The following is a 55,652-nucleotide window of genomic DNA, read 5'->3' as shown; positions in this document are numbered from 1 at the left end:
GCTATTTGGAATCGGTGCTGCAACAGTTTGGTCTGCGGCTGTTGCATTTCTGGGAATGGTCAATAAAGGATCGGCTTCAATTGAAGATCTGCTCTTGCTGTTTATCTATTTAGAAATTGGCGCCATGGTCGGCATTTATTTCAAGACCAATCACATGCCAGTCCGCTTTTTGATCTATGTAGCGATAACTGCAGTGACTCGCCTAATCATTGACTTAGTGAATACCAAGCATGAGGCCGATATGGCTATCCTCTTTATGGGAATCACCATTCTCATTTTGGCCCTAGCTAATGCTGTTGTTCGTTACGCTTCATTTAAATACCCCAGCAGGCATGGGGAGAACGAATAAAGCCGCTATAGGTCAGGATCAACACCCTCATCAAATTGATAGGGGTGTACGCCCCTATTCAAACAATTGCGGACGTAATCAATACTAGCTCGCAAGGCATAGTAGTCACTCGATAGGCGCTTAGAAACCTTAATCTTTAAGGCTTGATACTCAAGCAAATTGAGTCTCTTCAGATACTCATCACGCTGTTGATCATCAAAACCATTCAGCAATTCTTGCTCCAAAGATTTCAGGGAGCCGTATAAACGGTTGATCTTATTTTGCATTCGCTTAGCGCGATATCCTGGCAGCGCCTGCAAAAGCGGGTAACCCAAAACACAGAAAGGTAGCAATACAAAAATGAGGCGATTAATAAGCTCTGCAACCCAAAAAGGGAAATAGGTCACTAGTAAGGGGTAATTATTTTTCTCATAATGAATTGCAACAGGGCTTTCCGGCAGCATTGAATCCTTGAACGATGGAAACTCTCCGCGCTCAGCGAAGAAAGATTCTTTACCATTAATTTCTCTAGCAGCCTCTAAAAATAGAAATTGAATTGCCGGATGCATGCGGTCATCAATCAGAAGATTTGTCGTAGTAGCCAATAGCTTCATATCAAATGGCGGGAAGTTACGCGGCAAATTAAAAGATCCTTGGGGGACATCTAAAATACTCAGATAAGGTATTAATTTGGCATAGGCAGCGGCACGTTTAAACGTGACTAAATGCAAGGACGTGTCGTTTAGCAATGCTTGTACATTGGGCGCCTCGTAGGAATCCACGATAAAGGCTCCATCTATTTCGCCTGCCTGCAGCGCTTTCACTGCATCATGTCCAGCAAGATTGAGAATTTGCATTCCCTTTTCATAGCCTGACGCCTTCAGTATTTTGCTTGCCTGGGCGTATGTGCCGCTGCCCTCAATTCCAGCAGAAATCCTTTTGCCAGAAAAGTATTTAAGGCCGCCGCCAACCGCCTCAAAATCACTCGCCTTTATCTCAGGGCCTCGATAAAAGAACCAAATTGGATCGTAGGCGATTGCGCCCAGAGACTGAATACCGGTCACCTCTTTGGCATGATCAACCCCGGCCTGAACAAAGGCGGCTTGTACGGGATCGTCACGATCAGCCAAACGATCAATATTTTCCTGCGCCCCCAAAGTAGGTACAAGTTCTAGAGTAATGCCCTTTTCTTTAAAAAACTCTACATACTTTTTACCAAGGGCTTCATATGAGCTGCCTGATGATCCAGTGGCCATGAGGACATGTCTTGGAGGCGGTGGATCCGCATACCACCAGATCCCCATGAGTATTGTCAGCAAAAGAATGAGGAGCGGCCAAGCCTCCTGCAGAAACTGGGTAAAGTCATCCCATTTCTCCCGAGCGCTCTCAGTAAGCCCTAAATATGTTTCCTGAAGATCTTGTTTAAAGCTTCCCATGCGCTACCGATCGGCAAATATCATTAAAGCTAATGATAATAGGCTTATTCTGATTCTTTCAACCAGCCCTTTAACACCCCTTAAAACATGATAAATCTTAGAAAATCCCAAGACCGTGGCTATGCTGACCATGGCTGGCTAAAAAGCTTTCACTCTTTTTCATTTGCCGGCTATCACGACCCCCGTTTTATGGGCTGGGGAAATTTGCGCGTCATTAATGAGGATCGCGTGGCCGCAGGAATGGGCTTTGGCAAGCACGGCCATCGCAATATGGAAATTATTAGCTATGTACTATCTGGAGAGTTGGCACATGAAGATAGCATGGGCAATATCAAAGGAATTCCGCCTGGGGATGTCCAGCGCATGAGTGCAGGTAGTGGCGTAACCCATAGCGAGTTTAATCACGCCAAAGATGAAACTACCCATTTTTTGCAAATCTGGATTGAGCCTAATGTATTAGAAATTGAGCCGGGTTACGAACAAAAAACCATTCCTGCAATCGAAAAAACTGGAAAGCTGCGCATCATTGCCTCACCCTCCGGAAGTGATGGGGCCGTCAAGATTCATGCCGATGCCAAGGTATATGCTGGACTCTTTAATGGGGATCAATCATTCGAACTAGCATTAGATCCCAATAGAAAATTCTACGTTCACCTCATACGTGGCTCACTTGATGTAAACGGCCACGTTTTAAATAGCGGTGATGCCCTCTTAATGCAAGAGGAAAACCAATTGGCACTCTCTCATGGAAAAAGCGCCGAAGTCTTGGTATTTGACCTCAGCGCTTAGCGTATTTCTGAAGGGCCAGCGTTAATCTAACTTAATTTTGGCCTTCTCAATCACAATTTTCCAGCGAGCAATGTCTGAGAAATACAGGTCTGAGAATTGTTGAGTATTCATTGGGGCAATTTGGACCCCAGCCTTTTGAAAACGGTCCTTCATCTCAGGGGTTTCTAAGATCTTCAAAATGGAGTTATTTAACTCCTTGATGATTGCTTGGGGTGTTTTGGCAGGCACAAATACTCCCTGCCACAATGCCATCTCGTAACCTTTAACCCCCGCCTCTTGAATCGTTACTAACTCAGGAGCGCCACCGAAACGATTTTTACTGGTAACAGCCAAGGCTCTAACTTTTTCGCCTTTATATAAAGGCAAGCCAACAGGCATACCAGCAAAGTAAAAATCAATTTGCCCGCCTACTAAGTCTGTTGCAGCAGGTGAACCACCTTTATACGGAATATGAATCGCTTGCAATCCAGTAGTGGCTAAAAATAATTCACCAGCCATATGATCAGAATTACCAATTCCTGAGGAGCCAAAACTCAATTTACCCGGCTCGGCTTTAAGCATTGCCATTAAATCTGCAACACTCTTCGCTGGTGAGTTGTTATTCACAATCAGGATGTGAGGGGTTGCTGCCACACCAACAACTGGCAACAAATCTTTTTGGCCATTGAACGGGAGTTTTGGATTTGCTGCAACGTTAATTGCTAAACCATTTTGTGCGAACAAGATGGTATAGCCATCAGGGGCACTTTTTGCAACCGCATCTGCTGCCAAGCTTCCTGCTGCGCCACCGCGATTCTCAACAATGATGGGCTGCTTTAAGGCAAGGCTGAGATCATTGGCGATCATCCTGCCGACAATATCAGTAGAGCTTCCTGGGGCGTAGCCAATCATCATCTTGATGGGTTTATCAGGGTAGGCAGCCCATGCCGCCCCCGCAAATACTGGAACAACCGCCGGAACAACTACCGCACCTATTACTATGTTTTTTATTAATTTTTTAAACATATGTCTCCTCCAGTAATTTAGTATTTATTTAAAACGTTAAAGCAGGGATACCGCATTCCTGAGCGCAGGTATTCAATGCTTCTAGCAACTCAGGCGAGACTGGGATGCCGTATTTAATTCTCTCTGCACTCGTTTTTGCCGCACCCTCACCTGGCACACGAATTTCTTTAACGCCAGGCAATGTTGATGAATTTTTCAAATCGTTCACTAAAGTAATTACTCTGTTAATAAACTCTTCCGTGTTTCCAAATGCACTTGGATCGACCGCAATAATGGTTTGCCCCGTGTTAGTAACTAAGTCATGATGCGCATTGAAATCTATTGTTCCTTTGCCAACTGCTGCATTGTTAAGTGCGCCTGCAAGCAAGCCAATCATGACCGCCAACCCATAACCCTTATAACCACCAATGGGTAACAAAGATCCCTCGGCAGATTTTTTAGGGTCGGTAATTGGCTTACCCTGACGATCAATCATCCAATCGTCTGGAATGGACTCTCCCTTTTGAGCGGCTACTTTTACTTTGCCGTAGGCTGCTACAGTAGTTGCAATATCCAAAAGTACTGTAGGACCATCGCCTGCTGGCACCGCAATCGCAATTGGATTAGTTGATAACAATAAGTCAATGCCACCCCATGGCGCCATATGATTTGCATTACCAACAGCCATATAAATACCGATATAACCCTGCTCCGCTAACTTGCGAACATATACTGAAGCTGCGCCTGAATGATTGCCGTAGTGACTGCCAATCCAACATACGCTGTGCTGCTTCACCTTTTCGATAGCAAGATCTACGGCTCTATTCATCACCAAATGCCCTAAGGCATTGTCGCCATTGATTAGTGCGGTTGCTCCCTGTTCGCGCTCAATATGAATATTAGGATGCAAATTAACGCCGCCAGCCCGAATTCTTTTTAAATAGGCGGGCAAACGGAAAATACCATGTCCATCAGCGCCAACGAGATCAGACTGCACCATGAGGCTGGCAATGATGTCTGCATCACCTGTAGGAACTTTCTCTGCTTGCAATGCGCTTGAGATAAATCGTTCGGCATCTGTTATCGATAAATAGTTCATTGTGATTTAAGCCTCTGAGCTCGCTTTAAATTCCATGCTGTAAACATATTTATTCTCCGGATGATGCGTTACCGTAACTTCGAATAGCTTATCCTGATCATCAAAATAGCGGCGAATAATGACCAGACATGCAGTCTCAGGCTTGATGCGGAGTTTTTCCGCAATCTCTGGCGACACCTGAGAGGCATATACATCCACTTCAGCTCTCTCGATACGGGCGCCATATTTTTGCTCAATCTGCTCGTACACCATAACCTGAGTATGTTCTGGATCTTTTGTCAACGAAGCAAACTGGGGCAATATGTAAATATCCGTCCAAGCAATAACTTCCTCTGCCTGTTGACGCTTTCGAATTCCACCGATGTGATACCAAGAAGATCCGATCGGGGCCCCAACAATCTGACTTAGAGACTTATCTAGCTCAATAAATTCTTCGACTATGTTTTGACGATAGGTGTCACGTGAATAGCTCAGGATATCGATTGGAGAGTTATAGCTTTGGGTGAAACGACGTAAGCGCTGTCTAGACACAACCTTTGTAGGCGCGCCTTGATGGCGATAAATAAGGCCATTAGCCTCTAGAATTTGTAACGCATGCCGCAATGTATGCCGACTAGACTGAAAATCCCGACAAAGATCCGCCTCGGCAGGCAAGACAGATCCCACGGGCCAATCACCGTTATAAATACGCTGCTCTAGTGTTTTTGCTAGAGACTTATATAACGGTGATCGTTCACTCAATTTAAGAAAGTCCAAACATTTTTTTACCAGCGACTGGCAGGCGTGCTTTAAGAATATCGCCAGATAAAGACTCAGTAATGTAGAGATCTTTTCCGTCTGCTCCACCAAAACACATGTTAGCCAAATGATGGTGATGTGGGTTCTCAGAATAGATCAAGTGGGTTGGCAACATATTGTTATCAAATCTCCAGATTCCAATACCGAGGTGGCATACCAACAAGCCATTTTCTGAGTCCATTTCAATACCATCTGGACCCGCAACACCACCTGTTAACTGTATCGCTACACCTGTCTTCGATACAGAGCCGTCAGCCATCAAAGGCAATCTCCAGATTTGTTGCGATCTAGTGGCTGCTACGAATACATGCTTTTCTTGAGTGTTCAAAGTAATGCCATTTGGGCTTGGTACATTAAGTGCCAAACGATCCAATTGACCATTCGCACGCAACCTAAATACGCGACCCGTTGGGTCAGCAATACCGGTCTGACCTTGATCTGTGAAATACAAATCGCCATTAGAGGCAAAGTGTAGATCGTTCAAACCTTTAAAGTTTTCGCTATACATTGATCCCAAGATAGTTTCAATTTTTCCAGTTTTTGGATCTAGTGCTAGCAAGCCTGCTTTATAGTCACAAATAAAAGCGCGGCCATCTTTATGAAACTTCATGCCGTTTGGCCAACCATCATATTGGGTAATCAATTCCCACTCGCCCTTGGTGTCAATGCGGAAAATACGGCCAAAGGGAATATCGACAAACCACAAATTGCCTTCACGATCGAATGATGGCCCCTCTAAAAAGCACTCTACTTCTGCACCTTGACGATTTGGGTCAGACCAGCCTGTACGGGATTTCTTGCGAAATTTCTCCGGCATAGTTGAAAACACTTCCGTTTTAATTTTCTCAACGGGCTGAAAAGGGTTATGCATCGTCATAAAGAGTCTCCTGGGGTAAGTTATACGGATAAGTAAGTTTTATTATTAAACAATTAAACCACAAATAATGATAACCTTAAGTCCTTATTGATCAAAACTAATTTAAGCCGTTTATAACTTAACCGAATAGGTTTAAAAATATGAAATCTGTAGCCGTTATTGGAACCGGAATTATGGGCGCTGGCATTGCCGCTGGCTTCATTGCACAAAACATACCCGTAGTCATATTGGGTAGAACAAAAGACAAGGCCGATACCTGCTTGGACAAAGCCATCAGTCTTGCAAAGAAAATTGGTATGGTTGGAGACAACGCCACTAAAGATGAAGCTGACATTAAGAAGCAGCAATTCATTGGGGTCCTAGAGGATTGGCAAGACTGGAACCAATTCTCCTGGGTCATTGAGACTGTTGCCGAGAACTTAGAGCTAAAGCAAAAGGTTTTTCAATACCTTGATCAAGTGGTACCGGCCGATATTCCTATTGGTAGCAATAGTTCAGGCTTCCCTATTAGCAAAATTGCAGAAGGACTCAAAACAGCAAACCGTATGATGGGCGCGCACTACTTCATGCCTGCAGAAGTTGTCCCTCTAGTTGAAATTGTCATGGGACAAAAGACAGAAATCAAATATGCGGAGCAAGCTTGCGAGCTTTATAGAGCTATCGAAAAGAAGCCTGTCCTCGTGAAGAAGGATATTCCTGGATTTTTAGCGAACCGCATTCAACATGCCTTGATGAGAGAAGCTCTCTCGCTCGTACAAGAAGGAATTGCTACGCCAGCCGATATTGATGATGCCGTTAGGTATAGCTTTGGCTTCCGTTATGCCGCTGTAGGCCCAATGACACAGAAGGAAATTTCAGGCTGGGATGGAATGGCGAATGCCGCTAAGGAAATTTATCCATCGCTTTCCAATATCACTGCCCTACCTCCGAAAGTAGTTCAACTCATGGCCGATGGAAAAACAGGTATGAAAGCTGGGGAGGGATTCAGAAAGTGGACACCGGAAGAAATCAAAAGCGTTTCCGACTCCTACTCCCGTAGGTTGAAGGCTGCCTTTGACGTTCTTAATATTGAGTGATTGAGAAACCTTGAGCCACAGCATCCTTCACGCGATCGAGGTTGGGGGTAATCCCGACACCAACAGAGTTCAATTGAGCGACATCAAGATGGCCACGCGTTGCCGTTAATGGGCGATCGCAGATATCAAAGCGCAGATATTGATTTGACATGCTAAATCCCCAAGGTACATCTCCTATTGCAAAACCGATGGATGCTGTTGCAGCTCCAGCTAGAGATGTTTCTGCTACTTTGCAGGCTAAGTTGAGCTTTAGCTTATTTGCCCTTAGGGTTTGTGCGCTTTTGCAGGCCGCCAGTACGCCGCCGGTTTTAATGAGTTTTAGACTAGCGCCATCAAGGGCCTTAGCCTTCATAAATTCCTCTATCTCATCTGCGCCATGGATGGATTCATCTAAGCCAATTGGAATTGGGGATCGTTGCTTCAGTAACACGAAATCAGCCATTGCAGAATCTGCGTTAATAAGCTGTTCCGCGAAGGACAGTTTGCTCGCATCTTTTGAAATACAAAACTGTACGGCCTCCTCCAATGACATGGCGCCGTTAGCGTCCACCGAGATAACATCGCCCTCTAACAAATCTGAGAGCACTTTGACGCGATGCAAATCCTCTTCTACCGATAAAGAACCAATCTTAATTTTCCAATGCTTAAATCCCGACTCTCGAAATGATTTAGCGTCAGCAATTTCTTTTTCTAGCGAACCGCCAAGCATTCGCAGCAAGGGAATTTCGGTTACTTCTGGTGAAGCGACGCCTACAGAAAATGAGCGTAAATATTTCCATAACGCGATCGAATTTTTCTGTGTATATAGATCGAGTAATGCCATTTCCAAACAAGACTTAGCGGATGGATTCCCATACAAAATTGCATCAAACACCTTAGAAAAATTCTTAGGATCGCTCCACTTAATTGCATGCGCTTTTTCTACTAAATACTTTACGCTCGCCAACAGGCTTTCGAGAGTCTCACCAGTCATGAGGGGTGCGACAGATGCCTCACCCCAGCCCTGGCAACCCTCTTCATCAGTGAGACAAAGCAATACGGTTTTGGCATCCACAATCACTTCTTTAGCCATCTTGATTGGCTCAATAAGCGGGATTGAAAGCGGGAAGATGGATGCCTGAGTGATTTTCATTTTTTTACACAACATTTAAATAAGATTAAACAATAAGAATACGGAGAACATTACATGAGAAAAATCTTTATAGCATTATCGCTAGTTAGCATGGGCTTTACCAACAACATACAGGCGCAGAGCTATCCTGCACAACCCATCAAGCTAATTGTTCCATTTGCTGCGGGTGGTCCTTCTGATGTTTTGGCTAGAGGCTTTACTCCCAAGCTTGGCGAAAATCTTGGTCAACCTATCATTATTGAAAACAAACCAGGTGCAGGCGCTAATCTTGCCGCTGAGTATGTGGCCAATTCCAAGCCGGATGGATACACCCTCTTTCTGATGATGGTAGGCACCCAAGCCATTAATGAAACGCTTTACAAAAAACTAAACTACAACCTCGTTAAAGATTTTGCTCCGGTAAGCTTAGTCGCGTCTTCATCACTTTTATTTGTCGCTAACCCCTCAGCACCTTTCAAAACAATTCCAGAACTCATTGCCTATGCGAAAGCCAACCCCAATAAAGTGAGCTTTGCCTCATCAGGTGCCGGCACACCACTTCACTTGGGTGGGGAGCTATTTAATACCCAAGCGGGAACCGATATTCTGCATGTCCCTTATAAAGGTGCCGCACCAGCACTAACCGATGTACTTGGTGGTCAAATTGAAACTGCACTTGTCGGTACTCCTGCAGCTTTACCCTATGTGCGCTCTGGAAAATTGATCCCCCTAGGGATTACCAGCCTTAAACGCTCTCCAAGTGCCCCAGAAATTCCGGCGATCTCAGAGTACCTTCCTAAATTTGAAGTTGAGCTTGTATACGCAATCGTCGCACCAGCACGAACACCAAAAGCGATTGTCGACAAACTTAATGCACAACTCATCAGTGTGCTGAACAATCCAGAAATCAAAGCGCAAATCAATGGCAAGGGCTTTGAAGTGGTCACCAGTACACCAAACTATTTGAGTGACTACATTAAGTCCGAAGTGGCTAAGTGGGCCCCTATCGTTAAGAAATCTGGCGCAACTGCTGAATAATTAAACTATTGAATCGAAAGAAAATCATGATTGAAATCTCTGAAAAAAAACTAGCTGGACCTATTATTCGTCTGCACCCTAATGACAATATTGTGGTCGCACGGGTTGATGTTGGAATTGGCGCCGAAGTTCCTAGTGAGAACTTTACAAGCCGCAGTCAAGTGCCCGCTGGCTACAAGATTGCCACCAAAAAGATCCTTAAGGGCGAGCCAATTCTCAAATACAACGTGACCGTAGGTTTTGCTAATACCGACATTGAACCCGGCACGATGGTACATAGCCACAATACTGAGTTTCGTGAGTTTGATCGTGACTATGCTTATGCCAGCGAATATAAGCCGACTCAATTATTACCTGAAGATCAACGTGCAACCTTTCAGGGTTATGTCAGACCCAATGGAAAAGTAGGAACGCGTAATTTCATCGGCATCTTATCGACAGTAAACTGTTCAGCAACTGTTGTGAACAAAATTGCAGATTGGTTCACCCCAGAAAGATTGAAAGATTTCCCTAATGTAGATGGTGTCGTGGCGTTTAGTCATGACATCGGCTGCGGCATGGAAATGAGTGGTGAGCCGATGCAACTGCTTCGCCGTACTATGGCTGGATATGCTCGTCACCCTAACCTAGCGGCAGCTCTAATCGTGGGTCTTGGTTGCGAGCGCAATCAACTCAAAGGCCTGATGGAGCAAGAGGACCTAGCCGAAGGAAATACTCTGCACACCTTCATCATGCAAGAATCGGGCGGCACGCGCAAAACTATTGAGGCTGGTATCGAAGCTGTCAAAGCACTTCTACCTGCGGCTAATCAAGCAAAACGGGAAACAGTGTCCGCAAGTCACCTAACTGTTGGTTTGCAATGTGGTGGATCAGATGGTTTTTCTTCTATCACCGCTAACCCAGCCTTAGGTGCTGCGATTGATATTTTGTCCCGTCATGGCGGCACCGGAATTCTTTCCGAGACACCAGAGATCTATGGCGTTGAGCATACACTCACCCGCCGCGCTGTTAGTCAAGTAGTGGGCGAAAAACTCATTAAACGCATTCGCTGGTGGAAAGACGAATACTCCGTTGGTAGAGATGTCCAGATTAACGGGCAAGTGAGTCCTGGCAATCAAATTGGTGGTTTAGCCAATATCTTTGAGAAATCCTTAGGATCCTCAATGAAGGGCGGCACAGGACCATTAATGGAAGTCTATAAGTATGCAGAGCCAGTGAGCACTAAAGGCTTTGTATTTATGGATACCCCAGGATTTGATCCAGTATCCGCCACCGGCCAGATCGCTGGAGGAGCCAATCTGATCGCCTTCACTACCGGCCGTGGATCTATGTTTGGCTCTAAGCCTGCACCCTGCATCAAACTAGCCACGAACACCCCGATGTATCAGCGCCTTACGGAAGACATGGATATTAATTGCGGGGAGATTTTGGACGGCACCGTCTCGGTTCAGGAAATGGGGCAACGGATATTTGAGTTGTTTCTGCGTACCGCCTCGGGGGAGGCCTCCAAAAGCGAGCTTCTTGGCTTAGGAGATTATGAATTTGTTCCCTGGCAAATTGGGGTAATGAGCTAAGACAACTGTAGAATTGACCCTATTAGCTCAACCTAGACAGAAACCGAACTGAAACAGGCTTATGAAATTTAGGGACTACTACGAAACGCTTGGTGTTGCTCGCGGTGCTACTGAAGCTGAAATTAAATCAGCCTATCGCAAAATGGCGCGCAAGCACCATCCAGATGTAAATAAAGAAGCTGGCGCTGAAGAGCAGTTCAAGCAAATCGGCGAAGCGTATGCCGTTTTAAAGGACACTGAGAAACGCGCAGCTTACGATCGCTTTGGTGAGAACTGGAAAAACGGCCAAGACTTTACCCCTCCCCCAAATTGGAACGAAGGCTTTGAGTATTCTAATGACGGCTTTAGCGGTGGACATCCAGGATATGGTGGTGGTTTTGAAGGTGATCAAAGCGAGTTCTTTGAATCCCTTTTCGGAAGAGGCAAACATCGCCAAGGTGGTCGTGGTGGCAATAGCCGCCAGGGTATGAATTTCAAAGGCCAAGATCATCATGCCAAAATTTTGATTGATCTTGCCGATGCGTATAACGGAGCTAAGCGCACTATTGCATTGCACATGCCCGTGCAAGATGCGAGTGGTCATGTCAGCGCCCAAGAGCGCAAGTTAGATGTCAGCATTCCCAAAGGCATTAAGGCCGGCCAAAATTTACGCCTCTCTGGACAAGGTGGTCCTGGTGTTGGCGAGGGCCCTGCTGGTGACCTCTATCTCGAAATTGAATTTCATCCCCACGCAATTTATCGCGTAGAAGGCAAAGATGTCTTCATCGATATTCCACTGGCTCCCTGGGAGGCTAGCTTAGGCACCACTGTCAACGTACCCACTCCGGCAGGCAGCACTTTGGAATTAAAGATCCCTGCAGGAACTGTTGCCGGTCGCAAGATGCGTCTCAAAGGCAAAGGCATTCCAAGTGCAGAGCCTGGGGATCTCTATGCGGTACCTTCTATTGCACTGCCACCTGCTAATACAGAATCACAAAAGGAAGCCTATCAAACATTTGAAAAGGCTTTTGATTTCAATCCTAGATCTCACTTGAAGGGATGATGAATATGACACAAACCAATATCACTTGGATTGAAGGTGCCGTTGTAGAGAATGAAGTGCACATGACGATTGTTGAACTTTCTCATGCATCACGCACACCAGAAGATCTCATCATGACTTGGGTGTCTGAAGGTGTTTTAAGCCCGGCAGGCTCATCACCTCAAGATTGGCGCTTTAGTGGCGACTCATTGAGAAGAGCAAAAACCGCAGCACATCTCACCCATGATCTTGAGCTGAATGCGCCTGGGGTTGCCTTGGCGCTAGACCTGCTTGATGAGATCGCCCAGTTGCGCGCTCGTTTACCGCGCGATAGGCTATAACGCTAAGACTCTGAACGGCTCAAAAGCTGTTCCCAGCGTTGTAGTTTTTGATCTAAGTCCGCAGTAATTTCACTGAGGCGAGCTTGCATGCTAGCTGCTAACTCCGGTTCATTTTTGTAGAGGTCGGGGTTGCTCATTGCAATGCCAATGTCGGCCTGCTCTGTTTCCAATGTCTCGATTTGCAAAGGCAAAACCTCGAGCTCTTGGCGCTCCTTACCATTAAGTTTTTGAACTCCGCTTTTGGCTACTGGCTTAGCTTCCGTCCTAACCTCTACCTTTGTCTCTGCTTTGGCTTCAACTTTTTCTACAGCCTTTGAGTTGGCATTGGCATTTCCATTGGCAGCGCGAATTTTGTCTGAGCGGGCTTTTTGGATTTTCCAATCTTCGTAACCCCCTTCGTATTCACGCCAGAAGCCATCACCTTCGTTAGCAATAATGCTGGTGACGACGTTATCCAAGAAGTAACGATCATGACTTACCAAGAACACCGTACCCTTATAGTCTTGCAAAAGTTGCTCTAGCAAATCCAAAGTATCTATATCCAAGTCGTTAGTTGGCTCATCCAAAACTAAGACGTTTGCAGGCCGCGCAAATAGACGTGCGAGCAATAGACGATTACGCTCACCGCCTGACAAAGTACTTACTGGAGAATTGGTTCTCTCAGGCGCAAATAAGAAATCACTCAGATAGCTCTTAACGTGCTTTTTATTGCCATTGATTTCAATCCACTCACTACCAGGACTAATGTAATCCTCCAGCGAAGCGTTGAGATCTAAACCTTCGCGCATTTGGTCAAAGTAAGCTACTTCAATGCGTGTACCCATAGTTGCAGTGCCGGAGTCAGGCGCAATCGTTCCTAAAATTAACTTCAGTAGAGTTGTCTTACCGGCACCATTAGGGCCAAGTAAACCAACTTTATCGCCGCGTAAAATCGTTGCTGTGAAATCTTTCACAATCGGACGATCGTAAGTTTTGCTGACATTCTGAAGATCAGCCACAATCTTGCCGCTACGGTCTCCAGCAGAAACAGCTAACTTCACCTGCCCCATCGCATCTCGGCGTTCAGCACGGCTACTGCGTAATTTTTCTAAGCGTGCAATTCTGGCAACGCTTCGGGTGCGGCGCGCCTCAACCCCTTTACGAATCCAAACCTCTTCTTGCGCCAATAATTTATCGGCACGTGCATTAGCTAAAGATTCAGAGTTCAACTCTTGCTCTTTTAATACTTCATATTGAGTAAAGTTACCGGGGTAGCTGCGTAGAATGCCGCGATCAAGCTCGACAATCTGGGTGCAGACGTTATCCAAGAAGGCGCGATCATGGGTAATCAAAATCACTGAGCCTTGATACTCTTTAAGGAGCTCTTCTAGCCACGCGATCGAATCTAAATCCAAATGGTTGGTTGGCTCATCAAGCAGAAGCACGTCAGGCATCTCAACTAAAGCACGTGCTAAGGCAACCCGTTTCTTAGTACCGCCTGAAAGTGTATTGATTTTGAGATCGGCCTCTAAGTGCAAGCGGTCCAAAGTTTCATGAACGCGTTGCTCCCAATTCCAACCACTCAAAGCCTCTAATTGCGATTGCACTTCGTCAAGGCGATCATGGGAGGCATCATCCCACTCACCTACGCTGAGAGCCTCGTATTCTTCACGTAAGGCTTTTGCTTGAGCAACCCCTTTGGAAACGGCTTCGAAGATAGTCTCTTCCGCCTCAAATATAGGCTCTTGGGGAACATAAGCAATTCTGAGGCCCTGCTGATATTGCAGGAGCCCATCATCCAGCTTTTCTATACCAGCCAATATCTTCAACAAGGAAGATTTGCCCGTGCCATTGCGGCCAATTAAGCCAACACGTTCACCGGATTCCAGTGAAAAAGCGGTGTTTGCGAGGAGGTCAACGTGGCCAAAAGCCAGTTTTGCATCAGTGAGTACGATTAAGGCCATGGCGACATTATCGTCACTTCCCCAAAAGAGGAGATATTTCCACTAATTTCTGCGAGACTAGCTATATATGATCTGCAAACTTACCCCCTCAGCACCCCGCCTCATCCTCTTTGCAGGGCATGCCGGCACTGGAAAGTCGACTTTAGCCAAAAAGGCTTTACCTCTGATCATTGAGAAAACTGGAGAAGATTTTTTCTTTTTAGATAAAGACACCGTGTATGGCGGCTTTAGTGCCCACGTGATGGAGCTCACTACCCAGAACCCGAATGACCGTGACAGCCCCTATTACCTTGAGAACCTGCGAGATTGGGAATACCAAGGGCTGATTGATATCGCTAGGGAGAATTTACTTTTAGGGGTAAATGTCATTTTGGTTGGGCCATTCTCAAAAGAGATTCAGAGCGGCAGAATGTTTAATGCTCAAGAGCTAGGCATTCCACCGCAAACTATGATTCAGGTTGCCTGGATTGATCTAGAGGAGCTTGAGGCCAAAAGACGGATGGAGAAAAGGGCTGACCCAAGAGATGAATGGAAGTTTGCTCACTGGGAACAATACGCTAAGCGTAGGACTGAACCGCCAAGCCATCTCTCATTGCATCGATTTGATAACTCCACTTTGAACGAAGCTGCATTTGAAAAACTGATTGACGACTTGGTTCGGTAAACTCAAGACAAAAAAATAGGGCCCCTCGGGAGCCCCATTTCAAGACCTAAAAACTGAATTCTTAGAACTTGTAAGTCACGCCAACAGCTGGCATCCATGGATTCAATGTCAACTTACCGAGGTTCGTACCGCCCTGAACGGTTGTTACATTGGTACTGATCATGGCATATTTCAGATCCAAGTTCAGACCCCAGTTTTTATCAAACATGTAATCCATACCAACCTGACCAACAAAGCCTAAGCTGCTTTGGTCAACCTGAACTGCATTACCCAAAGCGGGGAAGTTGGCGCGATTACCAAAGATTGTGTAGTTCACGCCAGCGCCAACGTAAGGCTTAAATGCACCTAAGTCTGTAAAGTGGTATTGAGCCAATAATGATGGTGGCAACGCAGTTACTTTGCCAATATTGGTATTACCCTGTCCAGCAGTAATGTTGACCTGTTGTGGCCATGTTAATACCAACTCGGCTGCAATATTTTTAGTAAAAAAGTAAGAGACATCAAGCTCAGGAATCACTTGATTTTTAGCTTTAACGTTTAAGTCCTGAACTGTTTGTGATTGACCATTCTGCCAGAGTAAATCTACCGCGCGGACACGCAACATCCATGGATTTTCTTCCGCTTGAGCTTGAGCCGCGACTGGGGCTAAGAATGCTACTGTAGCCATTGCTGCTACGAGTGACTTAATACGCATGATGGTTTCCCTTTTTATTATCAATTTCGATGAAATCATTTTCGAATTGATGAAGGGAGTGCAATTTGATGTAAATCAAATTGACTGAGACTGGAGATTTTTTATTGGTTAAAAAGCAACAGAGTTTTTGGGCTTATTTGATCTAGATCAAATTACCTCTGACTTACCCTTACAGAACCTTGGAATAGGTCCCTTTAGCTTGAGATTCTCTGAGGTGTCGATCAAAAGTCATAGCTACTCTTCTAGCCAGGAGACGGCCCTTAGTAGGAACCACGATGCTCTCGCCCTCCCAGTCTAAAAGACCGGCCTCTTCCAGGCCCTTGAGCTCCTCTATCTCCACTTTAAAGTAATTCGAGAAATCAATTTGATGCGATGTCGCGAATGTTTTGGTATCTAAAGCAAATTGACACATCAACTCACCAATTAACTCGCGGCGCAGAAGATCATCTTTATCAAGGCGCAAACCTCTAAGTACTGGTAAGTGCCCGTTATCTAGCGCCTCGTAATATTCATCCAGAGTACGAACATTCTGGGAGTAGCAATCATCTACCTTGCCAATAGAAGAAATTCCAAAAGCCAAGAGATCACATTCCGCCTGCGTGGAGTAACCCTGAAAATTGCGATGAAGATTGCCTTCTTTTTGGGCGATGGCCAATTCATCATCTGGTCTAGCAAAATGGTCCATACCAATAAAGACGTAACCAGCCTCACCTAAACGCGCAATGGTGTTAGACAGGATATCCAGCTTATCAGCCGCCGCCGGTAAATCAGCCTCAGCAATACGGCGTTGCGGCTTAAAAATATGTGGCAGGTGTGCATAGTTATAAACAGAAAGGCGATCAGGGCTCATTGCCAATACCGCATCGACTGTTTCTTTAAAAGTCTCCGGCGTTTGCTTTGGTAGTCCATAGATCAAATCCACGCTTCTGGATTTAAATCCATACTTTCTAGACCAATCCATGACAGCCTGGGTCTCTTCAATCGTTTGCACGCGATGAACTACCTCTTGAACTGCCAAGTTGAAATCCTGGACACCTAAGCTAATGCGGTTAAAGCCCAATTCAGCCAAGAGTGCAATGTCTTGCTCAGTAACGCGGCGCGGATCAATCTCAATCGAATACTCGCCACCAGGCAACAACTCAAAATGCTCGCGAGTGTGCTGCATCAACTCGATCATCTCTTCATGAGATAGAAAAGTGGGGGTGCCACCACCCCAATGCAATTGCGTTACTGGAATTTTATTCTGGGCGCCCATGGTCTTAGTAACCATAGCCATTTCTTTGGCGAGGTACTTAATATATTTGGCGCTCCGTCCATGATCCTTGGTGATGATCTTGTTGCAACCACAGTAATAGCAAATATTGGGGCAAAACGGCAAATGAAAATATAAGGAAAGCGGCTCATTCGCTTTGGCTACCCGCTCTAGCGCTCCTAGATAATCAGACTCAGAAAAGTCACCATGAAAACGATCTGCACTTGGGTAAGAGGTATAGCGCGGCCCATTAATATCAAACTTTTTCAACAACTCCGGATGAAACAGAACCTCTTTTTCTTCGGTCGATGAATGAGTTACTGAAGAATTCATGGGGTTCTTATGTGATGTTTACTTTGACAAATAGTCTAGGGCCACTGCTTCTGCTACTTTAATCCCATCAACACCAGCAGATAAAATTCCACCGGCATAGCCTGCGCCCTCACCTGCCGGATATAGGCCTTTGATGTTCAGGCTCTGATAGTTAGCGCCTCGAGTAATTCGTAAAGGGGAAGAGGTGCGAGTCTCTACGCCAGTTAAGACTGCATCTTTCATAGAGAAGCCTTTGATTTGCTTCTCAAAAGCAGGAATCGCCTCGCGAATCGCTTCAATTGCATAGGCAGGCAAGCTTGCTGCCAGATCGGTTAAATGAACCCCAGGCTTATAAGACGGCATGACGCTACCGAACTGAGTGGATGGCTTACCCTCTAAGAAGTCACCAATGAGCTGGCCGGGTGCTTCGTAAGTTCTGCCACCCAATTCAAAAGCTTTTGATTCAATAGCACGCTGAAACTCAATGCCTGCTAATGGGCCACCTGGGTAATCTTCTGGAGTAATACCAACAACAATGCCCGCATTGGCATTGCGCTCGTTGCGAGAATATTGACTCATGCCATTAGTAACCACACGATTGGGCTCGGAGGTAGCCGCTACAACAGTCCCACCCGGGCACATACAGAAGCTATAGACCGAGCGGCCATTTTTGGCGTGGTGGACTAATTTGTAATCTGCCGCACCAATTAACTCATTGCCCGCATGAGGACCCAAGCGTGCTTTATCGATCAGGGACTGGGGATGCTCTATCCGAAAGCCAACAGAAAAAGGTTTGGCCTCCATGAAGACGCCAGCATGATGCAAGGCTTCAAATGTATCGCGCGCACTGTGACCAAGGGCCAAGATCACATGGTTAGCAGCTAGATCTGCCTGCCCTTCTATTTTGACTCCGGTAATTTGCTCATTCTCAATATCAAAGCCAATCACCTTTTGCGAGAACCGAATCTCACCACCTAAGTCAATAATTTCTTGACGCATCTTCTCCACCACGCCAACCAAGCGGAAGGTGCCGATATGCGGCTTAGCTACATAGGTAATTTCTGCGGGAGCGCCGGCTTTCACAAATTCATGAATGACCTTGCGCCCATAAAACTTGGGGTCTTTAATCTGACTGTACAACTTACCATCTGAAAACGTACCAGCCCCACCCTCTCCAAATTGAACGTTGGATTCTGGATTTAAGACATTCTTACGCCATAAGCCCCAAGTATCTTGAGTGCGTTCACGAACTTTTTTGCCGCGCTCAAGGACAATCGGCTTAAAGCCCATTTGCGCTAACAGCAAAGCGGCAAAAATACCGCATGGGCCAAATCCAATGACTACTGGACGCAGCGCTTTTCCAGAGTCTATGGTTTCAGGGGCTTTTGCTATAAAGTGGTATCTCGTATCCGGGGATGGCTTTACATGAATATCACCAGAGAATTGTTTTAGGAGAGCATCTTCATCTTTTACAGATAAATCAACCGTATAGATAAAAGAGAGCGCAACGTTTTTTCGGGCGTCATAGCTACGCTTGAAGACCTCAAATTGGACTAAATCTTTCACGTCTAAATTGAGGCGCTTCAATATTGCCTTCTCCAAAGCTTCAGGAGCGTGGTCAATTGGTAGGCGTAATTCAGTAATACGGATCATGGGTTTTACGGTACACAGTAATTTGAGGCATTTCCAGGCTCATCAGGAGCCACAAGCCAAATAATACTGGTTATAAGCTGACTCGGGCCAGGAGTTGCTTCATAAAGGCGATAATACGTTATGGCTCTACGCGCAACTATCCACAAAGTCGACCTTCATGTCGCAGATTCTGACCGCCACTACTATGGCAGCCATTCTTTAACTATTGCAAAGCACCCTTCTGAGACCGAGCAGCGGATGATGATCCGCATCATTGCCTTTGCATTGCAGGCAAATGAGGACTTAGTATTTACAAAGGGTTTGAGCGATACCGACGAACCCGATCTTTGGATCAAAGATCTTACTGATGCAATCAAGTTGTGGATTGAGATCGGTCAACCAGACGAACGCCGTATTCTGAAAGCCTGTGGTCGTGCCGATCAAGTGATTGTCTATTGCTATGGCGGACACACCAGCAAGATCTGGTGGGACGGCATTGCCAATAAGCTAACTCGTGCTCGCAATTTACAAGTTGTCTCTATTCCAGCAGAACAGGCTGAAGAGCTGAACAAGTTGGTGGAACGCAGCATGGTGATTCATATCAACGTTCAAGATGGTGAGGTCTATGTTTCCTCCGATAAAGGACAAGTCACCATTACTCCCGAAATTTGGCGCAGCAACCAATAGGCATTAGAAATGAAGGTTGTGGTTTTCGACACTAATGTCTTGCTAGATCTTTTTGTCTTCAATGACTTTAGGGCACTTCATTTAAAACAAGCATTGATTGATGGCAAGATAGACGCCCTAGCAACCCCAAGTACTTTAGAAGAATTTGCCGATGTGATTGCCCGCCCCCTATTTGCGCTCGACGAAGCACAACAAGAAAAAATTTGCCTGCAATGGCAAGGCTTGGCGAGAATACTTGACGACACAAGCTTGGTTAAAGCACCTTGGGCATGCCAAGACCCGGATGATCAAGTCTTTTTGGACCTTGCTTACACTGCAAAGCCTTGCAACCTAGTTAGCAAAGACAATGCAGTATTGCGGTTTGTGAAACAGGCTGCAAAAGAACAAGTACTCATTACCGCAGATTACAACTTAGCAGCCTTATAGACTTTGAGCAGCCTGTGCGGCTATCTCAAATGATCTGAGGCGAGCCTGGTGATCAAAAATTTGCCCAGTCAAGATCATTTCGTTTGCGCCAGTAAGATCTAACCAACGTCGCATCCCCTTCTTCACTGTCTCTAACGAACCAACAACTGAGACCTGCAGAGTATAGTCCGCTGCTGCTTGCTCATGAGGCTCAAAAAATTCATTCATGTCAGCGATTGGGGGTGGTAATTGACCGCGAGTATTACGCCGCATCCTGACAACATTCTGCTGCAGAGTGGTAAATAGATGTTGAGCTTCTTCATCAGTATCGGCCGCCACTACATTCATCACGAATGCTGAATAGGGTTTAGCTTGTTGAACCGATGACTTAAAGAGCTCACGATAAATCTTCATTGCTTCTAAGAGTTGCTCTGGTGCAAAGTGTGAAGCAAAGGCATAAGGCAAGCCAAAGTGAGCGGCTAACTGAGCGCCATACAAACTAGAACCCAAAATCCAGATGGGAACATTGGTATCCATTCCCGGTATCGCTTTTACGGACTGCCCTTCTTGTAGTGGGCCAAAATAATGCTGTAACTCACGGACATCCTGCGGGAAGCGATCATCGCTACCCAATAAGTCTCTACGCAATGCCCTGGCAGTCATTTGATCAGTGCCGGGTGCACGACCTAGGCCAAGCTCAATTCTTCCTGGATATAAAGCTTCTAGGGTGCCAAATTGCTCAGCAATCACCAAGGGAGCATGATTTGGCAGCATGACACCACCAGAGCCCACTCGAATATGGAAGGTGCCAGCAGCGATATAGCCAATCAAGACTGCAGTTGCAGAACTCGCATTGCCTGTCATATTGTGATGCTCCGCTACCCAGTAGCGGGTATAGCCCCATTTTTCGGCATGCCTTGCCACATCCAAGGAGTTACGAAGTGCATCAGCCGCAGTAAAACCCTGGGGAATCGGAGATATATCTAGAATGGAGTATGGGATGGAATTTGCCATCGCTAGATCATACCGAGAAAGTGCATTGTTGACATGAGTAAACCCAAAATGGCTGACCCTGACGATGGCCTCTTTAAGCCAGGCAGCAAATTGAGACACATCAAGACCGGTGGTTTTTATAAAGTGGTTTTCTTGGCCAACGTAGAGGCAACCCTCGAGCCAGCCTACGTTTACGAATCTATGCAATCCCATGATTTTTGGATTAGGCCCAAAACCGAAATGGAAGATGGGCGCTTTGAGCTTATCGCAGAATAGAAAGTCAGATATGACAGAAGAACGCATCACCAATTTAGAAATCAAACTGAGCTTCACAGAAGACCTCATTGAGAAGCTCAATGAGACCGTCTACAAACAGCAACAGCAAATCGAATTTCTGTATCGTGAATTAAAGGCAATTAAAGAACAAGCCAGTAGCAGTGGTGGCGGTGTTGCAAGCTCTCAAGATGAAATACCCCCGCACTATTAATCAACTGCTAATATAGTCATTAGGCATAAACCCCTTACAACATAAGCAAAGGAATCATCTATGAGCAACTTAACGCTATTTCTAGTCCAGTGGGGCCTAACATCTTTATCCCTTTGGGTTGCCAGTTATATTTTTAGTGGCTTGCGCTTTGCGGATGGTGGCTCATTATTAATTGCCGCCCTACTCTTGGGCTTTGCCAATGCAATCGTTAAGCCTTTGCTGATTCTTTTCACGTTGCCATTGACGGTAGTAACCATGGGACTCTTCTTGCTAGTGATTAATGCTTTGGTATTGATGCTGGTTTCTGCATTAGTGAGCGGCTTTACGATCTCCAGCTTCTGGACCGCATTTTTTGCCAGCATCTTTATTTCATTATTCAGCCTCTTTGTAAGCGGCTTGGTTTTCTAAGAAATTTTCTTAGACCCAGTCTCTCTTACTTGCTTGCAGGATAGATATCAGACCAAGAGTGCAGCGCTGTTTTACAGGGTTGCGACTTGGTCGCCAATGATTTAGCATTTTCCGCTGCGATACTAATACCGCCGGTTAAGAAGCCTAGTCCAATTGAGACGGCGCTATTCACCACCCCCGCCTTATTCACTCCGGCCTGCGGGTTTTTCAGGGTTCCCTCAATTTTGACAAGGCCACCCAAATCAAGACCCGTTGTAAGGCCTGATTTTTCTCTTGGGTTAATGCTGATATTAAGCGCCTCGTTTGCGAGATTGATGGTGCCCGCCAGAGTGATATCGAGACGATCGGTCTCAACTCCAACTGAATTCTGAATATTGACCATCCCACTATTAATGGGTAAGTAGGCAACCGCACAATCTAAAGTAGTTTGATTGGATTTCTTGTACATCGGATTAATTGCATCCACTACGGTAATAACAAAGTCTCCGCCCTTGTTAATAAATTTGGAATCAAGCTTGCTTTGTCCTACTGAAATCTGAATAGCGCCATTAGCTCGACTTGCCATTTGATGAAGGCTCATACCGCTGCCCTGTAAGTTCCAGGCTACTTTCGTATCGCCACCCGAAACTCGGGCACTTGAATCAGTGACAGCAATCACCTGCTCTAGGGAAAAGTCTTTAGCAATACCCTTCACAGAAACCTTGGGTGCAAGGCTGGCGAACTGAGTAATAGAAAGCTGCGCTTGGGCGCTTCCCTTACCTACATTAAAGCTGACATCGCTCGCATCAATTCTATCCTTCTGAAATTGCAGTGTTGTTTTGAAGTTAGTAAATGGGGCCTGATGCGGAATCCCAAGCTCAGCAATATTGATATGAATCAGGCCATCAGCTAAAGGCAAAAGATCAAAAGGTAGCGCGTCATCGGAGAACAAATACTTTCCTTGGGCCTTGTGTATGGACGCTTTTGAATTTTTTCCAGCTGATCCAGCTATAGCTGCAGAACCAGCTAAAGGCACTAAATCAAAGGATTTTGAATTGAGATTGATATTGAATTTTGGCAATAGATTTGGCTTTTTATCAATGTCTCCCGTAATTGCAAGCGACTTACCATTTAAGGTTAGGACTAAATCGAGATCTATTTTGACTGGGAATTGATTCCAGGCAAAGTAAGCATTGCGCAGTGAAGTCGTTTTACCTTTTAGGCTCAAGGTGTAGTTAGCGCGCTGAACATCTACCAGAATCGTAGATTTACCATCGCCACCATCTAAAGAAAGTTTAGGCATGCTAATTGGAGTGGCTACTTTTTCTCTGTCCTGATAATTGATACGGGCATCCACAACATCAACAGTCTTAATAGACACAAGTACGTTATCAGAAGAATCACCACTTACTGATTGCGCCCCCGGCCCGTTGGCAGGCAGCGCAGGCGGCGTGAGATTCCAATTACCCTCTCCAGCATTATTGGTTTGTAAGTTTGCCTCTAGCCCACTGATACCTATCCTGCTGATTTCAACGCTACCTTTCAACAACGGAAATAATCGAATATCTAACTCAATATGCTTGAATGTAAACAGATCGGGATTGTTTGCCCATGAAGCATTACTCAAAGACACCTGTTCAGCTTTGACGCTGATCGATGGGAAAAGACTCAGGCTTACTGGCCCAGCGATTTTCAGCTCGCGTCCAGTAGCATCTTTGACTGAAGAACTGAGGAGTCTGGTTAATTGCGCCGGATCAATCGAGGATGCCGCATACCAGCCACCGAGAACTGCCGTAGCAAGGCAAGCCATAAAAGCAATCAGAGAAATCTTCAGGGTTTTATTCACCTAACCATTCTAAATCCACTACTGACTATGAGCCAAGACCAGCCACCCTTGGATTAAAATGAAGGCATGAGTACAGATAATCTACCGAAGTGTCCTGCTTGCCAGGAAGATATGACCTACCCTGATGGTGAAAACTATGTTTGCGCCCAGTGCGGACATGAATGGCCCATGGCTGCTGCAGAAGAGGCTGAAGCTGGCCTCATCGTGAAAGATGCCAATGGCAATCTTTTAGCGGATGGCGATACTGTCACCCTCATTAAGGACCTCAAGGTCAAAGGCTCTTCCACCACCCTGAAGGTCGGCACCAAGATTAAAGGGATTCGTCTGGTATCCGGCGATCACGAAGTTGATTGCAAAACAGAAGCAGGCAATATGCTACTCAAGGCCTGCTTCCTGAAAAAAGCCTAGTTTTACAGGAATCTAGGCCTTTTCTAATTCCACAGAAACTTAAGCGCCTGCCTTTTTAAGGACGGCATAAATCTGGTCCTTCAAAAGGAGCTTTTCCTTTTTCAAGGTCTCAATTTCTTCTGGAGTGCTCGGCTCTGAATGGGCTTCCATTTTTTGGATCTTTTGATCTAAATTATTGTGCTTATCAAATAAATGCGAGAAATGACGATCTGACGTTTTCAACTTGGTGATGAGTTCGCGATATTCAGGAAACATAGGTCCTCTTGATATTTAGGTTGCACAAAAATTCACGCTTTTAGTGTAGCAACCCCGTATCCCAAGAACAATGCCTTCCGCCATCTATTTATTTCATCCCCACCCTTGCAATCCGCAGGAGAAACCCCATATAGAAAAAGCGAATTCCCGAGAGAATTTGCAGTAATATCAGATAGTGCCTTAAGCACGATAACTACCGAAAGAAGGGTAATAAACCATGGCTACAAAGAAGTCTCCAGCAAAAAAGAAAGTAGCTACCAAGGTGGTAAAAAAAGCCCCTGCAAAAAAAGCCGTCAAGAAGGTTGCCGCTAAAAAAGTAGCAAGCAAAAAGACAGTCAAAAAGGTAGTGAAAAAACCAGCAGCCAAGAAAGTGGCCGCAAAGAAGCCTGCTACCAAAAAAGTAGCAGTTAAAAAATTAGCGTCAAAGAAACCTGCGGCCAAAAAGCCCGCAGCTAAGAAAGCTACAAAAAAGACTGCAAAACCAGCTTCATCTAAATCTCCTAAGGTAGACCAATATGGTCTTGAGCAAGATGATGAGTTTTACGGTCTGTATTTTGCGAAATCCACTAACAAGGGAATGGTTGAAGTAAAACCCTGCACCTTCTCGCTGATGTATTGGTGGAAAGGCTTGCTTGGCTACCCTGACATGATCGAGATCTCCAAAGGCAGCAATACTGCGATATTGCAGTTTGAGTCTACATTTGGTGGTGGCGATTCTGGCGAGACAGAGTTAACTGAAAAAGATGTACTGGATATTGATCACATCATTGAAGTAGATGAAGAGGAAATGATGATCTCCCTCTATTCTTATGTTCCAATCCCAGTACCCGAGAAATTGGTTGGGGCCTTGAGTCTTGCTGTTCTTAACATCAACCCAGAAACTCGCTATGGCAACCTAGAAATCTGTCCAACCGAGAATGAAGATGGTGTAACTGAGCATTTCTTGCGCTACCGTGCAGCAACTTATTTGCGTGGCATTAAGTCTGGCAAAGTGGAAGCAATCGAGAGCATGGTTACCAATGGATCTGAATTCTTTGGTCTTGCTTTAGATGCAATGTGCGTCAATAAGTCGATTAAGAAATGGTTGCTTAGCTAAGAGCCAATCAATGGCGAACTAACTAATCGCCACTATCTGCAAAGATAGATGTAAGTTAAGGGAAAACGGTCATTGACCGTTTTTCTGCTTTCTACAATCGTCGCAGTTCTCTTCCCTTGTTTTTTACATTCCTCTAGCGCTACTTCCTGCGCTTCATTTTCTTTTGCATCTTTTGGTGCATGAACACCAACCGTGCCATCAGATTGTTTGTACACACCAAACTGACTGACTGGTGTTGAGCAGGCCGCTAACATCAGGCCTAGAAAAACCACTAAGTAATGACGTACCATTTTCAATGCCGCCTAAAAGTAAGGGATAGGTTGATTCTATCCTAGGGCACCCTAATTACTGAGCCGCCCTACCCCCAGGCCGATATTGGTCCATCACTGCATCAAGGCTGTTATTGGTAATACCTGGATTGGCTCGTTGCAGACAGCTTAAAAGCACTTGCTTATTGGCATGCTTCTGATTGGAGCCAGGCAAAGACCCTTGAGGCGCCGGATTGACATTATTAAAGCAAGCCCTAAATTGATCTGGCGTCACACCAAGACCGCGACTAATTTGATCGATGGGTCTGTGGGGATCATCTCGCATCATGCCCCCTTGAGGCGGTCTGGGGATCCCTTGTTGCAACATCATTTGGGGTGGCATTTGTGCGAAAGCAGCAGTTGATAACACCGCCGTTACCAATAGAGCAATTAGATAATTTTTCATCGCTTGTTCACTTTTCACCCTAAGGTACTGGAAAATAAAAAGCCAACTAATCGGCGACTGGTTGGCTTTTATAAATCAACAACAACTTAAGAAAATTCTATATCAAGGGTTACATTAAGGATTATTTGGGGTGGTCACATTACCCGAACCAGAACTTGTTACACGAATCGGAAGTAATGTATTGGGAAATAGCCCCGCAACCAAATTACCGACAATAGAACGTTTACCGTAACCAAAGTAATTTCCTTGAACGGTATTGTTAAATGCAGTATCAGCAATAAGAACGCCGTCCCCTGTATTTCCGCTGATCACACTAGACATAGCAGTGTATGAACTGGAAGGTGTATAAGCGATAACAGAGTTATTGTTACTTCCTCCGCCAATATAAATACCACCCAGCCCATTACCAAAAGCGGAAACCTGAGTGGTTCCAAGGCCGATTACAGAGTTAAATACAGTATTGTTATTTGCAGTGCCGATAATTTCAATACCGAATCTTGCGTTGCCAGAGAAGGTATTTTGCGGAATAACAGAATTGTTGTAACCGCCAATATAGTTCCCATGGGCAGTTCCCGCAATGTAAACCCCGCTACCGCCGTTACCAGCACCATTGGCACCAGGTCCATTAGCAAGAGCACCCGTACCTTCAGTATTCAGGCCAACCACGTTAGGATCGACAGTAACACCAGATGCGTTTCCAGAAATCTCAATGCCATGATGCATATTTCCAGAGAATACGTTAGTGCGAACTAAATTGTTACCGCCAGTAGAATCAATTGTGATCCCGTTTCCACCATTGGGAGCGGCACCCTGAAAGGCGTACAAACCACCAAAGGTATTAAAGGTGGTAAAGCCACTAGCAGTTCCTGAAACCTTAATACCATCAAGCGTATTGCCAGCTGACACGTTACCCAGCGGGATTACACCGCCAACCTGAACGCCTGCAGAGCTACCGTCAACCAAGATGCCGTGGCCGCCATTTGGAACCATGGATGCATTGTTTGCACCAGCGCCAAAGAAGTTAGCCTGGACCAAAATTGCATTGGAGTCGGCTATATGCAAACCATTGCCTCCATTGCCGCTCAATACGTTGTAATAAATAAATGGGTTGTCTTCAAAAGTACAACCAATCAGTTGATTATTATTCGCATTGCGAATCAATACACCATCTAAAGTATTGCTAACAGCTGCAGTACCAACGTTATTAGTACCGATAAAGTTGCCGCTTAATACCGTTAACTCCGAACCGCCATCAATAAGCACTCCATTGCGAGAATTACCGGAAATCAGATTACCTAATGGCGGAGCAATTGAAACAATCGGAACTGTGCCCTTGTTACCCGTTGGGTTATTAGTTTGCCCAGTAGCGGAATTGACATAAGCAGTACCGCCAATAGTGTTATCAACCGCATAATAAGTTACATAGATACCGTTAAAACCGTTAGCAATCTTAGCTGTGCCTGCTGGATTGGTACCAATGGCATTTGCCTGAATCTTGTTGCCTGCGCTGCCATAGATCTGGATACCATTCTGCGTATTACCGGAAATCACATTAGAGTAAAGACCAGAGATACTGTTTGGGTTTGTGCCAATAACGTTGTTAGTAGAAGAAGCGGAAATATAAATACCGTCTTTTGCATTGCCAGCAGCCGCACCACTTAAGTTAAGGCCGATGTAGTTTCTTAATAAAACGATATTGCCCGCATTTAAGGTAATGCCATTTGAATTAGATCCAATGATTGACAAAGCATAAATGCCAGAACCCGCTGAACCACTATTAAACGTAAAACCTGAAGCAACGTTATTGAAGTTCACCGCAACTAATGGCGCAGTAGTGGTATTGCCGGCTACATACCCAGGAGCAGTACCGCCATCAATTAATACTTTCTTTGTAATAGCAGGCAAATCGCTTGCAAGGGTGATTACACCCGCTACAGAAAAAGTAATACCTGAATATTGGGTGCTAGATGAACTATTAACTGAGGTAATAGCCTCACGCAAGGATCCAGCGCCAGAATCGTTAGTGTTGCTCACAACATAAAAGACGCTCGGAGTTGCGACAGCAGAACCACTGCCACTATCACTACCGCCACCACAGGCAACCAAACCAAGCGTTACTAATGCCAAGAAACTCAGGGAAATATAACGCCAAAACTTGAGAGTAATAGAGGTAGACATGCGGATGACGCTTTCTGTAAATAAGGAAATCTGATTCTACATTCCCTCCAGGGCTAATCCTCTTTATTTGGGCACAATTTTGAATATAAACCCCATTTGGCGGCCCTAATCATAGGTTTTAGGCCTGAAAGAACTCATCCTTAAGCCATAAAGCAACCGATACCAGCCCAACCATGATGGGCACTTCTACCAAGGGCCCAATCACTGCCGCAAAGGCTGCTCCAGAGTTAATCCCAAATACCGCAATTGCTACTGCAATGGCTAACTCGAAGTTGTTACTAGATGCTGTAAACGATAAAGTGCAGCAGCGTTTGTACTCAATGCCCATTTTGATGGTGATGAAGAATGTCAGTAAGAACATCACCACAAAGAAGGCTAGCAATGGAATTGCGATGGTAATCACATCCATTGGCAACTGAAGGATGAGTTTTCCCTTCAAGCTAAACATCACGACGATAGTAAATAGCAGCGCCACTAGAGTGAGCTTACCGACTCTAGGAACGAAAGTATTTTGATATATCTCTTTTGAGACAAATTTGAGAGCAATATATCTAGTTAAGAATCCTGCAACACAAGGAACCCCCAGATAGATGGCAACCGTCTTGGCGATCTCGCCAATCGTGATGTTGACAACAGAGCCCGCAAATCCAAAATACGGCGGCAGAACGGTTAAGAAGAAATAGGCATATAAGCTAAAGAACAGCACTTGGAAGACGGCATTAAAGGCTACCAATCCTGCAGCATACTCAGTAGATCCTTTAGCAATGTCGTTCCAAACAATCACCATGGCGATACAAGGCGCTATCCCAATCAAGATCAGTCCAGCCATGTATTCCGGTTGATTAGGAACAAAGAGTATGGCCAGGAAGAACATCAAGGTAGGTGCCACAATCCAATTGAGCAAAAATGCTAAGCCAAAGATCCGCTTGTCTCTGAAGACGTCAGGTAAGTCTTCGTACTTCACCTTAGCAAACGGTGGATACATCATCAATATCAATCCAATAGCGATTGGAATATTCGTCGTTCCAGATTGAAAGGAATTAATGAACCCCTCTACCCCCGGAACAAAATATCCCAAGCCAATCCCTACTGCCATAGCAGTAAAAATCCAAACAGTAAGGTATCGATCTAAAAAGGAAAGTTTGCTGGTAACTGTACTCATAATTTGTGATGAATTTCTTGAAGGCTGAGTGAATTGAGTCGATCCAAAGGCATATCCGCCAGCAGATCAATGCGCTTTTTTAAGCCAATCATGACTTCTTTAAATGCGCGGCGTTTATCGTCATCCGTGCCAGACACTTGTGATGGGTCCGGGAAGCCCCAGTGGGCAGTAGCCGGTTTACCAGGCCAAAATGGGCATACTTCACCAGCGGCATTGTCACAAACCGTAATAATGAAATCCATCTTTGGGGCATCTGGCAAACCAAATTCATCCCAAGACTTAGAGCGCAATTTAGATTCGTCGTAGCCCATCTGCAAAGCCAACTCACGTGCAAATGGATTTATCGAGGTTCCTGGAGTTGAGCCTGCTGAGTAGCCAACGAACCTACCGCTAGGATGCATTGAAGCAATGGCCTCCCCCAAGACAGACCGAGCAGAATTATGAGTACACAGAAAGAGAATGTTGAACCGCTTCATTTAGCCTTCGCCTTTTTAAAGATCGAAACTGGAGCACATGATTTGCCGCCGCAACAGTTTTCAAGCAAGAACCCGCTTAACTCTTGGACCAAATTGGCATTGGGTCGATATATGAGATTGCGACTTTGACGCTCTACTGACAATAATTCAGCGCCCACCAGCTCTTTGAGATGAAAACTGAGCGTGGCATTAGCAATGCCTAGTTTTTCAATAATCTCGCTAGGTGTTAAACCAGTATCTCCGCGCTGAACTATCAAACGAAAAATATTCAAGCGGGTCTCTTGACCTAGAGCGAGAAATGCTTTGATGGCATCAGGATTTTTCATATTTCCAATTATATGGAAATATATATGTCAACTTTATGACCATCAATGTCACAAAACTGACATATAAGTGTCACATATGCTTGAAAATAGAGAAAATAAACCGTAGGATTGACCGAAGAGATACATCAATACAACAATTACCAATCTACCCAGGAATCAGCATGAGCCAAAAGAAATTAGTCAAACAGCTATTAAAAAAACTTGATAAATTAGAGTCCGATAGAGAGAAGCTTATCGATAAGCTTGCTAAGGCATTGGATAAGTTAGATAAAAAGGCAGCCCCTAAAAAGACCCCAGCCAAGAAAGTAGCAGCAAAAAAGGTTCCTGCGAAGAAGGCACCAGCAAAGAAAGCGGCTGCCAAGAAAACTCCCGCGAAGAAAGCACCTGCTAAAAAAGCTGCTGCCAAAAAGACGTCTGCTCCAAAGCCAGCCAATACAAATGAAGCAAACTAATGGGCCAAAAAGGCAAAAATAAGCTAGAGCAATCTAGCTATGATGACCAACTTCGTTTATTGCAAATTGAGTTGGTAAAGTTACAAAATAGTCTGATCAGTAATGGCGATCAAATATTAGTTATTCTTGAAGGCCGCGATACGGCAGGCAAGGATGGCACCATTAAAGTCATTACGCAGCACTTAAGCCCCAGAGAAACTCGTGTGGTTGCCCTCGGAAAGCCATCTGATAGCGAATCTGCTGAATGGTACTTTCAAAGATACGTAGCCGAGCTCCCCAAGAAGGGTGAGTTTGTTCTATTCAATCGCAGCTGGTACAACCGCGCCGGTGTTGAGGTGGTGATGAATTTCTGCACCAAGGCACAGTATGCCAACTTCATGGGAACCGTAAATGAGTTTGAGTCCATTCTGGCCAGCTCAGGCATGACTATTCTCAAATACTATTTAGATATCTCTAAAAAAGAGCAGGCTGTTCGTCTTGCGGATAGGTCTAAAGACCCCCTTAAGCAATGGAAGATCAGCCCGATTGATCAACAGGCGCAGCAAAATTGGAATGCCTATAGCAAGTGTAGGAATGACATGCTAGAAAAAACCAGCTCTAAGCATGCGCCTTGGATCGTCGTGAAAGCGAACGATAAGAAAGTAGCTCATATCAATATGATTCAAGACATTCTATCAAGGGTCTCGTATCCAGGAAAAGATAAAAGCTTACTAAAGGCCGATAAGGATATCGTCTTCAAATGGGATGGCAAACTATCTAAGCTCGAAAAATAAGCGCTTAGAACACTTCAGGAACATACATCTCAGGCGGCACTGGCCCGCGCAGATAATCCGGGTTATGAACACGTTTTGGCAAAGTAATCTCTGGGTGATCAATCTCTTGATAAGGGATTTGATTCAGTAAATGCGTAATGCAGTTGAGGCGTGCCTTTTTCTTATCATTGGCTGCAACTACCCACCATGGAGCTTCAGGGATATGTGTTCGCTCAAGCATGGTTTCTTTGGCCTTTGTGTAGGCCTCCCAAAGTCTTCTTGCCTCCAGGTCCATTGGGCTTAGCTTCCACTGCTTCAATGGGTCGTGAATGCGCATCATGAAGCGGTTGTACTGCTCATCATCAGAAATGGAGAACCAATACTTGATTAAGATAACGCCTGAACTAATCATCATGCGCTCAAGATCGGGAACCGTTCTTAAAAACTCTTCGTACTCATCATCAGTACAGAAACCCATTACCTTCTCAACGCCAGCACGGTTGTACCAACTGCGGTCAAAGAGAACAATTTCGCCGCCAGCAGGCAACTGTGAAATATATCGTTGAAAGTACCACTGCGTCTTTTCGCGCTCGTTGGGTGCGGGTAAGGCAACTACTTTACACACTCGGGGATTCAGTCTTTGGGTAATGCGCTTAATGGCCCCGCCCTTACCAGCAGAATCTCGCCCTTCAAATAGGACTGCTACCTTAAGCTTATTCTCTACTACCCAGTCTTGTAGCTTTACTAACTCGCCTTGGAGCCTAAAAAGCTCACGGAAATAAACATTACGTGGAATCTGGGATTTGCTATCGCCATCAGGAGATAGGCGATCGTCGTCAAGCTCCATCTCAAGCTCTTCATCCATGCTATCCAGAATCTCTTCTTGCGCACGGCGATACCACTCGGCCATCTCGTTATGTTTTGATGTCATCAGCTTCCACTCCTGAGATCCATTTATAGCTAGAAATGATGACACATTTATTACATCAAGAGCTGATTGCCCTTTAATTGATTAGAAATCGCCTCTTGGCTATGTAAGGCTAGCCACTTACGGTCTTTAGATGCCTCAGGACTAGCTCCTGAGGGTGGCAAGAAGGTCAGCTCCACAACCAGCTTTCGATCCTTCAAGATCCTAGCCATGGATTCGAGCAACCCCATATCACCCACAAAAGCTGCCACTTCACATCGCTCACCCGATACCAATGATCTATAGGCAATTGCCAAGGAATAGACCGGAGCCTGAGCAATAACAGCCGATTCAAATAAATTGGGTTTGAATGGCAGGATGCCCTCACCTACCGTGGAGGTGCCCTCCGGAAAAATGCAGACAGACTGGGTTTTGAGAACCTTTGCCACCTCGTTCGCAACATGCCTTCCATGGCGAGAGTTATCGCGTTTGATAAATACCGTACCCAATTGTTTGGCCATCCATCCAAATATGGGCCAACCTTCTACATCGGACTTTGCTACAAATCGAATAGGCTTAAAAGCATTGATAGCGTGAATGTCCATCCAAGAAATATGGTTTGATGCCAGCAGGTAGGGGGTAGTAGGAAGAATTTCTGGATTCCTAAATCTTAATTCAATGCCAAAGATAGATAACAGTCTTTTTGACCATTTCTGAATATGCGTATTTTTAGTTTCCTGAGTGGCAAATGGAAACTGAAAAAATAGAGTAGCCAATCCAGCAATCACATGACTCCACACTAAAACCCATGACCATGCAGTTGCACCAAATTGCACAGGGGAATGTTTCGAAGGTTGATTCTGACTCATATGAGTTAAGAATATAAATCAATTGTAAAAAATAATTGCATCGTCATGAAACTGTCTTAGAACTGTCATACCGGCTTCATACTCAGTAGGCTTAATACTGTTTCATGATGCATTACAAAGCCATCTGGATTTCAGACGTACACCTAGGAACATCAGGGTGTCAGGCAGACTACCTTCTCGATTTCCTAAAGCATAACGAAGCAGACAAATTCTACCTAGTTGGTGACATTATTGATGGCTGGAGACTAAAGAAGTCTTTCTACTGGCCGCAATCACATAATGACGTTGTTCAAAAGCTCTTGCGTAAAGCTCGCAAAGGTAGCGAAGTGATCTACGTACCCGGAAATCATGATGAAAGCGCCAGACAGTTCTTTGGACTTTCTTTTGGCGATGTCAAGGTAGTTGAAGAAGTGATTCATACAACCGCGGACGGCAGAAAACTATGGGTAACGCATGGCGATCAGTTTGATGGCGTGATGCAATACGCCAAGTGGCTTGCTTACGTTGGCGACAACCTGTATTCGTTCATTCTTTACGTGAATCGTTACTTCAATATGGTCCGCGCCAAGATGGGATTGCAGTATTGGTCGCTATCTCAATATCTGAAGCACCAAGTCAAGAATGCTGTCAGCTATATCGCCGACTTTGAGCACATTATGGCCAGGGAGGCTCGCCTAAGAGGCTGTGATGGCGTGGTATGCGGACATATTCACAAAGCAGAAATTCGTGAGATTGATGGCCTGCTGTATTGCAACGATGGTGATTGGGTCGAGAGTCTAACAGCCCTAGTTGAAACACAAACAGGTGAACTCAAAATCATTCACTGGACACAGATCAAGGGTGAGCCAGTTGAGTCACCTCAAATCACCCTTCAACCCACTATCGAATCACTCATTAAAGAGGCTGTGCTATGAAAATTATGATTATTACGGATGCATGGGATCCACAAGTTAACGGCGTTGTTAGAACCTTGAAACAAACCCGCACTGAATTAACCGCTATGGGACATGAAGTGGAGATGATTACTCCAAACGGATTTAAATCAATCCCCTGCCCCACCTATCCCGATATCGCACTCTCATTATTCCCAGGCAAAGAGGTAGCTCGCCGCATTAAAGAGTTTGCTCCTGATGCGATGCATATTGCTACTGAAGGCCCTCTAGGCTTATCGGCTCGTGCCTACGCAGTCAAAAATCGCCTGCCATTTTCTACCGCATATCACACCCGCTTTCCGGAATACGTCAAAGCGCGTACCGGCATTCCTTTAGCAATTACTTATGCATTTATTCGCTGGTTTCATAAACCGTCAATGGCTGTTATGGCCCCAACAATTGTAGTTAAGGATGATCTAGAGGCCTATGGTCTAGATAATGTGGTGTTGTGGTCAAGAGGCGTTGATCTAGATATTTTTAAGATGCAGGATTCAAAAGCCTTAAATACCGCACATCCCATCTTTTTATATGTGGGTCGAGTTGCTGTTGAGAAAAATATCAACGCATTTTTAGAGATTGATTTGCCAGGTTCGAAGTGGGTGGTAGGAGACGGTCCAGCAATGGCTGGCATAAAAGAAAAATACCCAGAAGTGAACTATCTGGGAGTGCTACAGCAGCATGAGTTAGCAAAAGTCTACGCGGCGGCAGATGTATTTGTATTTCCTAGTAAAACCGATACATTTGGCCTGGTGTTACTCGAGGCCATGGCATGTGGCACTCCAGTAGCAGCTTACCCAGTAACCGGCCCTATTGATGTGCTGGGAAATTCTAATTCAGGCGCTATGAATGAAGATCTTCGTGAAGCTTGCATGCAGGCTCTCAAGATTCCCCGTGAAGCAGCACGCGCACACGCCGAGAAATTCTCATGGAGAGCTGCTTCTGAGCAATTTGCCAATCACCTCAAGCCCGTACCAACTACAGAAGTTCACGCAACAGCACTAGCCTAAAGAAAATCCAGCTTGAACTCTCCATATCACATAGATCAAAATCCCCATAAGGGCAATCGAGGTCTTGCCAGAGCATGGCATGCAGCCAAGAACTCTTGGTGCGGCTTAGTTTATGCATTCATGGAGGAAAGTGCCTTTAGACAAGAGCTCACTTTATTTGTCTTATTAACACCAGTTGCCCTCTTGTTACCGATAACACTATTAGAGAAATCATTACTAATCTCTTCCTTGATGATGGTGCTCGTTATTGAACTATTGAACTCCAGCGTAGAAGCGGCTATCGATCGAATCTCGTTCGACCACCACGATCTCTCTAAGAGGGCGAAAGATTTTGGTAGCGCTGCCGTCATGCTTGCACTATTTGTGGCCGCTCTACTCTGGGCTGCAGTCTGCATCCCCTTGCTTCTAACACTTTAATCACATACTAAGGCCAGCCATGTCTGACATCCCTAATCCAATTGGTTCATTTGAGATTTTCACCCCTAAGAAAGTCAAAGCCTTAAAAAGAAATAGGCCAAACCCACTTAAAAAACTCTCTAAAAAGTTGGCCAAGAAGTTTTTTGGCAAGAAGTTTGTGACAAAGACAAGAGCTGAACTCAGAGAAGTAGAATCCATTCCTGCCGTTCAGATCGATAAGCCTAAAAAACTGGCATTTCAAATTGTTTGGGCAAGTACACCAGGCGAGATTAAAGAAGCACAAAGATTGCGCTATAAAGTATTCGCTGAAGAAATGGGTGCTAATCTCCCCAAGAACGCAGAAGGCTTAGATGTTGATGAATTCGATTCCTATTGCGATCATCTATTGATTCGTGATCAAGATAGCCTGAAAGTAGTTGGCACCTACCGCGTACTACCGCCACACAAGGCCCAAGAAATCGGTCGCCTTTATTCTGATTCTGAATTTGATCTAACCCGTATTAACCACCTTCGCCCTAAATTGGTTGAGTTGGGCAGATCTTGCGTTCACCAAGACTATCGCTCAGGCGCAGTCATTATGGCCCTTTGGAGTGGCCTGGCTCAGTACATGCAAAAGAATGGGTATGAAATTATGCTGGGCTGCGCTAGCATTCCGATGGCTGATGGTGGTCACTTTGCAGCGAGCCTCTATAACTCCCTGGGCAATGATCAAATGGCGCCAACAGAATTCCACGCCTTCCCGCGACTCCCTTTACCCCTAGAAAAATTGAATGGCGGCTTAGATGTACAGCCCCCACCATTAATCAAGGGCTACCTAAAACTTGGGGCAAAAATTTGTAGCGCCCCAGCCTGGGATCCAGACTTCAATACGGCTGACTTATTGACTATGCTGCGCCTTTCAGAAATCAACCCGCGCTATGCAAAGCATTTTTTAGGTCTGTAAGCTTCAAGTAGAAGCTCTTAAGAAAAAAGCCACTTCGTATCGAAGTGGCTTTTTGTTCTGATCTTGATATCTACTTAAAGCTGACTTGATAAGAGCGCCCGACCCTTTCCCATTCTGCCGCTTCTTTCAGAAGACTAAATTCCGTCAAGGGATGCTCGGCAATCCATTCCTTGGATAGGCTAACTAAATACGAACTGTCATGCTCAGAAACTTTTACCTTGGGAAAATTGGCATCATTTCGACCACGACAAAGTACTTGGGCAAGACGCAAACAAAAGAGCATGCGCCAGTCTTCAAAGCTAGCGTTATTCGCCAGCTTTCCTAATTTGCCAGTATGCCCAATGAGTAAAGCCGCAAGTCTTGCCTGGTCATTCTTAGAAAAACCAGGCATATCGGCGTTGCCCGCAATATAAGCGGAATGTTTGTGATAGCCATTGTGGGAGATTGATAAGCCAATTTCATGCAAATTAGCTGTCCACTGCAATAAGGCGATGTTGTCAGCCCTACTCTCCGATTCCGGTTTTGGTAATTGCTGTAAAAAATCAGCAGCCAATTTACCAACCCGATCAGCCTGCTCTCGATCGACGGTATAGCGTTGCATAAATTGCTCTACGGTGACATAGCGCATATCGTGGTGTTGTGATCGACCAAGCAAGTCGTATAAGACCCCGCTACGTAATGCAGCATCGGTTACTTCCATTTCTTCAATGCCCAATTCATCAAATGCTGCCAACATAATCGCCAAACCACCAGGCCACACTGATCTTCTATCGTCCTTCAGACCCTCTAGCTCGACTTGATTTACATGTTCATATTTCAGCAGGTGTTTTTTGAGATTCTTCAAACCCTCGCGGGTAATGATTCCACTTGCGCTATTGACGCGGCCCATCGTTAAGCCATCACTACTTCCATTGAAGTGATTGTTCCCAATGAGATCAGCTAAAGCTCTAGCAGTGCCAGAAGAGCCAATAACCTGCTTCCAACCGCTTTTTAAATAAGCACCCGAAATCACCTGTATTTCACGGCGAGCCGCCAACTCAGCCTCTTTAAAGGCGTGGGCATCGATATTTCCTTTAGGGAAAAAGCGCATGCTATGAGAGACGCAGCCAATATAGAGGCTTTCCATCAGCTTTGGCTCATAGCCTTTGCCAATAATGAATTCAGTAGAACCACCACCAATGTCAATCACGAGTCTATTGCCTTGAACGGCTGGAACCTCATGCGCTGCCCCTATGTAGATGAGTCGCGCCTCTTCTACACCAGCAATCACTTCAATTGGAAAACCTAATGCCTCTTCTGCATCCTCTATGAATTGTTGAGAATTTTTGGCAACTCGCAAAGTATTGGTTGCCACCGCCCGAACATTGGCGGGATCAAAGCCACGAATACGCTCACCAAAACGTCGAATAGCAATCAAGCCACGCTGATAAGCATCATTGCCAAGTAATTTATTTTCAGTAAGGCCAGCAGCCAAGCGGACTGTTTCACGCAAGGTGTCTATAGGGCGCAACTGAGTGCCGGAGGGCGTGTTTACCGCTTGAGCTACCAGCATGCGAAAACTATTCGACCCCAAATCAACCGCAGCAACAAGGTCTGCTGAATGAACTAACGGATCTACGGGATTGCTAGCCAAAATACTCCCCAAAAATGGAATGCTGTATCAATTATGTCTATTTTATGTAAAAACCATGACATCTTGATGAAATCAACAGCAAGCCTTTGTGGCTGGGATAGGTGAGCCCTTTCTAGGCTGCTAGGTTTTGCTCTGAGCTAGAACAATCGCGATTTCCGAAGCTACACAAAATGCAGCAATCGCCAGATTTTGGCTTCAAGATAGCGCTACAGGAGCGGCAGCGGTATAAGTGCTGAGATGCACCATGCTCACTATTGATAGCCTCTGAAGCTTGGCAATGAGGGCAGGTAACGATAGATTCTATAAAAGCAATGTTTGTATTCACAATCCAATACTGAACCAGAAATATTTCAATATTGTGTCAATACATATACATGGCTTAATCCGTTGTACTGGGGCTCCAGAATGCCTGGGTCACGAAATCTTGATCGGCAATTTTGGCGATTAACTGATCCATCTCATCCCCATCAACAGCCGATGCCGTTAAAACGGCCTGTATTTCGACATCATCGCTTCCAAACTGATGCACTTCAATATCTTGGGTTTGATAGCCCGCCTCCTCTAGCGCCTTAATAAATTGCTTCAAGGCATGCTTTTGGGCATGCTTAGGGGTGATGATGTATATCGAATTCGTCACCTCCACTGCTTCGGTATCGAGTGGCTGCCTATTAATTAAGCTGACCACTGGGCGGAGTAAGGTGTTGGCCGCAAGAACAAAAACGGTAGCCAAGCAAGCCTCTAGAATTAAATCAGCTCCTGCGCATGCACCAACTGCGCCCGATGCCCATAAGGTAGCAGCAGTATTGATTCCCCTGACGTTACCCTCTTCCCGCATGATGACGCCGGCACCCAAAAAGCCAATCCCAGAAACCACATAAGCCATCACATGAACAGCGCCATCATGACCAGTGAGGCGATTACCAGCGTCTACAAAGATTGCAGCTCCAATAGCTACTAGGATGTTAGTTCTTAAACCTGCAGTTCGTTGGCGGTATTGGCGCTCTAAACCAATTAACCCACCCAAAACAAAGGCTGTGCAAAGACTGACGCCTGTATCGGTAAGCGAACCATAGTTAATGTTGTTAATGAATTCCATATCGAAAAGTTTACTTAGATCCCAGGCCTAAGGTGTCCACCATGATCATAAAGACCTCCGTGTTGTCCATAAAACCCTTGAATTTTTCTGAACCAGGGCCCATGGCATTCAGAACGGCATCATCCGCAGTATGAACGCCTGACTCTTGGTGCGTTGGCAGGTTTCCACCTACATGAATAGCATCCTCTTGTAGTTGGATATATTTTTGATTGGCTACATATTTCCCGGACTCGTCTTTAACAGCAGGAACAAATGTGCTATCAAGCTTAGGATGCAGTGTTTCATAATGATCGGGGTAGTTGCCATAGAAAAATGCAATGCGCTTAGAGACATCGATCTTATTTGGATAACCCTGAATATCTGCTTTTGGGTAATTTGGATAGCCAGCCTCAGCGTAAATGCCCACCTTTTCACGTAACGATCCTGGCTTCTCATCATGCACTACCCCGCTAATGGATCCGCTGTGGGTGTGATCAGGCGTCACAATGATTAATGTATCTGGGTGTGTTTTAGCAAATTCTTTAGCGATTTGCACGGCATTACTCAGCATGATGGTGTCAAATGCAGCTCGCTCCCAATCCAGAGGGTGATTGAACTTATCAATCAAAGCCGCCTCCACCATCAAGAAAAATCCATTGGGATTTCTGGACAGAACATCAATGGCTGATTGAGTCATCTCGGTTAAATCTGGCTGGTTGGGAAATTGTTCAACCGTATTCTTTTTCAGATACAAACGATCCAGCGATCCATCCATATTGTCAGGATGAAAGACGCCAAATAATTTCTTAGTTGCCTTCTTTTCAGAGGCTGAAAGCAACTCCTGTTTTGTAAAGGCCAATTGATATCCATCGGACTTAAAGCTATCTACCAAGTTCTTCTCATCTTTACGCTTTGAACCCTTGGTAGATTGCGGATAAAAATAGGCGGAGCCGCCTCCAAGAATTACTTCTGCACCACTAGATAAGAGCCAATCAGCGATATATTGTTTGTCTGCTCTACGCCTTGTATGTGAAACCATTGCGCCCGGGGTCGCATCCTCCAACTCGGCATCAGAAACAATGCCGACCGCCATTTTAGTTTTGCGCTTGATCAGCTCTGCAATCGTTTCGACCCTGGGATGCGAGAGATTATCGCTGGCTCGGGAGACATAAACACCCATAGCATTCACTGCCGTCTTATGCCCCGTTGTGTATGCACTCATAGAATTGGCAGAGTCTGTAATGAGAGAATCAGACCCTGAAGTACCTATCATGGCTGTGCTGGGCATATCGTCAAATGCCAGTCTGCCTTGATATTTACCCTCTTGAATTCCTTTGGAGAGGACTCTTGCGGTTGTGCGGTTGGCAATCGTCATCCCATCGCCAATAAATAGAATCACATTTTTTACGCGGCGAGGACTAGTTGCATATACATCCCAATTCACTTGTGACCGCTCCTGGGCTGCCCGAGCAACGATTTGATATTTACCAGCCTTAGATAGCTGCACGTCTCTATAAAGAATCGAGCTACCTTTACCATTTTCATTGGAAATAAACTCGGGCTTGACGCTAATGATTTTATTTATAGGCATGCCATTGAGTTCGATTACAGCATCCCCGGAATTAATGACGGTATTAAATTCAATCTTGATATCAAACCGAGATCCAGCCAAGATGGCAGCTTGGTCGATTGGATAGATAGCCGCAGCTTGAATGAATCCTGCAATCGATCCAAAAAAAATGAAGGAGGCGATCTTGATAAGGCGGAGAGTTTTCATAAAATCGAAATGGTGAATAAGCCTAGGGACCCTAAAATATCCACCAATAACGTGACACTCTGATGACTATCACCTGATACGACTTAAAGGGCTGTTTTTTTCTTAGCCGTCTTCAATCTACCAGATTTAACCGCCTTACGAAATAACTCGAAGTCCTGCTCATTCTGCTTTGCATAGGATCTAGCAAATGAATACATTGCCTCTCCAAACTCTTTTGATTCACCACAATATCCAGCAAGCTCGGCAGAATCACCAGAACGGGCATGCCCAAGGGCGAGTGCCCAGCCAAATAATTTGGAATAGTCGACAAAGTTCTTTAGGGAGACTCCGCCTGGACCAATCGGAATACCGCCTTTCATATCGCGTAGTTGCCGGAGATAAAATCCCTCGCTTTTGTCTATATCAAACTGTATGGAGCCGTAATTTAAAAAGATGTCGGGGGCGCCCTGCAGCAATCTCTGGCCAGAAACCACACGCTGGCCCATATCACGGTAAATAGATGCCCCTAGATAAGGACTCAAGACAGATTTTTGAGCCTCCTTGTATTGTAAGAATAAGGGATCATTTTCACTATCACCCTCAAAATAAAGAACCAAGCAATTAGTGCCCACACTTCCCACGCCAACTACCTTACGTGCGAAATCTTTTAAAAAGTAACGCTCAAACAGAATCTTGCGATCAGCTAGTAAAGTACTTGAATAATTTAACAAGGCCTTATTAATAAGTGAGCTTAGAGGTTGCCCGTAAGCATTCCCTTCAAAATGCTCAATTAATGGAGGCTTATTGATGATCTTTCTATCCTTACCAACAAGCGTAGTCAGTTTTTGTAGTACTTGTATATTGCCCTGCCCTTTCGTCTGCTTTAAGTAAAGATCAATTTGCTTTTGATGTTCTTTGGAAAAATGCTTACGTATATCTGTATCACTAATAAATTCTTGAGCCAGGTCTAAATATGGCATTTGAGCATATTGAGCCACCCGCTTTTGGTATTCAGTACAAATACGAAACACTATTTTTTTACTTAACACTTTGTCGCCACCATTGCTTTCACAGGCAATCACCGCACTGGCAACAAGACGCTTGAGATCCCACTCCCAACTACCAGGCAAAGTTTCGTCAAAGTCATTAATGCCAAATACTAATCGGTGCTCGGCAGTTCCGAACAAGCCAAAGTTAGATACGTGCATATCCCCACAAAGCTGAACTGTGATATTGGTACATGGCTGGTTGGCTAAGTCTTGAGCCATGATTGCGGCTCCCCCTCGATAAAATGCAAAGGGCGACTGCAGCATGCGCTCATATCGAATCGGAATCAAGGACTCGATTCGAGTCTTGGCTTGGCTCTCCAGAATGCTGATAGGGTCAATTCGATGTTTTGGTGGGGTATAGATACCCTGCTGAGCAATTCTGACCACTTTTCGCAATGCCCTGCCATCTGCCATGCGTTTTTTGATGCTGGGTCTAGGGTTACTAAAAGACTCTACCGACCTAAGAACAGCAAACTTGGGCTTTTTCTCTTTAGACATCAACTTCCTCAAAAGGGTTAAATTCAATCTTAACCCTTTATTCAATAGTCTTGCCTATCTGAACTTTAGGCGATGATGAATAGACTGCAACTCATTCTTAATTTGTAGGTGGTCTAATTTATCCATGGGTAAATCCATGAGTAGCTCGATGCGATTTCGCAGCCCCATTTCAACCTGCCTGAATGCATCCAACATGGCAGCATCCCCAGAATCCACAGCCGTAGGATCAGCAAACCCCCAGTGGGCGCTAGCAGGATGTCCAGGCCAGTAGGGGCACTCCTCCCCGGCAGCAGAGTCACAGACGGTAATGATGAAATCCATATGCGGAGCCCTATCTGTACCAAACTCATCCCAGCTTTTGCTGCGCAACTTCTCAAGCGGATAGTCTAGCTCTTTTGCAATACGTAATGCAATTGGATGCACATAATTTACAGGCCTAGAGCCAGCCGAATATCCTATAAAGCGTCCATGGCTCAACGTAGTTGCCAATACTTCACCAAGAATGGATCTAGCGGAATTTCCAGTACATAAAAATAAAATATTGTGCTGATTGCTCATTAATTTTTATGCGCTGTAATTTTTATTAAATGATTTCATCAAGACGAAGAGAGAATCTCCCATCCATTAAAAATGGATTTTGATGAGAATCTAATTGTTGATTCTGAAAAATAGTTTCGTTCTCAACGTTTTCAAATGTCAGTTTTCCATCGACGCCTATTCTTAGCGCCAACGGAAGATACTTAGCAAGATTCTCAGTCATATGGAATAAAGTCTTATGTAAAAAGGCTGATCTTAAGCTTAATTTATGGCAGTTTTATTAATATGCAAAACTTGAGGTCCGATAAATCTGGGTTTCAAATTAACTGCCCAGCTTATGCAAAACGTAGCGCTTTGCATAAGCCCGCCTTGCCTCGTACCATGCCTGCCAAACCAATATCAGAAATTTCTTCATCGCATCATCCTTTTTTAAAGATTTATTTAAAAATACGTTCATGGAAATTATTGCTATAAAACATGTCAAGGTGATGGCTTATTTATGACCATTCAAAGCACCTGATATACACTTGAAAACATAGATACTTGCTTTTGCAAAGGAATTTGTATGACTCAATGGGATTTATACGGCACTATCGCACTAAGATTGGGCCTGGCATTGCTAGTGGGCACCATACTAGGCCTAAATCGCTGGCTTCACCACAAACCTGCAGGCATTCGTACGCATTCGTTAGTAGCCATTGGTTCCGCAACCGCTGTTTTACTCATTAGCGACTTTGTTCAAGATGATGCGCAATCTGTCAGCCGTGTTTTGCAAGGCCTGATAACCGGCCTTGGCTTTTTGGGGGCTGGCGTTATTATTCGCGAGCAGAGATTACAAAAAATCCATGGCCTCACTACCGCAGCAAGTATTTGGTCCTGCGCGCTAATTGGCGCTGCTTTTGGAGCGGGTCAATTTGCTCTAGGCGGACTCAGTCTGGGGGCTATTTTGCTCACTCTGATCATAGGGGGCCCCTTAGAAAGGCTCGTGACCAGAATGACCGGGATCAAAAGAAGCTCGGAAGTATCCGGGGAACCTGACTAAAACCCTCTTTAAGGCCTCAAAAAGCAGTTTTGTCATATTAGTTTGCTAGGATTACCCCCAACTTAACCTGTGGGTCGAATGAATATGAATAAATATCTATACGAAGATGCAGTTAAACAATTGCAAGAGTCTGGCAGCATTAGCTTGATGGATTTGAAAAACCTTCCCCATGAAGAGTTAGTGGAACTACTCGAGGAAATCAAGGTTTGGTGTCTGTATGCAGACGGGAAAGCAGAGAAGCTCCCAAAAGAATCTAAAAAGAAGAAGAAAAAGAAAAAAGACTGAGACTTATGAAGTAACCCGGTCCTTAGGGAAGCGGAGCATAAATTTACTACCTCTTCCCGGAGTACTTTCTATTACCAGCTGAGCTTGGTGCCGATTGGCAATATGCTTAACAATAGCTAAACCCAAACCTGTTCCACCCGTATCCCTTGATCGACTTCTATCTACGCGATAGAAGCGCTCAGTTAATCTTGACAAGTGCTCAGATGCAATGCCTGGGCCCGTATCAGCAACCGAGAACTCACCCTGCCCTTGTTCGTTAACACTCCATTCGACGCGAATCGAGCCAATATCGGGTGTGTAGCGGATAGCGTTGGATACCAAATTGCTGAATGCAGAAAGAATTTCTCTTTCATCACCCAACAAATTACATTTTGAATTCAGATCAAAAGTAAAGGCATGCTTGCCCTGAGAAAGTGCTTCAGCATCATTTTTCAGAAGCGCCATTAAAGTCTCAACTTTCACTACCGTGTTTGTAGCTGGCAGTGCATTTGACTCAAGGTTTGCCAAGGTCAATAAATCCTCAACCAAGCTCTTCATTCTCTGCGCTTGGGACATCATCATGGCAAAGTATTGATCCTGCTGATCCTTTTTGAGCTCCAGGGACTGAACAGTCTCCAAGAAGCCCATGAGCACAGTGATCGGCGTGCGCATTTCATGAGAAACGTTGGCCACGAAGTCACGACGCATTGCATCGGCTTTTTGTAAATCAGTGACGTCCTGCACTAAAAGTAAATGGCGCTTTTGACCAAAGGGAAAAGCCTGAAGCATCAGGCTCAAGCTGCCATCACGGCCCATGCGCTCCATCAGCAATGGCTCATCAAAATTACGTTTATTTAAATACTGTATGAATTCAGGGCGTCGAATTAAAAAGTTAATGCGCTGCATGACATCGCGCTTAAAGATGAGCCCAAAGAATCTCTCAGCAATGCTGTTACACCATTCGATTTGGTCACTCTCATCGAGCATGACGATTCCATTGGGAGAAGCCTGAAATGCCTCGATAAAGTGCTCGTGTTGCTGCTCAATGCTTCGGATATGTTGCTTCAGATTTCTGACTAGGCGTTGAAGTCTAAAAAAAACCTCCTCCCAAAATCCACTGGGTAAGGGCATGCTTTCAACAGAATCGGCAAGAATATATTTTCTGAGGCGCGCTAAGTTAATGTAAGCGTAGACAAGCGGAATGGAGATTACAGAAATTCCTACTGCAATAGCCCACTGCCCACCCCATAAAGACAATGTTGTGAACGCCAATACAAATGCGACGCAAATAATGACAAAGAATCGGGTGAGTACAGATAGCATGATGCAATATTAGAGCATCTCCAAAAAACTCCTGGAGATTCCCAATAAAATCGTCAAATACAGGCTTAAGTTTCGGTTGGCGTCTTGGTAATACGGTAGCCGCTGCCGCGGACAGTCTCAACATAGCGATCGCAATCAAACGGGGCGAGAGCCGCCCTTAGGCGCTTAATATGAACATCGACCGTTCTTTCTTCAATGTAAACCTCGCTACCCCACACCTTGTCTAGTAAGCTGCCCCGAGAATGGACGCGCTCTGGATTGGCCATGAAATACTGAAGTAAACGAAACTCGGTTGGCCCCAATGCAATAGACTTTGGCTCAAGATTGGGCCAGATAGCCAGCACACGATGAGAGCTTGGATCCAACTTTAATGGTCCAACCGTTAGTGGGCCAGTATCTTCGATAGGCATCTGCCTGCGCAGTATTGCCCTTACTCTAGCCACTAATTCTTTTGGCGAGAATGGCTTAGTAACGTAATCATCCGCCCCTGAATCCAAACCAAGCACCTTATCAGACTCTTCGCTCTTGGCGGTCAACATCAAAATCGGCAATGCCTTAGTACGATCGTTAGAGCGTAGCTCTTTTGCAAACTGAACGCCCGATTTACCGGGCAGCATCCAATCCAGAATGATCAGATTAGGCAGCTGATCCTTCATCATCGTCAATGCCAAATCAGTTTGCATTACCTTTTCAACTTCATAGCCTGCATGTGACAGGTTAATCGCAATCAATTCTGCAATTGATGGCTCATCCTCTACTATGAGTATGCGGTGAGTCATGATTGATGGCCTTAATTATTGTCTATTAGCTTCGCGAACTAAATCTTCATGCGGGATATGACGAACATCAGATCCCTTAGCAATGTAGATGACGAACTCTGCAATATTTTTGGCATGGTCACCAATACGCTCAATTGCCTTCGCAATGGTTAGCATATCCAAGCCAGTGCTAATCATATGTGGATCTTCAGACATATAGGTAATGAGCTTGCGAACAAAGCCTCTGAACTCCTCGTCGATCTGACGGTCTTCCTGTACTACTTCAGCTGCTGCAATAGTGTCCAAGCGAGCAAAAGCATCGAGACTACGGCGCAATAAAGAAATTGCCATTTGGCCTGATAAACGAATCTCCGCAACATTAATATTGTGCGGCAAGCCGGATTCAATTAAACGCTTAGTACGTTTAGCAACCCGCTCAGCCTCATCACCGGCACGCTCTAGATTAGTGATGGCTTTAGAAACTGCCATTACCAAACGCAAGTCTCGAGCAGTAGGCTGTCTGCGCGCAATCAGCTCAGTACAAGCTAAGTCGATCTGAATCTCCAGGTCGTTAACTAATTTTTCATTCTCGATCACCACATTGCAGGTATCGAGATCCATTTGCGTAAAAGCACGCATGGCAGTTGCAATTTGTGATTCAACTAAGCCACCCATTTCAAGCAAGCGGCTTGAAAGAGAATTGAGATCAGCGTCAAATTGTGATGATAGGTGTTTATCTGGCATGTATGTCTCCAATTAACCGAAGCGGCCGGTAATGTAGTCTTCGGTCTCTTTACGCTTAGGCTTAATAAATATTTCGTCCGTTTTGCCGTACTCAATCAGGCTGCCTAAATACATGTAGGCTGTGTAGTCTGATACACGGGCTGCTTGCTGCATATTATGGGTCACAATGGCAATGGTGTAGTCATTCTTCAGCTCATGGATCAACTCTTCCACTTTACCGGTTGAGATAGGGTCTAGAGCCGATGTTGGCTCATCCAGCAAAATGACCGAAGGCTTCACTGCCACGCCACGTGCGATACATAAACGCTGTTGCTGACCACCAGAAAGGGATAGTCCACTCTGGTTTAGCTTGTCTTTTACTTCATTCCACAAAGCCGCCTTATTCAATGCCCACTCTACGCGCTCATCCATCTCAGAACGAGAAAGCTTTTCATAGAGACGTACACCAAAGGCAATGTTTTCATAAATGGACATTGGGAATGGGGTTGGCTTCTGAAAAACCATACCAATTCGGGAGCGCAGTAAGTTGAGGTCCTGTCCAGGCTCCAAAATATTCTGGCCATAGAAGTTAATTTCACCTTCGGCGCGCTGACCTGGATAGAGGTCATACATCCGATTGAGCGTTCGCAGAAGTGTCGATTTTCCACAGCCTGATGGACCGATAAAAGCAGTTACCTTGCCCTGCTCGATATCCAAATTAATCTTTTTCAGGCCCTGAAACGCGCCATAGTAAAAATTCAGATTACGCACTTCGATAGCGTTCACTGCCGCATTTTGCGGTTCTTGATTTAATGTATCCACTCTACCCCCTTGACTATCAACCTGATTCAAGTCAAACATTGTTTTCATATTACTCATCATCCCTGCACCTTTTCTCGGAATACCACTCGAGCAAGGATATTTAGTCCAAGCACTGCAAAGGTAATCAACAAAGCACCACCCCATGCAAGATCAACCCAATTGTCATATGGGCTCATAGCGAACTGAAATATAACCACCGGCAAATTCGCCATTGGCGCATTCATATTCGTTGAAAAGAATTGATTGTTTAATGCAGTAAACAGCAAAGGCGCTGTTTCACCACTGACACGAGCAAGTGCCAGCAAGATACCAGTCATCACACCACTCTGAGCGGCACGTAATGTGATCATAAAAGCCACCTTCCATTTTGGAGTGCCGAGTGCATAAGCTGCTTCGCGCAAACTTCCCGGAACCAATCGCAGCATATTTTCAGTAGTTCTCACCACCACTGGCACTGCAATCAACGCTAAGGCAATAGTTCCTGCCCAACCAGAAAAGTGACGAACTTGAGCTACTACGAAAGCATAAACAAACAAGCCAATCACAATCGATGGCGCAGACAGCATGATGTCAGTGACGAAACGGGTTACCGCAGCCACCTTACTGCGATCACCATACTCAGACAGATAGAGACCAGCAAGGACTCCAACTGGTGTGCTAATCAAGGTGCAGCAACCGATCAACATCAAGCTGCCAACAATCGCATTAGCAAGGCCGCCACCATCTGATCCAGGCGCTGGAGTGCTATGGGTAAAGAGATCTAAATTGATTGAGGAAAAGCCCTTTATTACCAGGACGCTCAGAATCCACATTAAAAAAATCATCCCTAAACCCATGGCGCCCATGGATAAGGTTAAGCCAATCTTATTTGCGCGTTTACGACGAGCAAATACTTCTGGATTGATATTCGTGGCCTTGTTCATGATTTCAAGCCCTGTTTCTTCTCCATATTGTTCAGCATCCACTTAGCGCATGCCAAAACAATGAAGGTAATAATAAATAGTGCGAGAGCGAGAGCAAATAAGGAGGAGAGATGATTGCCTGCTTCAGCCTCGCCGAATTCATTAGCTAGCGTAGAAGCAATCGATGTTCCTGGCGCAAATAAGGATGGGGATAAGCGCTGTGCATTACCAATCACAAAGGTCACCGCCATAGTTTCACCGAGGGCCCTACCCAACCCGAGCATCACTCCACCGATAACACCAGCCTTAGTATAGGGAAGCACTACGTTCTTCACGACTTCCCAAGTTGTACAGCCGATACCGTAGGCTGATTCCTTTAATACAGGAGGAACGATTTCAAATACATCACGCATCACTGAGGCAATAAATGGCAGAATCATCATAGCCAAAATTAAGCCGGCACAGAGAACGCCAATGCCATTGAATGCACCAGAGAATAAGATTCCCAAGCCAGGAATTTTTCCTAAGGTTGCCGCTAGAGCCGGCTCGACATATTCAGCAAATAGCGGTGCAAAGATGAATAAGCCGAACATGCCATAAATAATCGAGGGTACGGCAGCCAATAACTCCACCGCAGTACCTAGAGGTCTACGCAACGGACCTGGGCATAGCTCAGTTAAGAAAACAGCAATACCAAAGCTTAGAGGTACAGCAATTAACAAGGCGATAATAGATGTCACTAAGGTGCCATAGATGGCAATCAAGCCACCAAATTCACCATTCACAATATCCCACTCTTGAGTAAAGAAAAAACCTAAACCAAAAGTATGCAGCGCTGGCCATGCATTGATCACCAGGGAAATAATAATGCCCAGCAATGCAATTAAGACGCTGCAGGCAAAAAACTGGGTAATGCCATGAAATAAGAAATCCTGCACACGTTGAATCTTAGCGATTCTAAGCGCCTGGGGCGTCGGGGCAGAATGGGACTGGGCGTTATCGATCATTGTTTGTACATATTTAAACAGCCAAACAGCCCCACCTTAGTGGAGCTGTTTGATTTTGGTATAGCTAAGTAGATTGGCAAAACTTACTTAGTAACAATCTTAGTAAATACATTCTTACGAATGAAGTCAGTAGTTTTGTCAGGCATTGGTACGTAATCTAATTCTTCAGCCATCTTCTTGCCATCTTTGAAAGCAAAGTCAAAGAACTTGAGTACTTCAGCAACGTTTGCTTTGTTCTCTGGGTTCTTGTAAATCAAGATAAATGATGCGCCAGTAATTGGCCATGATTTAGCGCCTGGAGCATTGGTAATAAATGTACCCATACCTGGAATAGCCGCCCAATCCGTACTTGCAGCAGCTGCAGAAAAAGTCAGGTCATCTGGAGCTACGAATTGACCATCTTTATTCTTCAATGAGATGAAAGTCATCTTATTTTTCTTGGCATAGGCGTACTCAACATAGCCAACCGAGTTCTTTACACGGGTAACGTTTGCCGCAACACCTTCATTGCCCTTACCACCAACGGTAGAGGCTGCAGGCCACTTCACAGAAGCGCCAGAGCCAACACTGTCTTTAAACAATGAGCTGGTTTTAGCCAAATAATCAGTAAAGATCGCTGTTGTACCAGAACCATCGGCACGCACAACCACAGTAATTGGGCCGCTAGGAATCTTCACGCCTGGGTTCATGATGGCGATACGCTTATCACCCCAATCCGAAATAACGCCTTGGAAAATATCAGCCAGTGTTGGGCCATCTAACTTGATCTCGCCTGGCTTCACACCATCCACGTTAATCACTGGAACTACGCCACCAATAATGGCTGGGAACTGTACCAAACCATCTTTTTCTAAATCATCAAACTTCACTGGATTGTCGGTTGCACCGAAATCGACAGTTTTGGCTTTGATCTGCTTGATGCCACCAGATGAACCAATGGATTGGTAATTTAAATTGGAGCCGGTCTTAGCTTTAAAGGCTTCAGCCCATTTGGCATAAATTGGGTACGGGAAGGTTGCGCCAGCACCGGTCATGTCTACCGCAAATGCTGCTGGAGCAAGTGAAATAGCACCAATAACAAGGGCTTTTTTCAAGAAAGATTTCATTTAACCGGTCCTTAGATTGAATATGCGCAACAGCGCGATATAAGAACGATACGGCTGGAATGTGACAGCTTTATGACAGCCCTATGACCCCCTAAAACAGCATTTTTTGCGTTTATAGGGCCATTTTTAATAAAGTCGCCATTTCTGTGTACGCTATTCTTGAGATTACTATCCAGCCTGCAGATCGTTGTTTCTGTATACCCAAGTAGCCATCAATACAAATGCCACCAAAGCACAGCTGCCGGAGAATAAGAATGCATACAAAGGGGCAATCGATTCGTATACCCAGCCAAAAATAAATGAGGCTGGAAATAGCATGAGCCCTGTGATTAAATTAAACCAGCCAAATGCTGTTCCCGCCAATCCTTTAGGTGCTAAATCGGCCACTAAGGCTTTCTCAACCCCTTCTGTTGCTGCTTTAAAAAGCCCATAAACTCCAAAGAGAGCAAATATTTGATAAATGGAAATATCGGGTAAGCCCATGGCGATATAGAAAAATGCAAAAGCAATCCAAGCAATCAAAATAAATCGCTTTCGACCAAAGGTATCCGATAGTGCCGATAAAGGGGTGCCAAACAAAGTAGTAATCAATGAGATGGCTGCCCAGAGCAATGGAATTTGCTCTTGAGGAACTCCCGCATCCCTGGCTCTCAGCAATAAGAACATGTCGGATGAATTACCCAAAGCAAAAATGCCTGCTACCACCAGATATCTTTTGAATTGATCTGGCATACCCTCCAGCGACCAACTAAATCGACTTCCTTCTGAAACAGCTTCCTTTTGTGGTTCTTTAATACATAAAGCAAGCGTAATGGTAATAACTGCTGGCACTATTGCCCAAAGAAAAATATCTTTCAACGGCACACCCATTGACAGAAACATCGCGGCCAATAAGGGTCCGATTACTGCGCCTGCATTATCCATTGATCGATGCAAACCAAAAGTAATGCCTCGCTGATTCTCATTAACGCTTTCTGCTAATAAGGCATCACGAGGGGAGCTTCGAAGCCCCTTACCCATGCGATCAGTAAAGCGGATTGCCAAAACCCATAACCAGGAATTAGCAAGCACAATCAAGGGCCTGCCTATACCTGCCAGTGTGTATCCCAACACAATCCAAGGTTTAGCTCTTTTAGTGCGATCAACGATCACGCCTGAAACCAACTTAAAAATACTAGAAGTGGCTTCAGCAATACCCTCAATAATGCCCAGCGCTTTTGGTCCCGCCATCAAAACTGATGCTAGATACAAAGGCATTAAGGGATATAGCATCTCGCTGGCAGAATCGTTAACAAGGCTAATAAATCCTATTAGCCAAACAGTGCGAGGAAGAGCAAGAATGGTTTTGAACATGTTTAGACTAATTTAGCACCAAGTCTTAACAAATAGTTAGCCAGCAGAACTAGGGTGTCACACCAATAGTGAAAGCTCTTGCCACATCGCCTTTTGTGAGGTCTCCTATTGACTGAGTTAATCAGCACCTTCTGATAGCGGTTTAATCTGGGCGCCCTAGGTTTTCCTGAATCACTTCCAGAAAGTGTTCGCCATATCGCTCTAACTTGGCCTGCCCTACCCCTCCGATGCGACTAAAGTGATCTAAGGTAGTTGGCATCGATTTAACCATCTCCTGCAAAGTGCTGTCATGAAAAATCACATAGGGTGGCACCCCTTGTTCACGTGCTAACTCAGTGCGCTTTGCCTTGAGCGCCTCCCACAGGTTTTCATCCGCAATATTACTAAAGGGGTGTGTGGAGCCCTTCTTTGCTCCAAACTTCGTAGCCTTGGTCTTCGAGTAGCCTGTTTCTTTGCGTAACCAGACCTCTTGCTCGCCACGTAGCACTGGTAACGCGACGTCATCCACCAACTTTAAGCCGCCGTGCAGAGCAATATCTGCATCTAAATAGCCACCTGCTACTAATTGACGATAAATACTATTCCATTGAGCCTGATTAAGCTCTACGCCTATCCCGAAAGTGCTGACCTGCTCATGAAAGTACTGTTTAACTCTGGGAGTTACTTTACCAAGGAGCACATCAATTAAATGGGTCACACCAAAACGCTGGCCTGTCCGATAAACACATGACAATGCTTTTTGGACTTCTTGTGTGGCATTCCATGTCGCCACTGGCTCTAGACAGTTATCACAGTTACCACAGCTACCAGGATGTGCTTCTCCAAAGTAGCGCAAGATCGTTTGATGGCGGCATGTTGTGGATTCGCAATAGCCTAGAAGTGCGTTAAGTTTTTGGCGCTCTACCCGCTTACGATCTTCAGAAGCTTCACCAGAATCTACCATTTGCCGCAAGCTCACCACATCCCCAAATCCGTAGGCCATCCACGCATTTGCAGGTAAGCCGTCACGCCCTGCCCGTCCAGTTTCCTGGTAATAACCTTCCATACTTTTAGGTAGATCCAGATGGGCTACAAAGCGGACGTTAGGCTTATCAATGCCCATACCAAATGCTACTGTTGCGACCATGATGACGCCCTCTTCACGTAAGAAGCGTTTTTGATTGGCGCTGCGTGTTTCTACGCTTAATCCTGCGTGATACGGCATTGCGTCCCACCCGCGATCTTTTAACCATTGTGCAGTCTCTTCAACACTGCGACGCGATAGACAATAAATAATTCCCGAGTCATCTGCATGCTCAGCATCTAAAAAATGCTCCAACTGCTGTTTCGCGCTCTGCTTTTGCAGAACTCGATACTTAATATTCGGGCGATCAAAACTAGAGACAAACTGCTCAGCAGCTTCCAGTGAAAGACGCTCCACAATCTCTGCTCGGGTTGGCGCATCCGCAGTAGCTGTTAGGGCGATACGAGGCACCTTTGGAAAGCGCTCGTGCAAAACAGTTAACTGGCGATATTCTGGACGGAAATCATGACCCCATTGAGAAACGCAGTGCGCCTCATCAATCGCGAACAAGGCAATTCCGGGACCCGCATTGAGTCTATCGAGTATTGATAGAAAACCAGGATTCATCAGGCGTTCGGGCGCCACATAGATTAAGTCAAGATCTCCAGCCAGCAACTGACTGGTCACTTTTTGAGATGTGGCCGCATCCAAACTAGAGTTTAAAAATGAAGCTTTAACACCCAACTGGGTTAAGGCATCTACTTGATCTTGCATCAGTGCAATTAAAGGTGACACCACCACCCCTACACCACGGCGAACAAGCGAGGGGATTTGATAGCACAGGGACTTACCGGCTCCAGTAGGCATTAAAACTAAAGCATCGCCGCCTGCCACTACATGTCTAACAATAGACTCTTGAGCACCACGGAACTGATCAAAACCAAATACATCATGAAGCACTTGGTGGCTCGATTGCAACAGTCACACTCCCTTATCTTATTAAATATTTTCGTATTGCAAACTACGTATAAATAAAAAGCCCCACGTCATGCGGGGCTCTTTTGATATTTTCTCTGTGCAAATGAATACAGAGTTTGAATGGCGGAGAGGGTGGGATTCGAACCCACGGTAGGTTTGACCCTACGCTTGATTTCGAGTCAAGTACATTCGACCACTCTGCCACCTCTCCGAACCAAGGCTAATTATAGCTTTGGGGTGGTTTTGTGGTTTTTGCTTAGCTTGGCTTTAGTACAGCCAAGCCACCCAAGTAGGGTTGCAAAGCTTTAGGGATAGCAATACTGCCATCGACTAGCTGCTTATTCTCCAATAACGCAACCAATGCTCTACCAACTGCAAGGCCGGAACCATTTAAGGTATGCACCAACTCTGGCTTGCCTTGGCCGGCTTTAAATCTAGCCTGCATGCGTCTCGCTTGGAAATCACCCATGCTAGAGCAAGAACTAATTTCTCGATAAGCTTTTTGTGAGGGTACCCAAACCTCTAAGTCATAAGTCTTAGCGCTACCAAAACCCATATCACCAGTACAGAGCAATACTTTTCTGTATGGCAACTCGAGCAATTCCAGAATACGTTCAGCGTGGCCCGTTAAGTCTTCGAGAGCTTGCATGGAGTCTTCTGGCTTGGTGATTTGCACTAACTCGACTTTGTCGAACTGGTGTTGACGAATCATGCCGCGCACATCACGGCCATAACTACCGGCTTCTGAACGGAAACACGGTGTATGAGCCACAAATTTCATTGGCAAGCTGTAAGCGTTAACGATCTCATCACGCACTAAATTCGTTACCGGTACTTCTGCCGTTGGAATCAGGTAGAAGTTTTCTGTTTTAGCTTCGCCACCTTGATCTTCACCACCCATTTGACGTGGAACTTTGAATAAGTCCTCTTCAAACTTCGGCAATTGGCCAGTGCCGCGCATAGAAGCAGCATTCACCATATATGGCGCATAGACTTCTTGGTAATCGTGAGCTGTAGCGTGAGTGTCGATCATAAATTGCGCTAAGGCGCGGTGTAACCTTGCAATTGGCCCCTTGAGAACCACAAAGCGTGAGCCACTAATCTTAGCTGCTACTTCAAAGTCGAGACCCAATGGCCCGCCAAGATCAACGTGAT

The 55,652-nt window shown here is 45.2% G+C and carries 61 protein-coding genes and 1 tRNA gene (2 of these 62 cut by a window edge); 23 read left to right on the top strand and 39 right to left on the bottom strand.

The genetic code is table 11. The features are described from left to right. Nucleotides 1-349 carry the 3' portion of a phosphate-starvation-inducible protein PsiE gene (locus tag ICN39_RS07280; RefSeq protein ID WP_216233391.1) on the top strand. The gene continues 110 nt to the left of window position 1, outside the view, so the window shows 349 of its 459 coding nt (coding positions 111-459); its start codon lies off the left edge, out of view; the stop codon is at nucleotides 347-349. Nucleotides 350-354: 5 nt separating this feature from the next. On the opposite strand, the gene ICN39_RS07275 is transcribed toward ICN39_RS07280, so the two are convergent. After that, complete coding sequence (locus tag ICN39_RS07275) at nucleotides 355-1,764, bottom strand: TAXI family TRAP transporter solute-binding subunit (protein WP_216233390.1); 1,410 nt, start codon at nucleotides 1,762-1,764, stop codon at nucleotides 355-357. Between the two features lie 87 nt (nucleotides 1,765-1,851). Between ICN39_RS07275 and ICN39_RS07270 the strand changes: the two genes are divergently transcribed. After that, complete coding sequence (locus tag ICN39_RS07270; RefSeq protein ID WP_216233389.1) at nucleotides 1,852-2,553, top strand: pirin family protein; 702 nt, start codon at nucleotides 1,852-1,854, stop codon at nucleotides 2,551-2,553. A 21-nt stretch (nucleotides 2,554-2,574) separates the two neighbouring features. Here the strand turns inward: ICN39_RS07270 and ICN39_RS07265 are convergent, their stop codons facing one another. The 4 genes from ICN39_RS07265 to ICN39_RS07250 are packed head-to-tail and all read right to left on the bottom strand — an operon-like array spanning nucleotide 2,575 to nucleotide 6,311. Then, on the bottom strand, nucleotides 2,575-3,558 hold the full coding sequence (locus ICN39_RS07265) for a tripartite tricarboxylate transporter substrate binding protein (RefSeq protein ID WP_216233388.1): 984 nt from the start codon (nucleotides 3,556-3,558) through the stop codon (nucleotides 2,575-2,577). 28 nt (nucleotides 3,559-3,586) lie between these two features. Continuing rightward, complete coding sequence (locus tag ICN39_RS07260) at nucleotides 3,587-4,636, bottom strand: Ldh family oxidoreductase (RefSeq protein ID WP_216233387.1); 1,050 nt, start codon at nucleotides 4,634-4,636, stop codon at nucleotides 3,587-3,589. A 6-nt stretch (nucleotides 4,637-4,642) separates the two neighbouring features. Continuing rightward, nucleotides 4,643-5,377, bottom strand: a complete 735-nt coding sequence (locus ICN39_RS07255; protein ID WP_216233386.1) for a GntR family transcriptional regulator — start codon at nucleotides 5,375-5,377, stop codon at nucleotides 4,643-4,645. A gap of 1 nt (nucleotide 5,378) precedes the next feature. Next, nucleotides 5,379-6,311: an SMP-30/gluconolactonase/LRE family protein gene (locus tag ICN39_RS07250; RefSeq protein ID WP_072583457.1), complete on the bottom strand. Its 933-nt coding sequence runs from the start codon at nucleotides 6,309-6,311 to the stop codon at nucleotides 5,379-5,381. A 140-nt stretch (nucleotides 6,312-6,451) separates the two neighbouring features. Between ICN39_RS07250 and ICN39_RS07245 the strand changes: the two genes are divergently transcribed. After that, the gene (locus ICN39_RS07245) at nucleotides 6,452-7,387 is read left to right on the top strand and encodes a 3-hydroxyacyl-CoA dehydrogenase family protein (protein ID WP_216233385.1); all 936 of its coding nucleotides are present in this window, start codon (nucleotides 6,452-6,454) and stop codon (nucleotides 7,385-7,387) included. Here ICN39_RS07245 and ICN39_RS07240 read toward each other — a convergent pair. Next, complete coding sequence (locus tag ICN39_RS07240; protein ID WP_216233384.1) at nucleotides 7,374-8,519, bottom strand: mandelate racemase/muconate lactonizing enzyme family protein; 1,146 nt, start codon at nucleotides 8,517-8,519, stop codon at nucleotides 7,374-7,376. The genes ICN39_RS07245 and ICN39_RS07240 overlap by 14 nt on opposite strands. Before the next feature lie 54 nt (nucleotides 8,520-8,573). On the opposite strand from ICN39_RS07240, the gene ICN39_RS07235 reads away from it, so the two are divergent. The 4 genes from ICN39_RS07235 to ICN39_RS07220 all read left to right on the top strand — a co-directional run bounded on the left by ICN39_RS07235 (nucleotide 8,574) and on the right by ICN39_RS07220 (nucleotide 12,472). After that, on the top strand, nucleotides 8,574-9,536 hold the full coding sequence (locus ICN39_RS07235) for a tripartite tricarboxylate transporter substrate binding protein (protein ID WP_216233383.1): 963 nt from the start codon (nucleotides 8,574-8,576) through the stop codon (nucleotides 9,534-9,536). A gap of 26 nt (nucleotides 9,537-9,562) precedes the next feature. Beyond that, nucleotides 9,563-11,110, top strand: coding sequence for a UxaA family hydrolase (locus tag ICN39_RS07230; protein WP_216233382.1), 1,548 nt, complete (start codon nucleotides 9,563-9,565; stop codon nucleotides 11,108-11,110). A 61-nt stretch (nucleotides 11,111-11,171) separates the two neighbouring features. Continuing rightward, the gene (locus ICN39_RS07225) at nucleotides 11,172-12,152 is read left to right on the top strand and encodes a DnaJ C-terminal domain-containing protein (protein ID WP_216233381.1); all 981 of its coding nucleotides are present in this window, start codon (nucleotides 11,172-11,174) and stop codon (nucleotides 12,150-12,152) included. 5 nt (nucleotides 12,153-12,157) lie between these two features. Continuing rightward, a complete protein-coding gene (locus tag ICN39_RS07220; protein WP_216233380.1) occupies nucleotides 12,158-12,472 on the top strand; it encodes a chaperone modulator CbpM in 315 nt (104 codons plus the stop codon). 2 nt (nucleotides 12,473-12,474) lie between these two features. Here the strand turns inward: ICN39_RS07220 and ICN39_RS07215 are convergent, their stop codons facing one another. Beyond that, the gene (locus ICN39_RS07215) at nucleotides 12,475-14,415 is read right to left on the bottom strand and encodes an ATP-binding cassette domain-containing protein (protein WP_216233379.1); all 1,941 of its coding nucleotides are present in this window, start codon (nucleotides 14,413-14,415) and stop codon (nucleotides 12,475-12,477) included. A gap of 67 nt (nucleotides 14,416-14,482) precedes the next feature. Here ICN39_RS07215 and ICN39_RS07210 point away from each other — a divergent pair, with 67 nt between their 5' ends. Then, the gene (locus ICN39_RS07210; RefSeq protein WP_216233378.1) at nucleotides 14,483-15,079 is read left to right on the top strand and encodes an AAA family ATPase; all 597 of its coding nucleotides are present in this window, start codon (nucleotides 14,483-14,485) and stop codon (nucleotides 15,077-15,079) included. A gap of 61 nt (nucleotides 15,080-15,140) precedes the next feature. On the opposite strand, the gene ICN39_RS07205 is transcribed toward ICN39_RS07210, so the two are convergent. The 3 genes from ICN39_RS07205 to ICN39_RS07195 form a co-directional block, all read right to left on the bottom strand. Next, on the bottom strand, nucleotides 15,141-15,773 hold the full coding sequence (locus tag ICN39_RS07205; RefSeq protein WP_216233377.1) for an OmpW family protein: 633 nt from the start codon (nucleotides 15,771-15,773) through the stop codon (nucleotides 15,141-15,143). A 169-nt stretch (nucleotides 15,774-15,942) separates the two neighbouring features. Next, nucleotides 15,943-17,358: an oxygen-independent coproporphyrinogen III oxidase gene (gene hemN, locus ICN39_RS07200; RefSeq protein WP_216233376.1), complete on the bottom strand. Its 1,416-nt coding sequence runs from the start codon at nucleotides 17,356-17,358 to the stop codon at nucleotides 15,943-15,945. 18 nt (nucleotides 17,359-17,376) lie between these two features. Next, entirely contained in the window at nucleotides 17,377-18,990 is a 1,614-nt protein-coding gene (locus ICN39_RS07195) for an NAD(P)/FAD-dependent oxidoreductase (protein ID WP_216233375.1), read from the bottom strand. Nucleotides 18,991-19,110: 120 nt separating this feature from the next. On the opposite strand from ICN39_RS07195, the gene ICN39_RS07190 reads away from it, so the two are divergent. Both ICN39_RS07190 and ICN39_RS07185 read left to right on the top strand, forming a co-directional pair. Continuing rightward, entirely contained in the window at nucleotides 19,111-19,656 is a 546-nt protein-coding gene (locus ICN39_RS07190; protein WP_216233374.1) for a YaeQ family protein, read from the top strand. A gap of 9 nt (nucleotides 19,657-19,665) precedes the next feature. Beyond that, nucleotides 19,666-20,082, top strand: coding sequence for a putative toxin-antitoxin system toxin component, PIN family (locus tag ICN39_RS07185; protein ID WP_216233373.1), 417 nt, complete (start codon nucleotides 19,666-19,668; stop codon nucleotides 20,080-20,082). Here the strand turns inward: ICN39_RS07185 and ICN39_RS07180 are convergent. Then, on the bottom strand, nucleotides 20,077-21,075 hold the full coding sequence (locus ICN39_RS07180) for an LLM class flavin-dependent oxidoreductase (protein ID WP_216233372.1): 999 nt from the start codon (nucleotides 21,073-21,075) through the stop codon (nucleotides 20,077-20,079). The genes ICN39_RS07185 and ICN39_RS07180 overlap by 6 nt on opposite strands. A 33-nt stretch (nucleotides 21,076-21,108) precedes the next feature. Between ICN39_RS07180 and ICN39_RS07175 the strand changes: the two genes are divergently transcribed. Genes ICN39_RS07175 through ICN39_RS07165 form a run of 3 tightly spaced genes read left to right on the top strand, consistent with a single transcriptional unit; the run spans nucleotide 21,109 to nucleotide 21,949 of the window. Further along, nucleotides 21,109-21,330, top strand: a complete 222-nt coding sequence (locus ICN39_RS07175) for a hypothetical protein (protein WP_216233371.1) — start codon at nucleotides 21,109-21,111, stop codon at nucleotides 21,328-21,330. Nucleotides 21,331-21,340: 10 nt separating this feature from the next. Next, a complete protein-coding gene (locus ICN39_RS07170) occupies nucleotides 21,341-21,541 on the top strand; it encodes a SlyX family protein (RefSeq protein WP_216233370.1) in 201 nt (66 codons plus the stop codon). Between the two features lie 60 nt (nucleotides 21,542-21,601). Beyond that, entirely contained in the window at nucleotides 21,602-21,949 is a 348-nt protein-coding gene (locus ICN39_RS07165; RefSeq protein ID WP_216233369.1) for a phage holin family protein, read from the top strand. A gap of 25 nt (nucleotides 21,950-21,974) precedes the next feature. On the opposite strand, the gene ICN39_RS07160 is transcribed toward ICN39_RS07165, so the two are convergent. Continuing rightward, entirely contained in the window at nucleotides 21,975-23,774 is a 1,800-nt protein-coding gene (locus ICN39_RS07160) for an AsmA family protein (protein ID WP_216233368.1), read from the bottom strand. Between the two features lie 66 nt (nucleotides 23,775-23,840). Here ICN39_RS07160 and ICN39_RS07155 point away from each other — a divergent pair, with 66 nt between their 5' ends. Beyond that, nucleotides 23,841-24,182 (top strand): zinc ribbon domain-containing protein YjdM, encoded by a 342-nt coding sequence (locus tag ICN39_RS07155; protein ID WP_216233367.1) that lies wholly within the window; start codon nucleotides 23,841-23,843, stop codon nucleotides 24,180-24,182. A 39-nt stretch (nucleotides 24,183-24,221) separates the two neighbouring features. Here ICN39_RS07155 and ICN39_RS07150 read toward each other — a convergent pair whose 3' ends face one another. Continuing rightward, nucleotides 24,222-24,437, bottom strand: coding sequence for a YdcH family protein (locus ICN39_RS07150; protein ID WP_216233366.1), 216 nt, complete (start codon nucleotides 24,435-24,437; stop codon nucleotides 24,222-24,224). Between the two features lie 217 nt (nucleotides 24,438-24,654). Here ICN39_RS07150 and ICN39_RS07145 point away from each other — a divergent pair, with 217 nt between their 5' ends. Continuing rightward, on the top strand, nucleotides 24,655-25,533 hold the full coding sequence (locus ICN39_RS07145) for a hypothetical protein (protein ID WP_216233365.1): 879 nt from the start codon (nucleotides 24,655-24,657) through the stop codon (nucleotides 25,531-25,533). Between the two features lie 32 nt (nucleotides 25,534-25,565). On the opposite strand, the gene ICN39_RS07140 is transcribed toward ICN39_RS07145, so the two are convergent. The 6 genes from ICN39_RS07140 to ICN39_RS07115 form a co-directional block, all read right to left on the bottom strand. Beyond that, nucleotides 25,566-25,823: a hypothetical protein gene (locus tag ICN39_RS07140; RefSeq protein WP_216233364.1), complete on the bottom strand. Its 258-nt coding sequence runs from the start codon at nucleotides 25,821-25,823 to the stop codon at nucleotides 25,566-25,568. Nucleotides 25,824-25,878: 55 nt separating this feature from the next. Then, the gene (locus ICN39_RS07135) at nucleotides 25,879-26,247 is read right to left on the bottom strand and encodes a hypothetical protein (protein ID WP_216233363.1); all 369 of its coding nucleotides are present in this window, start codon (nucleotides 26,245-26,247) and stop codon (nucleotides 25,879-25,881) included. A gap of 114 nt (nucleotides 26,248-26,361) precedes the next feature. Further along, nucleotides 26,362-28,425, bottom strand: a complete 2,064-nt coding sequence (locus ICN39_RS07130) for a NosD domain-containing protein (protein ID WP_216233362.1) — start codon at nucleotides 28,423-28,425, stop codon at nucleotides 26,362-26,364. Between the two features lie 118 nt (nucleotides 28,426-28,543). Continuing rightward, nucleotides 28,544-29,587: an ACR3 family arsenite efflux transporter gene (gene arsB / locus ICN39_RS07125; RefSeq protein WP_216233361.1), complete on the bottom strand. Its 1,044-nt coding sequence runs from the start codon at nucleotides 29,585-29,587 to the stop codon at nucleotides 28,544-28,546. Further along, entirely contained in the window at nucleotides 29,584-30,063 is a 480-nt protein-coding gene (locus tag ICN39_RS07120; RefSeq protein WP_216233360.1) for an arsenate reductase ArsC, read from the bottom strand. Before ICN39_RS07120 ends, arsB begins: the two co-directional genes overlap by 4 nt. Further along, the gene (locus ICN39_RS07115; protein WP_216233359.1) at nucleotides 30,060-30,389 is read right to left on the bottom strand and encodes a helix-turn-helix transcriptional regulator; all 330 of its coding nucleotides are present in this window, start codon (nucleotides 30,387-30,389) and stop codon (nucleotides 30,060-30,062) included. The genes ICN39_RS07120 and ICN39_RS07115 overlap by 4 nt, the downstream gene beginning before the upstream one ends. Before the next feature lie 161 nt (nucleotides 30,390-30,550). Between ICN39_RS07115 and ICN39_RS07110 the strand changes: the two genes are divergently transcribed. Together ICN39_RS07110 and ppk2 (ICN39_RS07105) are read left to right on the top strand one after the other, a co-directional pair. Next, complete coding sequence (locus tag ICN39_RS07110; RefSeq protein ID WP_216233358.1) at nucleotides 30,551-30,841, top strand: serine/threonine protein kinase; 291 nt, start codon at nucleotides 30,551-30,553, stop codon at nucleotides 30,839-30,841. Beyond that, complete coding sequence (gene ppk2, locus ICN39_RS07105) at nucleotides 30,841-31,614, top strand: polyphosphate kinase 2 (protein WP_216233357.1); 774 nt, start codon at nucleotides 30,841-30,843, stop codon at nucleotides 31,612-31,614. Before ICN39_RS07110 ends, ppk2 (ICN39_RS07105) begins: the two co-directional genes overlap by 1 nt. A 4-nt stretch (nucleotides 31,615-31,618) precedes the next feature. Here the strand turns inward: ppk2 (ICN39_RS07105) and ppk2 (ICN39_RS07100) are convergent, their stop codons facing one another. Together ppk2 (ICN39_RS07100) and ICN39_RS07095 are read right to left on the bottom strand one after the other, a co-directional pair. Further along, the gene (gene ppk2, locus ICN39_RS07100; protein WP_216233356.1) at nucleotides 31,619-32,524 is read right to left on the bottom strand and encodes a polyphosphate kinase 2; all 906 of its coding nucleotides are present in this window, start codon (nucleotides 32,522-32,524) and stop codon (nucleotides 31,619-31,621) included. Between the two features lie 50 nt (nucleotides 32,525-32,574). Next, nucleotides 32,575-33,369 (bottom strand): 1-acyl-sn-glycerol-3-phosphate acyltransferase, encoded by a 795-nt coding sequence (locus ICN39_RS07095; RefSeq protein ID WP_216233355.1) that lies wholly within the window; start codon nucleotides 33,367-33,369, stop codon nucleotides 32,575-32,577. A 104-nt stretch (nucleotides 33,370-33,473) separates the two neighbouring features. Here ICN39_RS07095 and ICN39_RS07090 point away from each other — a divergent pair, with 104 nt between their 5' ends. From ICN39_RS07090 to ICN39_RS07075, 4 genes are read left to right on the top strand one after another with little or no spacing between them, the layout of a single operon-like run. Continuing rightward, nucleotides 33,474-34,283 carry a UDP-2,3-diacylglucosamine diphosphatase gene (locus tag ICN39_RS07090; RefSeq protein WP_370623703.1) on the top strand — a complete coding sequence of 270 codons (810 nt, stop codon included), beginning with the start codon at nucleotides 33,474-33,476 and terminating at the stop codon, nucleotides 34,281-34,283. Continuing rightward, on the top strand, nucleotides 34,280-35,308 hold the full coding sequence (locus tag ICN39_RS07085) for a glycosyltransferase family 1 protein (RefSeq protein ID WP_216233354.1): 1,029 nt from the start codon (nucleotides 34,280-34,282) through the stop codon (nucleotides 35,306-35,308). The genes ICN39_RS07090 and ICN39_RS07085 overlap by 4 nt, the downstream gene beginning before the upstream one ends. 12 nt (nucleotides 35,309-35,320) lie before the next feature. After that, nucleotides 35,321-35,725, top strand: coding sequence for a diacylglycerol kinase (locus ICN39_RS07080; RefSeq protein ID WP_216233353.1), 405 nt, complete (start codon nucleotides 35,321-35,323; stop codon nucleotides 35,723-35,725). 19 nt (nucleotides 35,726-35,744) lie between these two features. Further along, nucleotides 35,745-36,668 carry a GNAT family N-acyltransferase gene (locus ICN39_RS07075; protein ID WP_216233352.1) on the top strand — a complete coding sequence of 308 codons (924 nt, stop codon included), beginning with the start codon at nucleotides 35,745-35,747 and terminating at the stop codon, nucleotides 36,666-36,668. A 70-nt stretch (nucleotides 36,669-36,738) separates the two neighbouring features. Here ICN39_RS07075 and ppx read toward each other — a convergent pair whose 3' ends face one another. The 7 genes from ppx to ICN39_RS07045 form a co-directional block, all read right to left on the bottom strand. Further along, nucleotides 36,739-38,301, bottom strand: a complete 1,563-nt coding sequence (gene ppx, locus ICN39_RS07070; RefSeq protein ID WP_216233351.1) for an exopolyphosphatase — start codon at nucleotides 38,299-38,301, stop codon at nucleotides 36,739-36,741. Nucleotides 38,302-38,413: 112 nt separating this feature from the next. Further along, nucleotides 38,414-38,626: a GDCCVxC domain-containing (seleno)protein gene (locus ICN39_RS11220; RefSeq protein WP_370623702.1), complete on the bottom strand. Its 213-nt coding sequence runs from the start codon at nucleotides 38,624-38,626 to the stop codon at nucleotides 38,414-38,416. Between the two features lie 54 nt (nucleotides 38,627-38,680). Next, on the bottom strand, nucleotides 38,681-39,397 hold the full coding sequence (locus tag ICN39_RS07065) for an MgtC/SapB family protein (protein WP_216233350.1): 717 nt from the start codon (nucleotides 39,395-39,397) through the stop codon (nucleotides 38,681-38,683). Nucleotides 39,398-39,407: 10 nt separating this feature from the next. Then, the gene (locus tag ICN39_RS07060) at nucleotides 39,408-41,153 is read right to left on the bottom strand and encodes an alkaline phosphatase (protein ID WP_216233349.1); all 1,746 of its coding nucleotides are present in this window, start codon (nucleotides 41,151-41,153) and stop codon (nucleotides 39,408-39,410) included. A gap of 83 nt (nucleotides 41,154-41,236) precedes the next feature. After that, the gene (locus ICN39_RS07055; protein ID WP_216233348.1) at nucleotides 41,237-42,679 is read right to left on the bottom strand and encodes a DUF2252 domain-containing protein; all 1,443 of its coding nucleotides are present in this window, start codon (nucleotides 42,677-42,679) and stop codon (nucleotides 41,237-41,239) included. A 54-nt stretch (nucleotides 42,680-42,733) separates the two neighbouring features. Then, nucleotides 42,734-43,237 carry an arsenate reductase ArsC gene (locus ICN39_RS07050; RefSeq protein ID WP_216233347.1) on the bottom strand — a complete coding sequence of 168 codons (504 nt, stop codon included), beginning with the start codon at nucleotides 43,235-43,237 and terminating at the stop codon, nucleotides 42,734-42,736. A gap of 25 nt (nucleotides 43,238-43,262) precedes the next feature. Then, a complete protein-coding gene (locus tag ICN39_RS07045) occupies nucleotides 43,263-43,439 on the bottom strand; it encodes a hypothetical protein (RefSeq protein WP_216233346.1) in 177 nt (58 codons plus the stop codon). Nucleotides 43,440-43,781: 342 nt separating this feature from the next. Here ICN39_RS07045 and ICN39_RS07040 point away from each other — a divergent pair, with 342 nt between their 5' ends. Next, complete coding sequence (locus tag ICN39_RS07040) at nucleotides 43,782-44,258, top strand: MgtC/SapB family protein (RefSeq protein WP_216233345.1); 477 nt, start codon at nucleotides 43,782-43,784, stop codon at nucleotides 44,256-44,258. An 84-nt stretch (nucleotides 44,259-44,342) separates the two neighbouring features. Then, a complete protein-coding gene (locus tag ICN39_RS07035; protein WP_216233344.1) occupies nucleotides 44,343-44,543 on the top strand; it encodes a hypothetical protein in 201 nt (66 codons plus the stop codon). Nucleotides 44,544-44,546: 3 nt separating this feature from the next. Here the strand turns inward: ICN39_RS07035 and phoR are convergent, their stop codons facing one another. The 11 genes from phoR to serS form a co-directional block, all read right to left on the bottom strand. Beyond that, on the bottom strand, nucleotides 44,547-45,845 hold the full coding sequence (phoR, locus tag ICN39_RS07030) for a phosphate regulon sensor histidine kinase PhoR (RefSeq protein WP_216233343.1): 1,299 nt from the start codon (nucleotides 45,843-45,845) through the stop codon (nucleotides 44,547-44,549). 65 nt (nucleotides 45,846-45,910) lie between these two features. After that, nucleotides 45,911-46,624, bottom strand: coding sequence for a phosphate regulon transcriptional regulator PhoB (gene phoB / locus ICN39_RS07025; RefSeq protein ID WP_216233342.1), 714 nt, complete (start codon nucleotides 46,622-46,624; stop codon nucleotides 45,911-45,913). Nucleotides 46,625-46,639: 15 nt separating this feature from the next. Continuing rightward, nucleotides 46,640-47,347, bottom strand: coding sequence for a phosphate signaling complex protein PhoU (gene phoU, locus ICN39_RS07020; protein ID WP_216233341.1), 708 nt, complete (start codon nucleotides 47,345-47,347; stop codon nucleotides 46,640-46,642). Nucleotides 47,348-47,359: 12 nt separating this feature from the next. Then, complete coding sequence (gene pstB, locus ICN39_RS07015) at nucleotides 47,360-48,187, bottom strand: phosphate ABC transporter ATP-binding protein PstB (protein ID WP_370623705.1); 828 nt, start codon at nucleotides 48,185-48,187, stop codon at nucleotides 47,360-47,362. 17 nt (nucleotides 48,188-48,204) lie between these two features. After that, complete coding sequence (pstA, locus tag ICN39_RS07010) at nucleotides 48,205-49,071, bottom strand: phosphate ABC transporter permease PstA (RefSeq protein ID WP_216233340.1); 867 nt, start codon at nucleotides 49,069-49,071, stop codon at nucleotides 48,205-48,207. Beyond that, the gene (gene pstC / locus ICN39_RS07005) at nucleotides 49,068-50,057 is read right to left on the bottom strand and encodes a phosphate ABC transporter permease subunit PstC (protein WP_216233339.1); all 990 of its coding nucleotides are present in this window, start codon (nucleotides 50,055-50,057) and stop codon (nucleotides 49,068-49,070) included. The genes pstA and pstC overlap by 4 nt, the downstream gene beginning before the upstream one ends. 83 nt (nucleotides 50,058-50,140) lie before the next feature. Continuing rightward, a complete protein-coding gene (pstS, locus tag ICN39_RS07000; RefSeq protein WP_216233338.1) occupies nucleotides 50,141-51,163 on the bottom strand; it encodes a phosphate ABC transporter substrate-binding protein PstS in 1,023 nt (340 codons plus the stop codon). A gap of 168 nt (nucleotides 51,164-51,331) precedes the next feature. After that, the gene (locus ICN39_RS06995; protein ID WP_216233337.1) at nucleotides 51,332-52,516 is read right to left on the bottom strand and encodes an MFS transporter; all 1,185 of its coding nucleotides are present in this window, start codon (nucleotides 52,514-52,516) and stop codon (nucleotides 51,332-51,334) included. Between the two features lie 142 nt (nucleotides 52,517-52,658). Further along, entirely contained in the window at nucleotides 52,659-54,497 is a 1,839-nt protein-coding gene (recQ, locus tag ICN39_RS06990; protein ID WP_216233336.1) for a DNA helicase RecQ, read from the bottom strand. Between the two features lie 121 nt (nucleotides 54,498-54,618). Continuing rightward, nucleotides 54,619-54,708, bottom strand: a tRNA-Ser gene (locus tag ICN39_RS06985). A 45-nt stretch (nucleotides 54,709-54,753) separates the two neighbouring features. Then, nucleotides 54,754-55,652: the 3' portion of a serine--tRNA ligase gene (gene serS, locus ICN39_RS06980; RefSeq protein ID WP_216233335.1), read on the bottom strand. 412 nt of this gene lie beyond the right edge of the window; only the last 899 of its 1,311 coding nucleotides appear in the window; its start codon lies off the right edge, out of view; the stop codon is at nucleotides 54,754-54,756.

Source organism: Polynucleobacter sp. AP-Reno-20A-A9, from assembly GCF_018882085.1.
Classification (GTDB): Bacteria; Pseudomonadota; Gammaproteobacteria; order Burkholderiales; family Burkholderiaceae; genus Polynucleobacter.
The sequence above is the reverse complement of the archived record's forward strand: the minus strand, read 5'-3'. Positions and strand labels throughout refer to the sequence as shown.

Excerpts from the sequence above, each read along its gene's own strand:
- ICN39_RS07130 (WP_216233362.1), bottom strand. The coding sequence starts at position 28,425 with ATGTCTACCTCTATTACTCTCAAGTTTTGGCGTTATATTTCCCTGAGT.
- ICN39_RS07220 (WP_216233380.1), top strand. The coding sequence starts at position 12,158 with ATGACACAAACCAATATCACTTGGATTGAAGGTGCCGTTGTAGAGAAT.
- ICN39_RS07245 (WP_216233385.1), top strand. The coding sequence starts at position 6,452 with ATGAAATCTGTAGCCGTTATTGGAACCGGAATTATGGGCGCTGGCATT.
- ICN39_RS07050 (WP_216233347.1), bottom strand. The coding sequence starts at position 43,237 with ATGAGCAATCAGCACAATATTTTATTTTTATGTACTGGAAATTCCGCT.
- ICN39_RS07035 (WP_216233344.1), top strand. The coding sequence starts at position 44,343 with ATGAATAAATATCTATACGAAGATGCAGTTAAACAATTGCAAGAGTCT.
- ICN39_RS07170 (WP_216233370.1), top strand. The coding sequence starts at position 21,341 with ATGACAGAAGAACGCATCACCAATTTAGAAATCAAACTGAGCTTCACA.
- ICN39_RS07155 (WP_216233367.1), top strand. The coding sequence starts at position 23,841 with ATGAGTACAGATAATCTACCGAAGTGTCCTGCTTGCCAGGAAGATATG.
- ICN39_RS07210 (WP_216233378.1), top strand. The coding sequence starts at position 14,483 with ATGATCTGCAAACTTACCCCCTCAGCACCCCGCCTCATCCTCTTTGCA.
- ICN39_RS07165 (WP_216233369.1), top strand. The coding sequence starts at position 21,602 with ATGAGCAACTTAACGCTATTTCTAGTCCAGTGGGGCCTAACATCTTTA.
- phoR (WP_216233343.1), bottom strand. The coding sequence starts at position 45,845 with ATGCTATCTGTACTCACCCGATTCTTTGTCATTATTTGCGTCGCATTT.
- phoU (WP_216233341.1), bottom strand. The coding sequence starts at position 47,347 with ATGCCAGATAAACACCTATCATCACAATTTGACGCTGATCTCAATTCT.
- ICN39_RS07235 (WP_216233383.1), top strand. The coding sequence starts at position 8,574 with ATGAGAAAAATCTTTATAGCATTATCGCTAGTTAGCATGGGCTTTACC.
- ICN39_RS07110 (WP_216233358.1), top strand. The coding sequence starts at position 30,551 with ATGAGCCAAAAGAAATTAGTCAAACAGCTATTAAAAAAACTTGATAAA.
- ICN39_RS07085 (WP_216233354.1), top strand. The coding sequence starts at position 34,280 with ATGAAAATTATGATTATTACGGATGCATGGGATCCACAAGTTAACGGC.
- ICN39_RS07185 (WP_216233373.1), top strand. The coding sequence starts at position 19,666 with ATGAAGGTTGTGGTTTTCGACACTAATGTCTTGCTAGATCTTTTTGTC.
- arsB (WP_216233361.1), bottom strand. The coding sequence starts at position 29,587 with ATGAGTACAGTTACCAGCAAACTTTCCTTTTTAGATCGATACCTTACT.
- ICN39_RS07225 (WP_216233381.1), top strand. The coding sequence starts at position 11,172 with ATGAAATTTAGGGACTACTACGAAACGCTTGGTGTTGCTCGCGGTGCT.
- ppk2 (WP_216233356.1), bottom strand. The coding sequence starts at position 32,524 with ATGACATCAAAACATAACGAGATGGCCGAGTGGTATCGCCGTGCGCAA.
- ICN39_RS07230 (WP_216233382.1), top strand. The coding sequence starts at position 9,563 with ATGATTGAAATCTCTGAAAAAAAACTAGCTGGACCTATTATTCGTCTG.
- ICN39_RS07135 (WP_216233363.1), bottom strand. The coding sequence starts at position 26,247 with ATGAAAAATTATCTAATTGCTCTATTGGTAACGGCGGTGTTATCAACT.
- ICN39_RS07145 (WP_216233365.1), top strand. The coding sequence starts at position 24,655 with ATGGCTACAAAGAAGTCTCCAGCAAAAAAGAAAGTAGCTACCAAGGTG.
- ICN39_RS07175 (WP_216233371.1), top strand. The coding sequence starts at position 21,109 with ATGAGTAAACCCAAAATGGCTGACCCTGACGATGGCCTCTTTAAGCCA.
- ICN39_RS07075 (WP_216233352.1), top strand. The coding sequence starts at position 35,745 with ATGTCTGACATCCCTAATCCAATTGGTTCATTTGAGATTTTCACCCCT.
- ICN39_RS07065 (WP_216233350.1), bottom strand. The coding sequence starts at position 39,397 with ATGGAATTCATTAACAACATTAACTATGGTTCGCTTACCGATACAGGC.
- ICN39_RS07120 (WP_216233360.1), bottom strand. The coding sequence starts at position 30,063 with ATGAAGCGGTTCAACATTCTCTTTCTGTGTACTCATAATTCTGCTCGG.
- ICN39_RS07095 (WP_216233355.1), bottom strand. The coding sequence starts at position 33,369 with ATGAGTCAGAATCAACCTTCGAAACATTCCCCTGTGCAATTTGGTGCA.
- ICN39_RS07090 (WP_370623703.1), top strand. The coding sequence starts at position 33,474 with ATGATGCATTACAAAGCCATCTGGATTTCAGACGTACACCTAGGAACA.
- ICN39_RS07045 (WP_216233346.1), bottom strand. The coding sequence starts at position 43,439 with ATGACTGAGAATCTTGCTAAGTATCTTCCGTTGGCGCTAAGAATAGGC.
- ICN39_RS07060 (WP_216233349.1), bottom strand. The coding sequence starts at position 41,153 with ATGAAAACTCTCCGCCTTATCAAGATCGCCTCCTTCATTTTTTTTGGA.
- phoB (WP_216233342.1), bottom strand. The coding sequence starts at position 46,624 with ATGACTCACCGCATACTCATAGTAGAGGATGAGCCATCAATTGCAGAA.
- ICN39_RS07115 (WP_216233359.1), bottom strand. The coding sequence starts at position 30,389 with ATGAAAAATCCTGATGCCATCAAAGCATTTCTCGCTCTAGGTCAAGAG.
- ppk2 (WP_216233357.1), top strand. The coding sequence starts at position 30,841 with ATGGGCCAAAAAGGCAAAAATAAGCTAGAGCAATCTAGCTATGATGAC.
- ICN39_RS07150 (WP_216233366.1), bottom strand. The coding sequence starts at position 24,437 with ATGTTTCCTGAATATCGCGAACTCATCACCAAGTTGAAAACGTCAGAT.
- ICN39_RS07205 (WP_216233377.1), bottom strand. The coding sequence starts at position 15,773 with ATGCGTATTAAGTCACTCGTAGCAGCAATGGCTACAGTAGCATTCTTA.
- pstB (WP_370623705.1), bottom strand. The coding sequence starts at position 48,187 with ATGTTTGACTTGAATCAGGTTGATAGTCAAGGGGGTAGAGTGGATACA.
- ICN39_RS07270 (WP_216233389.1), top strand. The coding sequence starts at position 1,852 with ATGATAAATCTTAGAAAATCCCAAGACCGTGGCTATGCTGACCATGGC.
- ICN39_RS07055 (WP_216233348.1), bottom strand. The coding sequence starts at position 42,679 with ATGTCTAAAGAGAAAAAGCCCAAGTTTGCTGTTCTTAGGTCGGTAGAG.
- ICN39_RS07250 (WP_072583457.1), bottom strand. The coding sequence starts at position 6,311 with ATGACGATGCATAACCCTTTTCAGCCCGTTGAGAAAATTAAAACGGAA.
- ICN39_RS07260 (WP_216233387.1), bottom strand. The coding sequence starts at position 4,636 with ATGAACTATTTATCGATAACAGATGCCGAACGATTTATCTCAAGCGCA.
- ICN39_RS07240 (WP_216233384.1), bottom strand. The coding sequence starts at position 8,519 with ATGAAAATCACTCAGGCATCCATCTTCCCGCTTTCAATCCCGCTTATT.
- pstA (WP_216233340.1), bottom strand. The coding sequence starts at position 49,071 with ATGAACAAGGCCACGAATATCAATCCAGAAGTATTTGCTCGTCGTAAA.
- pstS (WP_216233338.1), bottom strand. The coding sequence starts at position 51,163 with ATGAAATCTTTCTTGAAAAAAGCCCTTGTTATTGGTGCTATTTCACTT.
- ICN39_RS07275 (WP_216233390.1), bottom strand. The coding sequence starts at position 1,764 with ATGGGAAGCTTTAAACAAGATCTTCAGGAAACATATTTAGGGCTTACT.
- ICN39_RS07040 (WP_216233345.1), top strand. The coding sequence starts at position 43,782 with ATGACTCAATGGGATTTATACGGCACTATCGCACTAAGATTGGGCCTG.
- ICN39_RS07180 (WP_216233372.1), bottom strand. The coding sequence starts at position 21,075 with ATGGCAAATTCCATCCCATACTCCATTCTAGATATATCTCCGATTCCC.
- ICN39_RS07190 (WP_216233374.1), top strand. The coding sequence starts at position 19,111 with ATGGCTCTACGCGCAACTATCCACAAAGTCGACCTTCATGTCGCAGAT.
- ICN39_RS07140 (WP_216233364.1), bottom strand. The coding sequence starts at position 25,823 with ATGGTACGTCATTACTTAGTGGTTTTTCTAGGCCTGATGTTAGCGGCC.
- pstC (WP_216233339.1), bottom strand. The coding sequence starts at position 50,057 with ATGATCGATAACGCCCAGTCCCATTCTGCCCCGACGCCCCAGGCGCTT.
- ICN39_RS07215 (WP_216233379.1), bottom strand. The coding sequence starts at position 14,415 with ATGGCCTTAATCGTACTCACTGATGCAAAACTGGCTTTTGGCCACGTT.
- ICN39_RS07265 (WP_216233388.1), bottom strand. The coding sequence starts at position 3,558 with ATGTTTAAAAAATTAATAAAAAACATAGTAATAGGTGCGGTAGTTGTT.
- ICN39_RS06995 (WP_216233337.1), bottom strand. The coding sequence starts at position 52,516 with ATGTTCAAAACCATTCTTGCTCTTCCTCGCACTGTTTGGCTAATAGGA.
- ICN39_RS07195 (WP_216233375.1), bottom strand. The coding sequence starts at position 18,990 with ATGATCCGTATTACTGAATTACGCCTACCAATTGACCACGCTCCTGAA.
- hemN (WP_216233376.1), bottom strand. The coding sequence starts at position 17,358 with ATGAATTCTTCAGTAACTCATTCATCGACCGAAGAAAAAGAGGTTCTG.